General features: G+C 36.8%; 53 protein-coding genes and 1 tRNA gene (1 of these 54 cut by a window edge). 13 read left to right on the top strand and 41 right to left on the bottom strand.

The window, feature by feature from the left end; translation table 11 throughout:
* Window positions 1-269: 269 nt before the first annotated feature.
* The 5 genes from ACUN8G_RS12865 to ACUN8G_RS12845 all read right to left on the bottom strand — a co-directional run bounded on the left by ACUN8G_RS12865 (window position 270) and on the right by ACUN8G_RS12845 (window position 9,383).
* The gene (locus tag ACUN8G_RS12865) at window positions 270-1,277 is read right to left on the bottom strand and encodes an integron integrase (RefSeq protein ID WP_437345180.1); all 1,008 of its coding nucleotides are present in this window, start codon (window positions 1,275-1,277) and stop codon (window positions 270-272) included.
* Between the two features lie 778 nt (window positions 1,278-2,055).
* On the bottom strand, window positions 2,056-2,475 hold the full coding sequence (locus ACUN8G_RS12860; RefSeq protein ID WP_437345181.1) for a hypothetical protein: 420 nt from the start codon (window positions 2,473-2,475) through the stop codon (window positions 2,056-2,058).
* A gap of 571 nt (window positions 2,476-3,046) precedes the next feature.
* Window positions 3,047-5,917: a type III restriction-modification system endonuclease gene (locus ACUN8G_RS12855; RefSeq protein ID WP_437345182.1), complete on the bottom strand. Its 2,871-nt coding sequence runs from the start codon at window positions 5,915-5,917 to the stop codon at window positions 3,047-3,049.
* Window positions 5,914-7,299: a Fic family protein gene (locus ACUN8G_RS12850; protein ID WP_437345183.1), complete on the bottom strand. Its 1,386-nt coding sequence runs from the start codon at window positions 7,297-7,299 to the stop codon at window positions 5,914-5,916. The genes ACUN8G_RS12855 and ACUN8G_RS12850 overlap by 4 nt, the downstream gene beginning before the upstream one ends.
* Window positions 7,300-7,301: 2 nt before the next feature.
* Entirely contained in the window at window positions 7,302-9,383 is a 2,082-nt protein-coding gene (locus tag ACUN8G_RS12845) for a site-specific DNA-methyltransferase (RefSeq protein WP_437345184.1), read from the bottom strand.
* Between the two features lie 1,031 nt (window positions 9,384-10,414).
* On the opposite strand from ACUN8G_RS12845, the gene ACUN8G_RS12840 reads away from it, so the two are divergent.
* Window positions 10,415-10,489, top strand: a tRNA-Arg gene (locus tag ACUN8G_RS12840).
* A gap of 21 nt (window positions 10,490-10,510) precedes the next feature.
* Complete coding sequence (locus ACUN8G_RS12835) at window positions 10,511-10,801, top strand: hypothetical protein (protein WP_437345185.1); 291 nt, start codon at window positions 10,511-10,513, stop codon at window positions 10,799-10,801.
* On the opposite strand, the gene mgtE is transcribed toward ACUN8G_RS12835, so the two are convergent.
* From mgtE to ACUN8G_RS12790, 9 genes are all read right to left on the bottom strand, one after another.
* The gene (gene mgtE, locus ACUN8G_RS12830) at window positions 10,798-12,180 is read right to left on the bottom strand and encodes a magnesium transporter (protein WP_437345186.1); all 1,383 of its coding nucleotides are present in this window, start codon (window positions 12,178-12,180) and stop codon (window positions 10,798-10,800) included. The two genes, ACUN8G_RS12835 and mgtE, sit on opposite strands and share 4 nt — an antisense overlap.
* A gap of 89 nt (window positions 12,181-12,269) precedes the next feature.
* Window positions 12,270-13,844, bottom strand: a complete 1,575-nt coding sequence (locus ACUN8G_RS12825) for an aldehyde dehydrogenase family protein (RefSeq protein ID WP_437345187.1) — start codon at window positions 13,842-13,844, stop codon at window positions 12,270-12,272.
* A 55-nt stretch (window positions 13,845-13,899) separates the two neighbouring features.
* Window positions 13,900-14,652 carry a LytR/AlgR family response regulator transcription factor gene (locus tag ACUN8G_RS12820; RefSeq protein WP_437345188.1) on the bottom strand — a complete coding sequence of 251 codons (753 nt, stop codon included), beginning with the start codon at window positions 14,650-14,652 and terminating at the stop codon, window positions 13,900-13,902.
* Complete coding sequence (locus ACUN8G_RS12815) at window positions 14,649-15,698, bottom strand: sensor histidine kinase (RefSeq protein WP_437345189.1); 1,050 nt, start codon at window positions 15,696-15,698, stop codon at window positions 14,649-14,651. Before ACUN8G_RS12815 ends, ACUN8G_RS12820 begins: the two co-directional genes overlap by 4 nt.
* Window positions 15,699-15,709: 11 nt before the next feature.
* A complete protein-coding gene (locus ACUN8G_RS12810) occupies window positions 15,710-16,453 on the bottom strand; it encodes a LiaF transmembrane domain-containing protein (RefSeq protein ID WP_437345190.1) in 744 nt (247 codons plus the stop codon).
* Between the two features lie 9 nt (window positions 16,454-16,462).
* Window positions 16,463-17,158, bottom strand: a complete 696-nt coding sequence (locus ACUN8G_RS12805) for a LiaF transmembrane domain-containing protein (RefSeq protein ID WP_437345191.1) — start codon at window positions 17,156-17,158, stop codon at window positions 16,463-16,465.
* 125 nt (window positions 17,159-17,283) lie between these two features.
* On the bottom strand, window positions 17,284-17,751 hold the full coding sequence (locus ACUN8G_RS12800) for a nucleoside-triphosphatase (protein WP_437345192.1): 468 nt from the start codon (window positions 17,749-17,751) through the stop codon (window positions 17,284-17,286).
* Window positions 17,717-18,820, bottom strand: coding sequence for a hypothetical protein (locus tag ACUN8G_RS12795; RefSeq protein WP_437345193.1), 1,104 nt, complete (start codon window positions 18,818-18,820; stop codon window positions 17,717-17,719). The genes ACUN8G_RS12800 and ACUN8G_RS12795 overlap by 35 nt, the downstream gene beginning before the upstream one ends.
* Entirely contained in the window at window positions 18,821-19,147 is a 327-nt protein-coding gene (locus ACUN8G_RS12790; protein ID WP_437345194.1) for a carboxymuconolactone decarboxylase family protein, read from the bottom strand.
* A gap of 124 nt (window positions 19,148-19,271) precedes the next feature.
* Between ACUN8G_RS12790 and galE the strand changes: the two genes are divergently transcribed.
* From galE to ACUN8G_RS12775, 3 genes are read left to right on the top strand one after another with little or no spacing between them, the layout of a single operon-like run.
* A complete protein-coding gene (galE, locus tag ACUN8G_RS12785; protein WP_437345195.1) occupies window positions 19,272-20,249 on the top strand; it encodes a UDP-glucose 4-epimerase GalE in 978 nt (325 codons plus the stop codon).
* Between the two features lie 2 nt (window positions 20,250-20,251).
* Complete coding sequence (rfbC, locus tag ACUN8G_RS12780) at window positions 20,252-20,815, top strand: dTDP-4-dehydrorhamnose 3,5-epimerase (RefSeq protein ID WP_437345196.1); 564 nt, start codon at window positions 20,252-20,254, stop codon at window positions 20,813-20,815.
* On the top strand, window positions 20,815-22,143 hold the full coding sequence (locus ACUN8G_RS12775) for a UDP-glucose dehydrogenase family protein (protein ID WP_437345197.1): 1,329 nt from the start codon (window positions 20,815-20,817) through the stop codon (window positions 22,141-22,143). Before rfbC ends, ACUN8G_RS12775 begins: the two co-directional genes overlap by 1 nt.
* 680 nt (window positions 22,144-22,823) lie before the next feature.
* Here the strand turns inward: ACUN8G_RS12775 and ACUN8G_RS12770 are convergent.
* Window positions 22,824-24,524, bottom strand: coding sequence for a Rossmann-fold NAD(P)-binding domain-containing protein (locus tag ACUN8G_RS12770; RefSeq protein WP_437345198.1), 1,701 nt, complete (start codon window positions 24,522-24,524; stop codon window positions 22,824-22,826).
* Between the two features lie 143 nt (window positions 24,525-24,667).
* Here ACUN8G_RS12770 and ACUN8G_RS12765 point away from each other — a divergent pair, with 143 nt between their 5' ends.
* The 4 genes from ACUN8G_RS12765 to rlmB are packed head-to-tail and all read left to right on the top strand — an operon-like array spanning window position 24,668 to window position 27,693.
* A complete protein-coding gene (locus ACUN8G_RS12765) occupies window positions 24,668-25,141 on the top strand; it encodes a PTS sugar transporter subunit IIA (protein WP_437345199.1) in 474 nt (157 codons plus the stop codon).
* Window positions 25,142-25,158: 17 nt separating this feature from the next.
* The gene (hisS, locus tag ACUN8G_RS12760) at window positions 25,159-26,421 is read left to right on the top strand and encodes a histidine--tRNA ligase (RefSeq protein WP_437345200.1); all 1,263 of its coding nucleotides are present in this window, start codon (window positions 25,159-25,161) and stop codon (window positions 26,419-26,421) included.
* 1 nt (window position 26,422) lies between these two features.
* The gene (locus ACUN8G_RS12755) at window positions 26,423-26,935 is read left to right on the top strand and encodes a hypothetical protein (RefSeq protein ID WP_437345201.1); all 513 of its coding nucleotides are present in this window, start codon (window positions 26,423-26,425) and stop codon (window positions 26,933-26,935) included.
* Between the two features lie 14 nt (window positions 26,936-26,949).
* Window positions 26,950-27,693 (top strand): 23S rRNA (guanosine(2251)-2'-O)-methyltransferase RlmB, encoded by a 744-nt coding sequence (rlmB, locus tag ACUN8G_RS12750; RefSeq protein WP_437345202.1) that lies wholly within the window; start codon window positions 26,950-26,952, stop codon window positions 27,691-27,693.
* On the opposite strand, the gene bshA is transcribed toward rlmB, so the two are convergent.
* Complete coding sequence (bshA, locus tag ACUN8G_RS12745; protein WP_437345203.1) at window positions 27,690-28,817, bottom strand: N-acetyl-alpha-D-glucosaminyl L-malate synthase BshA; 1,128 nt, start codon at window positions 28,815-28,817, stop codon at window positions 27,690-27,692. The two genes, rlmB and bshA, sit on opposite strands and share 4 nt — an antisense overlap.
* Before the next feature lie 85 nt (window positions 28,818-28,902).
* Between bshA and ACUN8G_RS12740 the strand changes: the two genes are divergently transcribed.
* Together ACUN8G_RS12740 and rfbD are read left to right on the top strand one after the other, a co-directional pair.
* Window positions 28,903-29,766, top strand: coding sequence for a carbohydrate kinase family protein (locus tag ACUN8G_RS12740; protein ID WP_437345204.1), 864 nt, complete (start codon window positions 28,903-28,905; stop codon window positions 29,764-29,766).
* A complete protein-coding gene (rfbD, locus tag ACUN8G_RS12735; RefSeq protein WP_437345205.1) occupies window positions 29,763-30,665 on the top strand; it encodes a dTDP-4-dehydrorhamnose reductase in 903 nt (300 codons plus the stop codon). Before ACUN8G_RS12740 ends, rfbD begins: the two co-directional genes overlap by 4 nt.
* 408 nt (window positions 30,666-31,073) lie before the next feature.
* Here rfbD and lptB read toward each other — a convergent pair whose 3' ends face one another.
* The 22 genes from lptB to ACUN8G_RS12625 form a co-directional block, all read right to left on the bottom strand.
* Window positions 31,074-31,805 carry an LPS export ABC transporter ATP-binding protein gene (lptB, locus tag ACUN8G_RS12730; protein WP_437345206.1) on the bottom strand — a complete coding sequence of 244 codons (732 nt, stop codon included), beginning with the start codon at window positions 31,803-31,805 and terminating at the stop codon, window positions 31,074-31,076.
* A 17-nt stretch (window positions 31,806-31,822) separates the two neighbouring features.
* Window positions 31,823-33,172 (bottom strand): OstA-like protein, encoded by a 1,350-nt coding sequence (locus tag ACUN8G_RS12725; RefSeq protein ID WP_437345207.1) that lies wholly within the window; start codon window positions 33,170-33,172, stop codon window positions 31,823-31,825.
* Complete coding sequence (gene lptC, locus ACUN8G_RS12720; protein ID WP_437345208.1) at window positions 33,169-33,708, bottom strand: LPS export ABC transporter periplasmic protein LptC; 540 nt, start codon at window positions 33,706-33,708, stop codon at window positions 33,169-33,171. The genes ACUN8G_RS12725 and lptC overlap by 4 nt, the downstream gene beginning before the upstream one ends.
* Window positions 33,705-34,682: a KpsF/GutQ family sugar-phosphate isomerase gene (locus ACUN8G_RS12715; RefSeq protein WP_437345209.1), complete on the bottom strand. Its 978-nt coding sequence runs from the start codon at window positions 34,680-34,682 to the stop codon at window positions 33,705-33,707. Before ACUN8G_RS12715 ends, lptC begins: the two co-directional genes overlap by 4 nt.
* Window positions 34,683-35,444 carry a hypothetical protein gene (locus ACUN8G_RS12710; protein WP_437345210.1) on the bottom strand — a complete coding sequence of 254 codons (762 nt, stop codon included), beginning with the start codon at window positions 35,442-35,444 and terminating at the stop codon, window positions 34,683-34,685. It abuts the gene before it with no gap.
* Window positions 35,434-35,910 (bottom strand): HAD hydrolase family protein, encoded by a 477-nt coding sequence (locus ACUN8G_RS12705; protein WP_437345211.1) that lies wholly within the window; start codon window positions 35,908-35,910, stop codon window positions 35,434-35,436. The genes ACUN8G_RS12710 and ACUN8G_RS12705 overlap by 11 nt, the downstream gene beginning before the upstream one ends.
* Window positions 35,900-36,724 carry a 3-deoxy-8-phosphooctulonate synthase gene (kdsA, locus tag ACUN8G_RS12700; protein ID WP_437345782.1) on the bottom strand — a complete coding sequence of 275 codons (825 nt, stop codon included), beginning with the start codon at window positions 36,722-36,724 and terminating at the stop codon, window positions 35,900-35,902. The genes ACUN8G_RS12705 and kdsA overlap by 11 nt, the downstream gene beginning before the upstream one ends.
* Complete coding sequence (gene ruvB / locus ACUN8G_RS12695; protein WP_437345212.1) at window positions 36,718-37,746, bottom strand: Holliday junction branch migration DNA helicase RuvB; 1,029 nt, start codon at window positions 37,744-37,746, stop codon at window positions 36,718-36,720. Before ruvB ends, kdsA begins: the two co-directional genes overlap by 7 nt.
* Window positions 37,743-38,825 carry a heparan-alpha-glucosaminide N-acetyltransferase domain-containing protein gene (locus ACUN8G_RS12690; protein WP_437345213.1) on the bottom strand — a complete coding sequence of 361 codons (1,083 nt, stop codon included), beginning with the start codon at window positions 38,823-38,825 and terminating at the stop codon, window positions 37,743-37,745. Before ACUN8G_RS12690 ends, ruvB begins: the two co-directional genes overlap by 4 nt.
* A complete protein-coding gene (locus tag ACUN8G_RS12685) occupies window positions 38,822-39,226 on the bottom strand; it encodes a cobalamin B12-binding domain-containing protein (RefSeq protein ID WP_437345214.1) in 405 nt (134 codons plus the stop codon). Before ACUN8G_RS12685 ends, ACUN8G_RS12690 begins: the two co-directional genes overlap by 4 nt.
* Window positions 39,227-39,285: 59 nt before the next feature.
* The gene (gene kdsB, locus ACUN8G_RS12680) at window positions 39,286-40,047 is read right to left on the bottom strand and encodes a 3-deoxy-manno-octulosonate cytidylyltransferase (protein WP_437345215.1); all 762 of its coding nucleotides are present in this window, start codon (window positions 40,045-40,047) and stop codon (window positions 39,286-39,288) included.
* 11 nt (window positions 40,048-40,058) lie between these two features.
* Window positions 40,059-40,349 carry an Asp-tRNA(Asn)/Glu-tRNA(Gln) amidotransferase subunit GatC gene (gene gatC, locus ACUN8G_RS12675; protein ID WP_437345216.1) on the bottom strand — a complete coding sequence of 97 codons (291 nt, stop codon included), beginning with the start codon at window positions 40,347-40,349 and terminating at the stop codon, window positions 40,059-40,061.
* An 18-nt stretch (window positions 40,350-40,367) separates the two neighbouring features.
* Window positions 40,368-41,630: a VWA domain-containing protein gene (locus tag ACUN8G_RS12670; RefSeq protein WP_437345217.1), complete on the bottom strand. Its 1,263-nt coding sequence runs from the start codon at window positions 41,628-41,630 to the stop codon at window positions 40,368-40,370.
* Window positions 41,631-41,775: 145 nt separating this feature from the next.
* A complete protein-coding gene (locus ACUN8G_RS12665) occupies window positions 41,776-42,882 on the bottom strand; it encodes a M48 family metallopeptidase (protein ID WP_437345218.1) in 1,107 nt (368 codons plus the stop codon).
* Window positions 42,863-43,618 (bottom strand): tetratricopeptide repeat protein, encoded by a 756-nt coding sequence (locus ACUN8G_RS12660; RefSeq protein WP_437345219.1) that lies wholly within the window; start codon window positions 43,616-43,618, stop codon window positions 42,863-42,865. The genes ACUN8G_RS12665 and ACUN8G_RS12660 overlap by 20 nt, the downstream gene beginning before the upstream one ends.
* Window positions 43,615-45,444: a BatD family protein gene (locus ACUN8G_RS12655; protein WP_437345220.1), complete on the bottom strand. Its 1,830-nt coding sequence runs from the start codon at window positions 45,442-45,444 to the stop codon at window positions 43,615-43,617. Before ACUN8G_RS12655 ends, ACUN8G_RS12660 begins: the two co-directional genes overlap by 4 nt.
* 18 nt (window positions 45,445-45,462) lie before the next feature.
* Window positions 45,463-46,185 carry a tetratricopeptide repeat protein gene (locus ACUN8G_RS12650; RefSeq protein ID WP_437345221.1) on the bottom strand — a complete coding sequence of 241 codons (723 nt, stop codon included), beginning with the start codon at window positions 46,183-46,185 and terminating at the stop codon, window positions 45,463-45,465.
* A complete protein-coding gene (locus ACUN8G_RS12645; RefSeq protein WP_437345222.1) occupies window positions 46,182-47,225 on the bottom strand; it encodes a VWA domain-containing protein in 1,044 nt (347 codons plus the stop codon). The genes ACUN8G_RS12650 and ACUN8G_RS12645 overlap by 4 nt, the downstream gene beginning before the upstream one ends.
* A gap of 2 nt (window positions 47,226-47,227) precedes the next feature.
* A complete protein-coding gene (locus ACUN8G_RS12640) occupies window positions 47,228-48,223 on the bottom strand; it encodes a vWA domain-containing protein (RefSeq protein WP_437345223.1) in 996 nt (331 codons plus the stop codon).
* Entirely contained in the window at window positions 48,216-49,157 is a 942-nt protein-coding gene (locus ACUN8G_RS12635; RefSeq protein ID WP_437345224.1) for a hypothetical protein, read from the bottom strand. Before ACUN8G_RS12635 ends, ACUN8G_RS12640 begins: the two co-directional genes overlap by 8 nt.
* Entirely contained in the window at window positions 49,151-50,026 is an 876-nt protein-coding gene (locus tag ACUN8G_RS12630) for a DUF58 domain-containing protein (RefSeq protein WP_437345225.1), read from the bottom strand. Before ACUN8G_RS12630 ends, ACUN8G_RS12635 begins: the two co-directional genes overlap by 7 nt.
* Before the next feature lie 14 nt (window positions 50,027-50,040).
* Complete coding sequence (locus tag ACUN8G_RS12625) at window positions 50,041-51,024, bottom strand: AAA family ATPase (protein WP_437345226.1); 984 nt, start codon at window positions 51,022-51,024, stop codon at window positions 50,041-50,043.
* 176 nt (window positions 51,025-51,200) lie between these two features.
* Here ACUN8G_RS12625 and ACUN8G_RS12620 point away from each other — a divergent pair, with 176 nt between their 5' ends.
* Complete coding sequence (locus ACUN8G_RS12620) at window positions 51,201-51,860, top strand: class II aldolase/adducin family protein (protein WP_437345227.1); 660 nt, start codon at window positions 51,201-51,203, stop codon at window positions 51,858-51,860.
* 170 nt (window positions 51,861-52,030) lie between these two features.
* Here the strand turns inward: ACUN8G_RS12620 and ACUN8G_RS12615 are convergent, their stop codons facing one another.
* Window positions 52,031-52,549 carry a lipocalin family protein gene (locus ACUN8G_RS12615; RefSeq protein ID WP_437345228.1) on the bottom strand — a complete coding sequence of 173 codons (519 nt, stop codon included), beginning with the start codon at window positions 52,547-52,549 and terminating at the stop codon, window positions 52,031-52,033.
* Window positions 52,550-52,564: 15 nt separating this feature from the next.
* Window positions 52,565-53,542 (bottom strand): DUF1028 domain-containing protein, encoded by a 978-nt coding sequence (locus tag ACUN8G_RS12610; RefSeq protein ID WP_437345229.1) that lies wholly within the window; start codon window positions 53,540-53,542, stop codon window positions 52,565-52,567.
* A 124-nt stretch (window positions 53,543-53,666) separates the two neighbouring features.
* Here ACUN8G_RS12610 and bamJ point away from each other — a divergent pair, with 124 nt between their 5' ends.
* The gene (gene bamJ, locus ACUN8G_RS12605; protein WP_437345230.1) at window positions 53,667-54,350 is read left to right on the top strand and encodes a BamJ family beta-barrel-assembly machinery protein; all 684 of its coding nucleotides are present in this window, start codon (window positions 53,667-53,669) and stop codon (window positions 54,348-54,350) included.
* 28 nt (window positions 54,351-54,378) lie between these two features.
* Here the strand turns inward: bamJ and trxB are convergent, their stop codons facing one another.
* On the bottom strand, window positions 54,379-55,304 hold the 3' portion of the coding sequence (gene trxB, locus ACUN8G_RS12600) for a thioredoxin-disulfide reductase (protein WP_437345231.1). Its footprint extends 25 nt past the window's final position; only the last 926 of its 951 coding nucleotides appear in the window; its start codon lies beyond the right edge, outside the window — the gene reads right to left on this strand; its stop codon occupies window positions 54,379-54,381.

The following is a 55,304-nucleotide window of genomic DNA, read 5'->3' as shown; positions in this document are numbered from 1 at the left end:
CAAAACTGTAGTAATAGAAGGTTAAATTATTTGTTTGCATTTGCCCCGGTGCCACCAGCGCCGGGGTTTTTAGAAAATTATTTTTTTTGCAGTACCTCCTTATTAATTTATGATTTTGCCATATAACTATTACTTATACTGCACAGATTTATTAGTTAAAGAAGGTAGATATGCGTGCAGATGCATATCTACTTTCCAATTGTTTTCAAATTTTCTTAAAATCTCAATATTTAAAAATAGCTCTTGCATATCTATCATCATGCCATATTTCAGTCTAACGGACTCTTAACCCCCAATCCTCTATTGAGAACATGGGTGTAAATCATAGTGGTTTTAATAGAATTGTGCCCAAGTAATTCTTGTATGGTTCGTATATCATATCCGTTTTCTAGTAAGTGAGTTGCGAATGAATGTCTGAATGTATGCGGGCTTGCAGGTTTTGTAATTCCTGCTTTCTTTACTGCTTCTTTCACAGCTCGTTGTACCGTACTCTGGTGAATATGCCACCTTAAAATTAATCCACTTTCCTTATCTTTAATAAACTTATCTGCAGGAAAAGCATACTGCCATCCAAACTCTTTTCCGGCATTTGGATATTTTTTCTTCAGTGCATAAGGTAAAATTGTTTCTCCCTTCCCCTTTTTCAAATCGTCTTTGTGCTGTAAGAAAACTATATTTAAATGTTTCTTTAATTCCGGAATTATTGAATCAGGAAGAATTGTGTGTCGATCCTTCTCGCCTTTACCATCCCTTACAAGAATCTGCTTATAATCAAAATCTATATCTTTAATTCTTAGCTTTAATGCTTCAGTTAATCTTAAACCACTGCCATAAAGTAATGAAACAATTAATTTATTCGTTCCTTGTATATTCTTAAATACATTAGCTACTTCTCTTTTAGATAATACAACCGGCAGATGTTTCACTCTCGTTGATCGCTTAATATTTTCAATCCACCCTACATCTTTATTCAAAATATTTTTGTAAAGATAAAGTATACCCTGTAAAGCCTGGTTTTGAGTAGCACTGGAAACATGATGATTAGTAGCAAGATTGTTTATGAATGCTTTTATTTCTTCAGCACCCATATCTTTTGGATGACGCTTATTATGGAAGTAAATAAACCGCTTAATCCAATTCGTATAAGCAGTCTCAGTTTTTCTACTGTAGTGAGCCGTACGCATAGCAATGCGTACCTGCCCGAGCAGTTTCGGTTTGTGTTTTTCAGTTTGAAATATCTTCGGGTCTGAAGAAATATTTTGCTTCCCACCTTGCAAAAAATATATCCCTTTCTTCTCTGATTAAAACTTATGAATTTACATAAGATTTGTCAAGATTTAGTTGATTTTTTTAATCCTCTACATTATGAAGCTATTTAAGTCATTAAATCATTAGCCACGAATTTCACTAATTATTCACGAATTTATGATTTATCCCAATAGTGGTTATGGCATCTATTGTTTATTGATTTGTTTTTAATCACCTACTAAAAAACTTTTCATAATCTTAGAGTTGATTATTTGTTTAATCCAAATTTTATCTGTGAAAAAACTGTGTTTTCTGTGGTTAAATTTTTCTTAACTTGAATGTAAAAGAAAAAAATAATATTACTTCAGCATTAACTATCTTCAAACCTTAAAAATCAGAACAAAGTTTATATTATTTTTGTAACTAAGTAATTGAAGGAGATTGAAATCGAAGGAATTATTTCAAGAGTTGAGAGCAAAGATTATTATGTATATGAGTTAAAATCTCATAATCAGATCCGTTGTGTTCTGAGGAGAACATTCGAAAAGGAATTTTTAAAGAGTTGTTACCAAACTCGCTTAATTCAATCAAGAATATTCATCGTTTGATCAACACTTTACGGTATTGTACATAAAATGCTGCCCAAAACTGCAATGTAAAATTGAAAAGCAATGCCAATAATTATTTATAAATTTGTTTTATTCACCATACTCAAAAAGTAATTATTTTTTCAACTCAACAATAACATTTTTAGAATGCCGCAATGTTTAAAGCAGTCGCTTTGATTTGAGGGTTATAACGTATTTTCTACAGACTAGCAATTCTATAAGTTGCAATTACCAAAAGATGACTTAGAATACCCACTGTAAAAAAATAACCAATTTGTTTAAAATCTATCATGAGTTTATAACTAGCTCTTATGACAATTAAAAGCAATATTAAAAGAACTATTATTCCTGCTGTATATGTACCGATTCCCATTATTATTGATATTCTTGTTTCATCTTGTTGACTAAATCCTCCAAAGACTAGTGAAAAAAAACGAAATACGAATTGAAAGAATAAAACTGGGTAAGCATATATCATTGAATATTTCTCTAAAATTAAAAGAGATATCACAGCCACCAGTATAGTAAACGCAGGTCCACCGATACTTACATATAAATTATGACTTTCATCTAAATAATGTCCACCTTCAGGCCAAACATAGTTTAGACTATATATCATTTTGTTCCCTAGATATTCTCCTACTAACCAATGCCCGAATTCGTGGAATAGATAAGAAAAATAAGATATAGGAATAAATAATAAATAAAGTCTAATTGATATTTTTTTATCAACGGTCACAAATTGATATTTTTTAATTTTACGTTATGAATATTACTCATACTATGTTTATTACTTAATTTACATGGATGTGCGTGCAGCTTCATATCTACGTACTAGCCACTTTTTACTAAGTATTTCTATCTGTATTCCATATGATATAATAAGCAGCTCCAAAGCAATGAGTATCTTATCAAGTAGTTCCGGATTTTCAGAATTATTAATTCAGCAGTTAAGAGAAGTATTTAGCTTTCCACTTTGCAAAAAATATTTCCGTTATTCTTGCTTGAAATTATGATTTTTGGATTGACTTGTCAAGTTAGAATCATTCTTTTTCTTCTTGTTTATATCAATTCAATATTTATGTAAATTTTTTTGGTCATTCCACCAAGTTTATTTTTATAAAAATTCCGATACAGAACTAAATACCTTTCATAATACTTTAGATTAATCATTTAATCCGTATTATTTGTTAGTTAAGGATTTCTTTAATTAAATCTAAAATTTTGTTGTTACTGAATTGAGTTTTAAACTCAATTTTTATTTTTCCATCAAAGAACTTTTCGGCATGTTTAATTTTCATTTTTTCTTCTTCACTCAATCCGCTTGCATCTGGATAATTTTTGCATTCCACCACAAAGTGCAGTTTCTGCTCTCCGGTACTATTTTTTACCACATAGGCAAAGTCAGGTGAATAGGTTTTGCCACCTGCCACAGGAATTTTAATGGAGTTCTTAGGAATTTTTGTAAAGACAATGACTTCCTCAATATCTGTTTGTATATTTGATTTTTCTAGGTCGGAGTCATAATATAATTCTTCGAAGAAATAAGAGTCTGCGACATTTTCATCAGAAAACAATACACCTACATCAGAAGCCGAAATTTCTTTCAGCACATTTCCTTTTTCGTCTGTTAGCTTGGTAGGATGAATGCTATTTTTAACCTTTTTGTATTCTATTGAGTATTTATCAAAGGCTTGTGTCATTAGGAAAAGGTCAAAATTCTGTTTTATAGTTCTCAGTGTCGATTGGTTAAGATAATTATTAATATCAGTTTTTGCTTTAATAATTGATTGATGCAATGTTACAATGTTAATGTTAAGCGATTTTGAGAGTTCTTTCAAAAAATCACTATATTTCATCGTAGCAATAGATTCAGTCTTTGGTTTGTAAACGGATATAGTCTCTTTCGCCACCGCTTTATTATCCCTGGTTTCAACCTTTGAAATTCTTTCAATAATTCCGTCTGAAATAAATTTATCTTTTTGTGTTTTCAAAAATTCCGTAAATAAAGCCTTGAAATTTGATTCGTTTTCAAACTTATATTCAAGAACAACTTTTTCATTAAGCTTTTCCCAGAGTTCTTTTAACTCATCATACTTCGATGTCCTTACCGTGACCTTTTTCTTTGGATCAGTGGCTTTACGAACTTTATTAGAGTTTACACCTTCGAAAATAAGCGGGAAATTTTCTTTGATAAAGTTAAAACCATTTTCTTTAAAATCATTGTTTCTTTTGATAACTCCTTTTTCATCAAGATATTCTAATAAATTTTCATCGTTTGTAAATTTATCGGAGTATTTTTGTAAAATAATTTTTATCAATGGATTAACACTTGTATAGGTTTGTTCAATAGAAACAGCTCCCGATTTTTCGTTAATTTCATTAACCAGCTTATCGACAAAATCGCTTTCGGTAAAATCTACAAAATAGTGTAGATAAAACTGTTCGTCTTTTACTCGATTACCATATTCGTTAACAGGCAAACGCAATCCTCGGCCAACTTCCTGCAATTTAGATATTTCGCTACCGCTGCTTCTCAGCTTACAAATCTGAAATACATTAGGATTATCCCATCCTTCGCGTAATGTCCATTTGGAAAAAATAAATCGTCTTGGATTTTCCAGATCAAGTATTGCTTGTTTATCATGAAGAATTTCATTGATTTCTGCTTCTATTTTTTCATCATTTTCGATATTATCTTTTGAAAAATATCCACCGTGCGTTGCAGAAATGTCAATTAACGTTTTTTCAAGATATGATTTATATAAAGGATCCGTTTCGTTTTTTATTAATTTTTCTATTTCTGCCTTTACATAAGTTTCAACTGTTCTGCGGATATAACCATCCTTATTTCTGTATTCATCAATATTATCAATAAAGAAAAGCGTTAAAGGTTTGATTTTTACTTCTCTTGTTAAAAGTTGTTTTTCTATTTCAAAATGGTGCTTTATTGCCTGTTTTATCATTGTCTCCTGTAATTTTTCAGCATACGAGTAAGGGTTTATTTTATCGCCCTTCTTCATTTCTAAGCCGTTTGACAAAATAACAGTGCTTTTGTTAAGTTTCTCTATGAACAATTCCTTCATTTCCGGATGAACTTTAGCAAGACTTTCTTTTTTTGCAACTTTTACTGTGTTTCGTTCGGCATTTTGAATTAATTCAAAGCTGGCTTCTTTTCCATCAGAATCGATGAACCTTACAATTGCATTTTTACCGCTTTCAAATTCAGTAATGTGCCCAATTACGCCTTTAACTAAATTTCTGTTAAATGCATCTACGGCTGTTAATTTATATACCAGATTTTCATATTCTGTAAATGTTGCCCCATATCGCAAAATAAATTGGGGTTTCATTTTCTGAATGTTTTCCCAGGTCTTATTTTCTTGTGCAAACTTATGAGGCTCGTCAATAATCATAAAAGGATTTACCGCTGCAATAGCATCAAAAGGAATAGTGTATTTATCAAACAAACCTTTATCAAAGCTCTTTTGCATTGTTTCGGAATTAATCATACCTGCATTAATGATCATAACCTGAATGCTGTTTTTTTCAAAATTTCCGGCATTTACAAAGCTACTTACTGCCGCTGGTATGGATGACTTTTTGTTTTTATTACTTTTCTGACTTTCTACAATATGTAAATTCAATATTTTGCCGTATTGCTCTTTGAAATGTTCACGGCAACTTTCAGACTTTAAAAAATCTACTGTTCCAGCTTTGATAGATAAAGTGGGCACAACGATGATAAATTTAAAGACACCGTAAAGTCTATTGAGTTCGAAAATAGTTTTGGTATAGGTATAGGTTTTCCCTGTCCCTGTTTCCATCATGATATCAATGATGTTGCTTTTCTTAAACCCTTCGGTAATTGTGTTGTTACGTTGAATGTTTTCAATATTTCTTTTGTACTGTAAACCAGACTCCCAAATTAACGAAGGATTAACATAATTTTTGTTTACATCAGTGGGGAAGGTAATTTGTAAGTTTTCAAAAACCGCAACGGTATTATCTACTGCTTGTTTCTGATGGGCTAAATCTTTTTCAAAATTAAAGCCTTTCATTTTCCGCCCTCAGTTTTTAGTTGTTTTTGCAACTCTTTTCCTTTTTCTGTAAGGCGATATTTTTGTTTACTACTGGTAGGTTTATCAGGAATAGTAGGTTCAACCAATCCCAGTTGAATAGATTTTTCAAGATACTCTTTTCTGAAATGCTCTCTATCCGATAAATTAAGTTTTTTTTGAAGCTCACTTCTTGAGAATTCACCATCCAGTATTTTTATAATCTCAAGAACTTGCTGGGTGACTTGCTGGGTGACTTGCTGGGTGACCTGCCCGGCTTTTTCTTCTTTTTTAAGATATTCAACTACTTCTTCGTCGGAATAAAAGATGGTTTTAGTAAAATTCTCTGTAAACTTAAAAGAATCTCTGCTATAAAACTGTAGTATTCTTGGCAAACCTGACCCTAATTGCTCCACCAATTCAAGATCTTTAAAAATACGCATTAGTTCCTTGTTTCGTGGAACCGATACCCCATCAAAAAATTCCTCTATAGATAAAAACTCTGGTAGTGATCCGGCAGATATTATTTCTATTCTATCGTCAAAAATTTCAAATTTTGGTGGCACTTCTCTTGTGTAGTCATTATGTACAATGGCATTAATAATGGCTTCGCGCAATGCCACCGGTTGCCATAGCCGTTTTTCTATTCTTTCTTTGGGGGTAATGCGGGCATAAACTCTGTTTTCTATATCAATCTTATCCAGTACACTTTTGGTTGCTTTAATTAGTGAACAGTATCCAAGTTCGGTATTTTCAATCAAGTTAACTCTATCTTTTCCAGAATATTTTGCTACTTTAAATGATATACCATTTTCATCGGCAAGAAGATAAGCCACATAATTTAAGTGCCCATCATCGGTAAGTAGTTCAAGATTTTTTTTGAACTGTTTGTTAAGCGGCTTGCCCTTTTCTTCGTAGTAAATGCGCAATTGTTCAAAGGTTAAATCCTGTCGGGGTGACTTTATTTTACCGATGGAATTTCTTGCTCTTTTTGCAAAAAGTTCATCAATCATTTTTTGCGACATTGGTTGAGCGGCGGTACCTATACGAATAAAACATCCTTTTTCGGTCATCCCATATCTTTTCTTAAAGTACGGCTTTTCGCTTCCACTTGCTACGATAATCTTAATAACAGATTTACCTTCTTTTGTTTCCTCAACAACATCAAAAAGGCCCAGTGCAGAAGGTTGAATATTATTTTTTATACGGTCTATGATTTTTAGTATGGTTTTATCCAGATTGGAAACACCTACCACTTTACCCGAATTATCTATTCCAATATAAATAAATCCCCCTTCGCGATAATTTAAAAAAGCAATAACTTCTTTTTCTAGATCAAGATCATCCGTATATTGGCTTTTAAATTCTATACGGGTTGTTTCCATTGTTAATACCTTACAACAAAATCTATGTCTATCTGCTTTTTGTTAGCATAGTTTTTTACATTTTCGGATAGTTCGCGTAAGCGGGCACTTTCAAAGTGATAGCCAAAGGCAATGATGGTTTTGGGTTCAAAGTGTTTGTCTGTATCTATTTTTTCCAGCAATGCTTTTAAATGATCGGCAGTAAAACCCTTGTGCATTAAATAGAGCTTTCCGTTACCATAAAACGATGTATAGCCTCCTAAATCAATGGTTTCTAACTCTTCTGTTAACGGAATACCATCGTAGGTTTTCCAGGTGGTAAGTAGTGCTTGTATATCTTCGTCGTTAAGTTTTCCGGCATCAAAAAGGGTTTGCGAGCTGTCAAACGCTTCGGCTTCAAAATTATAATCTTCCCAGATGGGGATGGTTTCAAATATTTTAAAGCCCAAATCCTGCCTTTTAAGGGCTTCAATTTCGTTCTGTAGTTTTTTGATTTTTTCTTCTTTGTCTTCTAAATCCAATTGATTATGTAATTCCTGAAGCTCATTTTCTTTTTCTTTGATTTTAGTATCAATGGTTTCGGTTTTAATTTTTTCTGCTGCTCTTATAAGTCTTTCTTTAGTAATTTCAAATATCGTAGGTTCGGCTTTGAGTTCGTTTTTGACAAAATCATAGGCAGTTTGGTTTTTCTTTGGGTCGATTGGTTCTGGTAATTGTACTAAAATAAACTTTCGATTACCCCCATCTTCGGCATTAAGCTGCATCACCGCATCGCCTGTGGTGCCACTGCCAGCGAAAAAATCAAGGATGAGGTCTCCGCAAGATGTCGAAATTTGAGCTATTTTGTAAATAAGTGAAATTGGTTTTGAATACTCAAAAACTTTTTCATCAAAATACTTTGAAATATCTTTTTTAGCATTATCATTTGAATATTTATTATCAATGAACTCAAGTGAAGATGTGGATTTTTTTCTTTCTTGTATTTCAATAAAATAGCCGTTTTTCTTATCTTTTTTGATTACAGCATTTTTATAAGTTTTTGTATAAATTCTATCATTTTTAACAACAATGAAACCATTTTTTAAGCCAAATTCAAATAAGTCTTTTGACCATCTCCAACAAAAGTCGCTTTTAGGATTTGCCTTTTGACGAGCTTCCATTTGTTCTTTTGAAACATTACCTGGTCGGTAAATTTTTCCGTCAAACTCAATCTCATAATCAAGTGATTTAGAATACTGGATTGAACTATAGTCAAGAGTTTGACTTAATTTAAAACTCCCCCTTTCTTCAAAGTATTCATCTATTCCATTATACTTTAAATCTTCAAATGAGCTTTTGCCTATAATCAATTTATCGGTTTTACTATAAGTGATTAAGTAATCAGTGTTTTTTGCTATTAAGTCCGTTGTTTTTCCTGCCTTTTTTGTAATTCTTGGAAACTCCGCCACAAAATTTTCTTCCCCAAAAATCTCATCCATCAAAAGTCGCAGTTGTGCCACTTCGTTATCATCAATAGAAACAAATATTACGCCGTCGTCTCTAAGTAATTGTTTAGCAATGTAAAGTCGCGGGTACATAAAAGTAAGCCAGGCGCTGTGGCTGTTGCTTTTGCTTTGTGTAAAATCTAAAATCCGTTTGGCTTTTTCTTCGTCAATGCCAATAAGGTTTTGCAGGTCTTTTACGGTATATTTTCTATCATCATTATACACAAAGCCATCATTACCGGTATTGTAGGGCGGGTCTATGTATATCATTTTTATTTTTTCGTAATAGGCATTGGCAAGGTGCTTGAGTACTTCCAAATTGTCGCCTTTTATGAGCAGGTTTTCAGAGTTAGTATTTTCAGGTTTTGCGTTGTGGGTTTCGTCTGCTTTTAATAGTGTTGTAGCGGGGTCGCTTGCCAGGAGCCGTGCATAGCTTTTGCCAAGCCATTCCAGCCCATAGCTTTCTGTGGAAAAAGAAATTTCTTTTTCGGTAAGATAGTTTTTAAACTTTTCAAAATCAAAATTGCCGTTTTTATCAAAGTAATGCGGAAAATGAGTTTTCAATATTTCTAGATCCTTGTTCTCCACTTTTATATCACCTGTAACTTTCTCTTTACGCATAGTTAATCCTCTTTTTTATTACGAAATATGACAGCGAGTGTTTAAGACAAGCAAATTTGTCCTTTGAAAATATATCTTAATAAAAATAAAAGTATCAATATAAATTTAGAACCATGCATTTTACACAATGAATTACTGGCAACCTTACTGTTTTCAGATGAACTACTGTTCAGGGGTTGTTTGACATAAGGCATCCACAACAAATGGCAAAGAATACATACGGTAGCCGCAATGTGACAATTCCAATGTCCTGGAGTTGTGTTTTGAATAGTACATCTAAACGCTGCTTTCACATGCTCCTCGTTCTGGAGGTAGATAACTAACAACTGCAGTACGTGAATATCCACGCTCATGAATTTGCTTGATTTACAGATCGGGTCAAGGAAGATCGCCTTTTGATTGCTCCAAAGATGCAAAGACATCAGGTTTAGCATCTTGTTTTTCTGCTCTTTCAGGGTGAGCACCTCGCCAAATTGAGCAACTCTAAGTTTTGATTTTACATGGCTCTGACTGGAACTCATACCACTATATTACCCTCCTCGAACGGACGACTTGCTTTTATTTTTTACGCAATCAAACTTTCACTCAATCGACCAATTTCTACTACAACAATTCTTTTTAATCGACGAAATATTATTTTTTGATCAAATATAACCAACTACTCTAAAATACTCCAAAAATTTATTTGTTCTTTTCGAAATATTTAAATGTCTACATACATTAAAGATAGATTTCAAACAAAATTTTTTCATTTGATCTGGTTAACAAAAAAAGCAGGAAATTTTAGAGTTGATAAATTGGGACTGGCAGATAGATAAATCAATTTATTATCAAATTCAGTCATAATTTCAAAAGTTTTTTATATCCAGGAAACTTGAAATTATCAATAAATGAACGAGGAAAGATGTGTGTGACTTCAGACTTTATGAAATATAGATTTAACAAAATAAAATATTTACGAGTACAATTCTTCTTCATTAAAATTTGTCATTTTTTTATTAAGGCAATATATTTCGGCATAAAATTTTAATGCCCCCGTAGCTCAGCGTGGATAGAGCAGCGGTTTCCTAAACCGCGTGTCGGAGGTTCGAGTCCTCTCGGGGGTACAAAACTTAATCGAGGGATGTGTGAAAAAGTTATTAACTACGCTAATTTTCGCCCTTGTAGATATCGTCTGTTTCCTGCAGGGCTCAGTTATCCTTGTATATTCACTCCTTCATGTAAAATACAAAGTCGAAATTGCACGCGCCGAAGGTTTTACTTCTGTTGAACTAAGTAATTTGCCCGTCGCAATTGGAGGTTACTACTACTATCCCGAGTCGTATATAAAAATTGCAATGATTGGTATTGGATTAATTGTAATGGGTATACTAATGCGCAGCTGGCGCAAACATTATATTGAAAGCGCCGAAATCTAAGGCAAAAGCGTTCCACTTAGCATCATGTGAGCCACGGTAAAATAAATTATAATACCCGTTACATCGACCAGAGTCGCAATAAAAGGCGCCGATGAGGTTGCAGGATCGAATCCCAATTTCTTCATAATAAAGGGCAACATCGAACCCATCAAACTTCCCCAGGCAACAACTCCAATTATTGAACATGCTACAGTAGTAGCTAGCAAAAGCCAGTGGTCGCCATAACTATTTCCTGCATATTGCCAGATTGTAATTCGTATAAATCCAATAATTGCCAGGATTACACCAAGCAGTAATCCCGTAATAATTTCCCGCCTGAAAACGTAGATCCAGTCCTTCAATGTAATTTCATTTAGAGCCAGAGCGCGAATGATAAGTGTGGAGGCCTGAGAACCTGAATTACCACCACTCGAAATAATTAAAGGAAGAAAAAGAGCAAGGACTACCGCCTGACTAATTTCATGTTCGAAAAATCCCATCACAGTAGCTGTAAACATTTCACCAATGAACAAGATGCTAAGCCATACAGCTCTTTTTTTAATCATTTCAAGTACGGGTGTATCTGGATAAGGTTCTTCGAGAGCTTCAACTGCTGCACTTTTATGGATATCTTCTGTGGTTTCTTCTTCGGCTACGTCCAGGACATCATCAACAGTTACAATTCCGACCAGTACTCCTGATGAATCTGTAACAGGCAAAGCAATTCGATCGTACTTCTTAAAAACCTCGATTGCAGTTTCCTGGTCGTCATTTACTTTCAACGATACAAAATTTCCGTCCATCAATTCCGATACTTTTGTGTCAAGTGGTGCCAGCAAAAAATCCCGAATTTTTATATCGTCAATTAATTTCCCTTTGTCGTCCACTACATACAAAATGTTCAAAGTTTCTTTATCGTGCCCGTATTTTCTGATATAATCGAGAGTATCCTGAACTGTCCAGTTTTCCCTGATTGCAATATAGTCGGGTGTCATTAAACGACCGACGCTATCTTCGGGATAGCCGAGAAGTTGTTGAGCAATTTTGCGTTCTTCTGGAGTAAGGTAGTTTATCATCTGTTTAACTACATTCGGCGGCATTTCTTCGAAGAGAGCTGTACGGTCGTCGGGCGACATTTCATTGAGAAGTTCAGCAATCTTCTCCTGACTCATCGACCTGATAAGATCAATCTGTGTATCGTAATCGAGGTATTCAAATACATCTGCAGCAAGTTCTTTGGGCAGCAGTCTGAACAAGAGAGCGCGTTCCTCTTCGTCAAGATTTAAAATAAGATCCGCAATATCGGTGGGATCCCAATCGATAAGAATTTCTTTGAGTTCAGAGAATTTTCTGGTTTTAATTAATTCTTTGATTTCGGGGTTGACAAGCATAGTCAGCATAAATTACCTCCGTTGAGTGGTGAGGTACGGAATTGATTAAAATCGGCAGGTCAAGATAATACTTTAATGTTAAAAATCACATTCTAAATTCAAAATTTCTTAAATTCTGCAATAATTTTATTGATCTCTTCCTCGCTTATGCCGCTGCCGAATTGTTTGTTAGTTTCCTTTTTAGAAGTATTGAAAGAACCGACAGGTGGATTGCCTGCACGTGCTCTTAATCTTTCTTCTATAATATTTGTAAAGCTGGATGAGACGGTTTCAGTTTTTGTGAAACTGTTTCCGTCCAGCGAATTAATAACATTGCCTTTATTAATTGGATTGGTCTCAAAAGCCAGAGTTTTAATATTCATCAGATGAGAAGCCGTAACGTTTTCCGATATAATTGAACCTCCCCAGGTTCCGGGGCCTAAAGTCATTGATGGAATTAATCCCGTTGTATAGCCCACAGCGCCAACAGAAGATGGTGTGTTAACAACAATACGAAATGCCGGTTTTTCCAGCGCAAATTTTAAAATTATATCTCTATCGTTTGAATGGATAGCCATCGTATGGCCAAGTCCTCCAAACTGGAGCAGTTCAATTGAACGGTGGCAACCTTCGAGCCAGCCGTCAACTGTGTAGAAAGCCAGGATGGGCGATAGTTTTTCGATCGAAAGGGGTTCTTCTTTTCCAACTTTGTTACATTCAGCTATCAGTACCGTAGTGCTGGAAGGCACCTCAAATCCTGCATAGGAAGCAATCCAGGTAGCTGACTTACCGACAATATCGGAATTGAGTTTGGCACCTTTGGCAACTTTTTCTTCGAGAAGTTTTTTTTCTTCGGCATTGAGGAAATAGCAACCGAGCTTTCTGGCTTCTTCAATTACTTTTTCTTTTATCGGACGATCTACAATCATTGCCTGTTCGGAAGAACACAAGACTCCATTGTCGAATGTGGTGCCATAGACGATATCTGCCACTGCTTTTTTAATGTCTGCAGTTCTTTCAATAAAAGCAGGCACGTTACCTGGTCCAACTCCGTATGCAGGTTTGCCGGCGCTGTATGCGGCGCGTACCATTGGAGTGCTACCCGTAGCCAGTATGACCGCAATGTTTGGATCGTGCATCAATGCTTTTGTGCCTTCGAGAGTAGGAATTGTTAAAGTCTGGATTAAGCCAGCTGGAGCGCCCGCCTTTTCGGCTGCTTCAGAAAGTATATTCAAAGCTTCTGCTGTCGACTTAACTGCTTTGGGATGCGGACTGGCAACAATTCCATTCCTGCATTTTAAAGAAATTATTGCTTTGAACAATGCTGTCGATGTTGGATTTGTGGATGGAATAAGAGCAGCAACTACTCCCATCGGCTCGGCAATTTTTACTACTTTGCCGTTATTCCTGACTTCGATTATGCCAACAGTCTTGAGATCTTTAATCGAATTATAGACATCCCGCGTGGCAAATTGATTTTTAATAATCTTATCTGAAACTTTACCAAACCCGGTCTCCTCGTGAGCAAGTCGAGCCAGTCTTTCAGCTTCTCTGAACCCTGCCTCGCACATAGCTTCAACAATTTTATCGACTTGCTTTTGAGTAAAATGTTTGAATTCAAGCTGAGCCTCTTTTGCCTTTGCGGCTAAATTGCGAGCCATTTGAATCGACTGAAGGTCCTTATCGAAATCCATTTGCGTCCCTAATTTTTCTTCAAATATAACGACTCCCTTTTCAAAGGTCAATTTTTTATCTGTTCATCAACTTCTTCAGTCGCTGGTATCCAGATTTGCTTACAGAGATTTTATCCCCATTTTTCAAAATCGCTTTGTAGGATTCTTTTTCGTAAGGTTCCAGCTGCACAATTGCATCGAGGCGAGCAATAAAAGAGCGGTGCAAGCGCAAAAAGTTATCGGAATTTAAATTCTTTTCGAACCATCTCATTGTCTTTTGTTTCAGGAATTTTCCCCTTTCAGTGTGCAACATTACGTAATCGTCCTGCGCTTCAATATAAATTATTTCATTGGCAGGAATGATTAAAATCTTGCTGTTGTGCTTTAAAACCACACGTTCGAGCCATTCGCCTTTTTCTTTATCTGCTTCTTTCAATTTGTTTAGTTTATTCAGTAGTTCCGACTTATTCCCGATGTACATTTTTGCTTTTTCGAGAGCTGCTTTGAATCGCTCTTTTGAAAATGGTTTCAACAAATAATCGACTGCATTAACTTCAAATGCTTTGATGGCATATTGATCGAATGCAGTAGTAAAAATTATTGCGGGTGGCTCGTCGATCAATTCGAGCATTTCGAAACCTGTTATCTTTGGCATCTGTATATCGATAAAAATTAAATCGGGCTTTACTTCATTTAACATCTTTATTGCTTCAAAACCATTTGAGCATTCACCTACAATTTCAAATTCTTCGTAATCGGACAAATACTCAGCCACAATATCGCGTGCTAATTTTTCGTCGTCGACTATCAACGCTTTTATCTTTTTCATAAATACTCCGGTATGTAAATATCAACCCTGAATAGTCCTTTGTCTTTATCGATAGTGATAAGATTTTCGTTGTTGTAAAATAATTTGAGCCTGTTTTTAATATTCTTCAAGCCGATGCCTTCGCCTTTTCGGGGCACGGCTTCAGGGTCGTAATTATTTTCCATAGTTATTTGAATGAATCCATTGCCTTTTTTGCATTTTAATTTAATCGTTACTTTTTCGACGCTTTCGTAAACGCCGTGCTTAATTGCATTCTCAAAGAGAGGCTGTAGCAGCATGGCGGGCACTTCCACCTTGCCACATTCGTCGTCGCATTCTTCGACGTAGTCGAATTTGTCTCCGAACCTGACTTTTTCGATGTCGAGATAGAGTCGCGAATTTTCGAGCTCTTCTTTCAAAGGATTGGTTTGATTTTCGTTGCGGGATAAAGTACTTCTTAAAAAAGTCGAAAGTTTAATCGTCATCTCTCTGGCTTTTGCTGGATTGCTCAGTGTCAAAGAGCTGATGGAATTGAGACTGTTAAAAATAAAGTGTGGATTAATTTGATATTTCAACGACCTCAATTCCGTCTCTTTGAGTAAAGTTTTCAGCTCGGCTTCCTTCAATAATTTATCGTGAAAGTTATTGTAATAAATAAGAACGTAATCAATAGCGATAATAATAATGTAAAACATAATTCCCGCAATTGAACGCCATACAAGGCTACTGTTGAGTATCGACAAATATTTTTTATCTTCAATAATATTCGATAGAATAAAATAAGAAATACCAAGCCAGAAAGTTGTAATGATAAATGCAGATGCAATATGATTTAGAATAATCTTAAACGCAGAATAATTATCGAGTGAATTGAAATTTACCATATACCAGAAGCTAAGTCCCAGAAAACAATAAAGCCCATTAAAAATGATACTGTCGATAATCGAGTAACCGAAAGAGACGTCCACAATAAAAGTAAGAATTAACGAATGTGCCACAGCAATAAACACCCACAACAGAAAATAGATTAAGAGAAGTTTTCTATTTTTGATAAAAGGATTAATCATATTATTTTTCGTCAGGAATAATAAACTTCGCAGCCACCGAAAACAACCGAGCCTTTCAGAATTAATAATCCTTCCTGCATTTCTTCTGAATCAGGAATAAAGTAACGTTTATCGTCAAATCCACCGAAGATTGAGGTTAGATTTGAGATCACCTTCCAGTTTTTTGGTACAAAGAGTGTACATCCTCCCATAACACAACTGATATTGAGTACAATCTCTCCCTCTGCGAGTCTGGAATTGTCGAAGTTAAGTTGAGCGCTTCCAAGTATGACATTAATTTTTCCACCGCTGAAATTATTCGATTGTATTAATTTAGTGGAGCTTGTCAGAACGCATTCTTCGTTTATATAATCCGCATTCTCAGTATAATCAAAACCTTTAGAACTCTCTTCCGTATGTGCTGCTTCGAAATGATGATGTTTATTAGAATGCCCATTTCTTTTGAGAATAATAAGAAGTCCAATAATAATTATTATAATCGGCCAGAAATCACGAAACCTGAGAACAAAGAAAGGATGCAGGATTTTGCTTGCAATTCCAAAAATACCAATAACAAGAAAGACTATGCCTGCTACGCTGTTTTTTGATTTCGAATGGATGACAATGCCGATAATTAATGAAACTGTATGCCATGAAAAAATAATGTGTCGGAAAGAAAAGTCGAGCATAAAGATGTTATCAACTAAAAGCAAAGCTCCTGCGATAATTAGAATAATACCGAGCCAGTTTGTTTTTGATATTTTTGAATTGTCCATTTCGACTCCTTAGTTTTTAATTTCGCCGCCGCCGAAAATTATAATTCCTTTGATATAAAGAATTTTGTCCTCGTCAATATTTGAATCTGATACATTCCTTCTTGAATCAGAAAAGCCGCCAAAAATCGGTAGTACGTCGATCACAATCTTCCAGTCTGATGGTACAATCAACGTTGTACCTCCGAAGATGATTGTAATTTCGAGAGTGCTATCGCCTTCGGCAAGATTGCAATTGGAGAGATTAATTTCCGAGCCTCCAAAAATTGATACGATATTTCCGCCTTTGAAATTATTTATATAATAATTCTTGTTGCTACCGCCGAAGACTGAGACTTCTTCGATCATTCCATCTTCCGTCGATGCTTTCCTTTCGCCGATTTTAGTTTTATGATGGAAATATCTCCCGCCGAAACGATGGATTGAATTCCCCCTTTGACGAAAAAGTAGATAGACACCGAGAAGGATAAGTAAGATTGGCCAGAGTTCTGGTGCTATTTTGAACAATCCGATGGCTATAAAAATAAGTCCTGCTGTTTTATTGTGCGTCAACAAAAAAAGAAGGAGTCCGAACAGGATAAACAAATATTCCCACGAATAAATGAACTCGGGAAGAATCAGGACTCCGTAATTGTCGAGCAATAACAATGTTCCCAGCACTATTAGGATAAGTCCCATTAGAATTCTTGTAGTCATATGACTTTGCATTAATTACTCCATTTATAAATTCCATTCGCAAGTTAATAAATCGAAATTGTTCTGAAACTATAATTCGGCAAAATGCAGATTTTTATCGGTAAAGTCGGACTATGCAATTTCAATTGTCGAATAGATTAAATGTTTTCGTAAAACTCTCTGATGATCAATGGATTTTCAATATTGAATTTATCGATTACAGCGTCGAGTAAATTTTCTCGAACGGCAAGAATCAATTGATACGAAGCAGAACTATTGAGCGCAAACTTCAAAGCGGAAGCGAGTCCTGAGTCTTGAAGTTCGAGTCTACCGATCTCGTCGAATACGATGGCTTCGAAATTTTGTTTAACTGCTTCGATCAGTCGCTCGTTAGCCCAGTTGAAAGCTTTCAGACTGAAACGATATTTTCCGACGTTTACGGCATCTTCGCTTTCAGTAGTTTCTAATGAGAACAACGTTTTGCTTTTAATGTGAAAAAGGAAACGCTTACCATCAATAACCGGCTGGAGAATGCCATCGATATTGGATTGCGTGGTTGTCCATTTAAAAAGAGCCGTAGTTTTGCCTGAGTTAATAGGGCCTGAAATAATTTTTATACTGTACATTTTCTTCATTCATCGTAAGAAGCAAGAAAAAAGAGAGGGAAAAGAAAAATATGAGCCGTTGTATTCCGAGGTATCTTCTGGAGACCGACCAGCTGTTATTGATAATGGCGCGGAAACTCGGAAAGAGATCGGTTATTTCGTTTATTTCGGAGGCATGTTCAAATTTTTCCTTTTCGATAAATCTTTTGAATTTTCCGATTACAATTGGAGAGATTATGCTGAACCAGATAAACGAAATTGTAAAGGAGCGGAGCAACATAAACACAACACCCCAGAAACGATTATAATTATTCAGATAATACGAGAATACCAGCAGAAACAAACAAAATATGATAAATAAAATTCCCGACGGGCGCTGCCACCATCTTTTAATCTTTTTACCTTTTTTTTCTTTATTAATAAAATAGTCCGAGGTAATCAGATGAAAAACATAATAAGATTTATAATAATCGTAGGCACTCCTTACCCACCTGGGTATATTAGAAGCCTTTAATCCTACTATTATTCCAGCAAACAAATGCACTCCAACATAGAACGTAATAATCATCATACTGAAGCTGAAGCCAGAACTTGTATCGAACTTATAGAACTGTAGAACGATATAATCTGCAAATTCGTTGAGCGATTCCCATAATGTAAAACCGAACAATAGAGTTAGAACAAAAACCTTCTGAAATGCCGAATAGAACAAAGATAGTACACCCAATAAAAAAGTTGCTAATTTGTGCGATTTGATATAAGAATATAGATAAAATCCAAGGAAAGCCTGAACTGTTATTGCAAAGTAAGAATTCAAGGGGCTGTAAGGACTGACAACAGCTTTAACTAAAGCAGCTAAGAGTGCTGATTTCAAAATGATTTTTTTGTCTTCGGAATAATAAGCCAGAAGTGAAATATATATGACAGTGGCGACGCTAAGGAAAAGGCCGGTGAAAGGAATTTTAAGGATGTGTAGAATACCACCAAACGCAGCCTCGCTGAAAGCCCAGAGAGCAGTTATTCTTTTTAAATCAATTTTGACTTCGTCTGGCTTGACTGAATCAAATAATTCTTCGGTGATAAATCTCAATTATTTCTTTCCTTTCTTTTTGTCGAGAATATCGTCGATCCAGCTCATTACTGCCATCGAAGCCGGGAAACCGATGGTTGGGATTGCCAGAAGCGCCACATGTCTGATTTCCTCATTTTTAATCTTTGCTTTGACTGCTTTTCTGACCTGAGCATGGACTGCGCCTTCCATCATCGCACCTGCCGAAAGAGCCAGCTTAATTAGTATTCTCGTCTTTTCATCGAGCGGACCAGCCTCGTGGACAGCACCTCCCAGCTTTTCGTAAGCCACTGCTACTTGGGGATATTCTTTTAAAAAACGCTCAAATCTCTTGGGTAGTTTTGCCATTTTTTGCCCTGATTGATTCTTCAATTAATTAGTTCAGAGAACTAATCATAATTATTATAGAGTTGAAAATATAATTTTGTATTTTTACAAACAACAAAAAAAATTTTTTCAGGGTACATCAAAAGTGAAAATATTAGTTACAGGCGGAGCCGGATATATCGGTTCTCATTTCGTAAAATACCTCGTAAACAACAATTATTCACCTGTGGTGCTCGACAGTCTCGTAAGAGGTCACCGTGAAGCTGTCGATAAATCAATTCCTTTTGAAAATGTCGACCTGCTCGATTACGTTGAGTTAGAAAAAGTAATTAACAAATATAAACCCGAAGCGATCGTTCACTTTGCTGCTTTTGCATACGTGGGTGAATCGGTAGAAAATCCGGAACTTTACTATACAAATAACGTTGTTGGAAGTTTTAATTTGATTAAAGCAGCTGTTAAACACAATCTGAAAAAGTTTGTCTTTTCTTCCACGTGTTCGATCTACGGCAATCCAAATAAAGTTCCAATTTCGGAGTCTGAACCGGCAAAACCGATTAATCCTTACGCAAACACCAAACTTGTAATTGAGATGATGCTGAAGGACTTTGAATTAAGATACGGTTTGAAGCACGTTTGTTTAAGATATTTCAATGCTGCAGGCGCCGACCCCGAAGGAGAGATAGGCGAGAGCCATTCGCCTGAGACTCATTTAATTCCAATAGTTCTCGAAGCCGCTCTGGGCAAACGCGATAAAGTTTTTGTTTTCGGAAACGACTACGATACACACGACGGCACATGCATCAGGGATTATATTCATGTGATGGATCTGGCAGATGCTCATTTAAAAGCGCTTCTTTATCTGGAAAAAGAAAACACTTCGTCGGAAATTATTAATCTTGGTACAGGCGTTGGAAATTCTGTTCTTGAAATAATTAATAAAGCCGAAGAAGTTACAGGCAAAAAAATAAATTACGAAATTACAGGACGACGTCCGGGCGATCCTGCAGTTCTCGTTGCCGACAATAAAAAGGCACGACAACTTCTGAACTGGAAACCAGAAACAAATATTGATGAAATCCTTTCGACAGCATGGAAATGGCATTCTAATCCAAAATACTGATTATGATTTTCGAAAAAGTACATATCGATGGACTACTGATCATCAAACCAGATATTTATGAAGACGAGCGCGGTTTCTTTTTTGAATTGTTCAACAAATTCAAATACGAAGACGGCGGAATTAAATTTGAATTCGTTCAAGATAACGTTTCAAAATCTGTAAAGAATACAATTCGTGGACTTCATTATCAAGTCGGCAAATTTGCTCAGGGGAAACTCTGCACGGTCTTAAAAGGCAAAGTTCTCGACGTGGCAGTCGACATTCGATATGGTTCGCCAACTTACGGCAAATGTTTTTCTTACGTGCTTGACGACATTAAAAAAGAGCAACTCTGGATTCCGCCAGGATTTGCACATGGTTTTTCAGTCCTATCGGACGAAGCATTTTTCATGTACAAATGCACGGCGCGATACAGCAAAGAACACGAACGAGCTATTTTGTATAACGATCCGCATTTAAATATCGACTGGCACATTGAAAATCCAATTGTTTCGGAGAAAGATTTGAAAGCAAAAAAATTTAACGAAATAGAACACGATTTCTTATTTAAGCAGGAGGACATTTAATGAAATTAGCTGTTATTGGAACCGGTTATGTGGGACTGGTCAGTGGAACTTGTTTTGCCGAAATGGGCAATACGGTTATCTGCGTGGACAACGACCAGAAAAAACTGGAGAAATTAAACCGTCGGATTGTACCGATATATGAACCCGGCCTCGAAATTTTATTCCAGAGAAATATTGACAAAAATAGACTTACTTTTACATCCGACCTGCGTCGCGCGGTTGAAGAGTCTGAAATAATTTTTTTATGCCTGCCAACTCCACAAGGTGAAGATGGATCGGCAGATTTGAAATATGTGTTTGGAGTTGCTGAAGAAATTGGCAAAATATTACAGAATTCTCAAAAGAATGATTTTAAGATTATAGTCAATAAGAGCACTGTTCCTGTTGGCACTTCAGCAGCTGTCAAAAAGATACTTGAAAAGTACAACATTGAAAATTTTGAAGTGGTTTCGAATCCTGAATTTTTGAGGGAAGGATTTGCAGTGGATGATTTTATGAAGCCCGACCGGATAGTAATAGGTGCAAGGAATCCGAAAGCTTTTGAAAAAATGAGAGCTTTATACGAGCCCTTTGTGCGACAGGGTAACCCGATTTTTGAAATGGATCCAGAAAGTGCAGAGGTAACTAAATACGCTTCGAATTCTTATCTGGCAATGAGAATTACATTTATGAACGAACTGGCAAATTTCTGCGAAAAAGCCGGTGCTAATGTGGAAATGGTTCGCAAAGCAATGGGATCCGATACACGTATTGGCAAACGCTTTCTTTTTCCTGGAATTGGTTACGGCGGATCCTGCTTTCCAAAAGATGTAAATGCATTAATTAAAACTTCCGAAGAATTTGGCTCGCCGATGAAAATTCTGAAAGTTGTCGACGAAGTAAATAAAAACCAGAAAGAAATTCTCGTAAAAAAAGTTAAAGAGCATTTCAACGGTATCTTAGATGGCAAAACTTTTGCCGTCTGGGGTCTCTCCTTCAAACCCAATACCGACGATATGCGGGAAGCACCCTCAATTGTAATTATCAATCAATTACTCGCTGCAAATGCAAAAGTGGTTGCATACGACCCGGCGGCAATGGAAAACGCGCGTTTCTATCTGGGCGATAAACCTCAATATGCTCAAGACCAATATTCGGCTCTCAAAGACGCCGATGCACTGCTGATCCTTACAGAATGGAATGAATTCAGAAATCCAGATTTCGAGCAAATGAAAAAGCTGCTGAAAAACAGATTGATTTTCGACGGCAGAAACATTTTCGACCCAGCAAAAATGAAAGAACTTGGTTTTGTATACTACAGCATCGGACGCAAACCCGTAATCAATTAAATTTCTCTTTCCCTCAATGCCTGCCTCGTTTATGGCAGGCATTTCATTTTATGTACCATATTGATAAAACACCACTAAATGGGACACCGCATCTTTAAATTACTTCATTTTTTTGATGAATAACCCTAAAATTAAGGCACTATTTATGCGATAATAAAGGAAAGAAATTTTAAAATTTTATGGAACTAGACGAAATCATTTTTCATATTCTCACAATCTCATTCGCAACTGCAATAATTATAATTCTTTTTTCTTATTTAATTACAAAAATAAGAAAGAAAAATCAGCCGCCTGTTATAAGAACCAGTCAGGTTCCCCCGGTTATCAATCCCTGAACACATATAATTTTGCCGCGTAATATAAAAGTAGTTAAGCAATACGACTTTAAGAAAGAGATGGAAAAGAGGCACGTCAAAGCGCACCGATATAAAATTATTAACGAGGAAATTCATAAAAGATAATAGTGAACTGAATTCTTGAAAGTATAGCGGATAAGAATATATAGTCTATTACGAGTGTAATAAAAATTGTGACCTGTAATAGACACGTTACGTTAGCAATTAAATTTATTCGAAGAAAAAAGAAATCCTTTCATCAGATAAGAGTCGGGACTATCTTAATGCGTGCTTTAAGCGATCGGCACAAATTTCATTATACTTTTGATAGCCCCGACTGTCAAATTAAGCTTTCATCCGTTCGCCTTTTTCTTCTTTACTGAAGATCCATCCGACCACTTTACCGATATCGATTTTACCGAAGTCGTTCCAGTATTTCCTGGTACGAACGTGCATTGAACTGGTATCTTCTTCTGGAATTGAACTGGCTTCTGCAATGATTGCATTAATCCTCTCGATCCAGGTTTCCATGTTTTTCTCTCTCAAATCGACCCAGCCGTCGTGTGCCCACAAATCGATACTTTCTGCGGTAATATTCAATTCATTTTCGCCTCTGAACGGAGGAATCTTCATCGTATTACCTCGTAGCAGGGATTTGCCATCGGGCAGAAGAATTGGAATACCAATCGAAATTATTTCATTTCTCAACCTGTCGTTTTCTTTGATGTACTCGAAAACTTTGTTCGATAGTTCAGCTGGAGAAAATTCTGGTATTCTTTTCATTTCGCCGGCGACGTGTCTCAGTAAATTTATTTCATGCAATAATTTTGAAAGGCGCGGTGGACCTAACAATTCGAATGCAACACTTTCTTTGCCGTACAAATTTTCGAGTTCTTCGAGTTTCTCGACGGCTGAATGCTGCAAGAATCCGGCTCTGTATGTTGGTTCGAGCGTTGCATTGTCGAGAGCATTGATTATGTCGTGACCAGTATTACCGCCTTTAATTTCGTATATCAGGTCGTCGGCAATTTCTTCTGGAGTTACATATTCCATCTGTCCTTGAGTTGTAATTGCCTCGAACTCTCCTCTGGAAAAAGTGCCATTCTCTCCGGTATCTATGTAAACCGATTTTAATGATTCACCGGTTGACTTGAATTTAATATCGGGTTTTAATTGCAACTTTCCTTCTAACCTAACAGCATCATTCAAGTCGACATTCTGAATTTCGATTGGTTTTCCTCCTTTTCTAATTTCACCGAACTCAATTTTTTTCCAGGCGATGGCGGCAGTCGGTTTAATTTCTTTTGTAATTGGTCCTTGTGGAGTTCTGCCCATTAAAAATAGCAATAGAGTATGAGCTCCGGCTACGGCAGATTTACTCAGCAGAACGCGTGACGGTTTCTCTTCGCTGTGTGTGTAAGGGATATTCAATCCCATTCCCCCTGTGCCGCTCGTTCCAATCTTAAAATAAATTTTTGTGCCTGCCCTGCTCATTGCATTATAAAGTATTTGTACGTGTCGGATAATTTGAGGAACATATTCGCTGCAGAAGAGTTTTTCCATTTCATTTCGCATTACTTCGGCATCCGAGCCTTCGTTCATTAATCTTTTAATCCGGTAATAAGTCGAATAGATATCCTGGTATGCGATTGCCGTTGCTGAATTTACACAATCGATAACAATTTCTGGTTTGAATTCCATAATTAATTTATAAGCCGCCGAAGCCTCAAGTATCTCGTCGTTCAATTCCTCCATTATATCGTACATAAGAATTCGGCGTGATTCGGGATCTTCGAGCAGTTCCAGACGATTTTTATCCTTAAATTCATACCGTACAAAAATATTTCCCCACCACGGAACAAAATAGTCTTCCGGCAATCCGGTGAATTCTTTCTTTAGCTTTTCAACCTGTGCAAGCGCTTCTTCTTTTTTGAGTGAAGTTACAATAATTCTTTTTGGCTTTTCGCTCACCAGTTTGCGCGTAACGGCGTTACCTACCAGTCCCCATGCCCCCAGAACTAATACTGTTTTGTTTTGAATATCCATTATAACTCCAATTTTATTTTTAATGATAAATTAAGGTTACTTTTATCCGATTTCAAGAAAATTGGTAGTAAAAAAATCTGGTCGATTGATAAAGGGATAATGGTTTCTTAAATTTGTAGCAGTAAAAACTAAGTGGGTATTAGATGAAAATTTCGGATATTTTACAACCCGACAAAATTATACCTTCGTTGAAGGGGAAAACCAAAGCCGAAGTTATTAATGAATTGGTAGATTTATTTCGAGATGACGAACGGGTTAAAGACCTTGAAGGGGTTCGTGAAGCCGTACATGAACGTGAAAAAATAATGTCGACAGGTGTTGGTAAAGGTTTTGCCATACCGCACGCTAAATCAAACGGCGTCAATGATATCATTGCTGCATTTGGTAAACTCGACGAGCCAATCGATTTTCAGGCTCTCGACGGTCAACCGGTAAACCTTGTCTTTTTACTCGTCGGCAAAGAAAACCTTGTCGGGCCGCACATCAAACTCCTCAGCAGGATATCGAGAATGATGAATAACGAGGAATTCAGAGAAAATCTTTCCAAGGCTAAAACTGCCGACGAAATTTATAATCTCTTTCTGGAAGAAGAAAAACAATATTTCGAAATTAACTAATACCAGGTTTCTCCTTAATGATTAAAGCCGTTACAGGTACAAAAGATATCCTTCCAGGTGATATACCCAAATGGAGGTATATTGAAAATCTCGTCCGCACAACTTTTGAAAAATTTAATTATAGTGAAATTCGGACACCGATTTTTGAAGAAACGCGACTTTTTGCTCGTGGCATTGGAGAAGAGACCGACATAGTTAGCAAAGAAATGTATACATTCGAAGACAGAGGCGGACTCAGTATTACTCTTAAACCTGAAATGACAGCCGCTGTAGTGAGAGCATTGATTGAGCATTCACTCCATAAAAAATCACAGTTAAACAAGCTCTTTTATATCTCTCCTATGTTCCGGCAGGAAAGACCTCAAGCAGGCAGGCTGCGTCAATTTCATCAATTTGGGGCCGAAGCAATCGGCAGCAACGACCCTTTTTTAGACGCTGAAATGATTGTGATTGCCTATTCCATATTAAATCAAATTGGACTGAAAAATTTAACCGTAATCATCAATACTCTCGGTATTCCTTCAGAAAGAGAATCCTACAAAAATGAATTAAAGGGTTATCTAAAAAATCACTACAGTCGTCTTTCAAACGAAAGCAAGAGAAGATATGAGACCAATATCCTGCGAATCTTCGACAGCAAAGAGGAACAGGATATCGAGATAATGAAAGATGCACCCCTTCTTATCGATTTTCTCGGAGCTCAAAGCCTCGAACACTTTGATAAAGTAAAGAATGCTCTTGTTAAACTTGGAATAAAATATGAAATAGAACCCAGATTGGTAAGGGGGCTGGATTATTACACACACACCACATTCGAAATAGCAAGTGGCAGCGTCGGCTCGCAAAGTGCACTGTGCGGAGGAGGTCGTTATAACGGTCTGGTTGCCCAACTCGGAGGCGACGATTTGCCAGGCGTTGGATTCGCTGCTGGAATTGAACGAATTTTACTGGCTTGCGAAAATGAAAATATCCTTAATATCCCTCAAGATAAAATTGACGTATATGTAGCATTGCTCGATAAAAATCTCAACGACGATTCTTTTATTCTTACTAATCGATTGAGACAGAAAGGATTAAAAGCCGAGTGCGATTATCTGTCGAGAAGCCTGAAAGCACAAATGCGAGAAGCAAACAAATTGAATGCTTCATACGTACTCTTTTTTGGTGGCGAGGAATATAATGATAAAAAGGCTCTATTAAAAAATATGACGACCGGCGAACAAACTGCCATTTCGTTTGAAGATATTGACTTGGTCGTCGATAAAATAAAGAGAGGTTGATATGCCTCTGCGTAAAGTAAACGATCCGCCAAAGATTCCCAAAACGCGGAAGAAAAAACCCGAATCGGTACTGAAAGCTATACCAGCACCCAAGCCCGACAAGCTCGAGTATTTATGCAAACTCTTTTTCAGATACGATAAAACTGTAAAGAAACAATATCTCGTTATACGTATCGAAACTATCGCATATTTTACAAACTTTACGTACGAAATCACTTATGACTTGATAGAAAAAGAGAACAACATTTATATAATAATTACAGGACTGAAAGCTAGAATGGACCTCGTGCCTGAAGTAGGTCCTGCATCATGCGAATTATTGAGAGAGTTTCTGGAAGGTAATATCAATATAAATCTAACAAAGCAAGACGGGGCTATCAACAGCGCTGAATACCAGGTCGATTTCAACAACAGGGCAATTAATTTGATAAAAGAATTTATGCCTCCCAAAAAAAACAACCGCATCTTCTGTAAATTCGAAGTGGATAATAATAATTTTAGTTTTGCTGACTAAGCGGGGACTTTAAATTGGAAATTATTTACGGCAGGAAGCCCGTACTCGAAGCAATTAATGCAAAGGAAGACATCGAGGTAATTTACGTTGCTTATGGTCAGCATGGCGAAGCAATAAATCGAATATTTACAGCAGCCAAGAAAAACAATTTTAAAATCACACAACTCTCTTCGAAAAAATTCAAGCAGCTGGCTGGCAATCTAAATACTCAAGGTGTAATTGCAATTAAAAGCATCTATAAATTTCTGGATTATCGCGAACTGATCGATCATTCTTTAAAAAGTAAAGAGCCTTTAATTTTAATACTCGATACATTGCAGGATACTCACAATCTTGGAGCAGTTTTGAGAACAGCCGAATGTGCAGGGGTTGATGGAGTAATAATTACGTCAATCAACAGTGCACCTGTAAACGAGACAGTAGCAAAAATTTCAGCTGGTGCATTATCACATTTGAAAATTTCCAGAGTCGGAAATCTTATGCAGCCAATAAAATATCTCAAGGAGAAAGGATTCTGGATTGTTGGAGCTGACGTTTCTGAAAAATCGGTAAATTACGACACTGTCGACTATTCTTCTCCAATTGCCCTTATAATAGGTAACGAAGAAAGAGGAATAAGAAGGCTCGTTTCAGAAGAATGCGATTTCCTGGTTAAAATTCCGATGAAGGGAAAAATTGACTCATTAAATGTATCTGTTGCAACAGGAGTAATTCTTTTCGAAATTAACCGCCAGCGTTCAGTCAAACGAAAGGATTAAGAATTCATAACTTTTTCGTAATAGTCTATGTACTTCGGCACAATCAAATCTTTGTCAAAATTTTTCACTGCTCTGTTTCTTGAATTCAATGAAAAAGTTTTATACTTCTTTTCGTTAGTAAGCAAATCGAGAACATATTTTGCCATTCGTTCCACGTCCCCAATTTCTGCAATATATCCGGTTTCGTTGTGAATAATTAATTCGGGTAATCCACCTACTGAGGAACTGACAACAGGCAAACCACAAGCCATTGCCTCAAGAGCAGAAAGACCAAAACTTTCGGACTGAGAAGGCATTAAAAAAATGTCAGCTGCATTTAAAATTTCTGGAAGTGCATCTTGCTTGCCCAAAAAAATTACTTCTTTATGGAGATTTAATTCCCTCGTTAATCGTTCGCATTCCGAACGTTCCGGTCCATCGCCTACAAGTAAAAGGCGTGTTGGAATTTGCTTATTAACAATATAGAGTATTTTGATTGTATCGGTTACTCTTTTAACGGCTCGGAAATTAGAAGTGTGAACCAGCACTTTTTCTCCATTCGGCGCAATATGATTCCTGAAGTCTTCGTTCTCCTTAGGTCTGTATTTATTAATATCTATAAAATTATAGATAACCTCTATCTCTTTCTGGATATTGAAATTCGTCAAAGTTTTTTCTTTCAGGAAGCGGGAAACTGCCGTTACGCCGTCGCTTTCTTCAATACTGAATTTAACGAGCGGCATAAAAGATGGTTCCAATCCCATCAAAGTTATGTCGGTACCATGTAATGTCGTTATAAATTTAATATCGCTGTTTAATTTTTTTCTAATTTGCTTTGCCAGATATGCACTTATCGCATGAGGAATTGCATAATGTACATGCATTAAATCCAGGTTTTCATATTCAATAACTTCAAGCATTTTACTCGTAAGCGATATATCGTAAAGCGAGTGCTCGAAAAGCGGATAACTTGCCATTTCTACTTCGTGGAAAAAAATATTTTCGACAAAACGATCCAGACGATGAGGAATTGCATAACTAATAAAATGAACCTGATGACCTCTGGCAGCAAGTTCAAGTCCTAATTCGGTTGCAACAACTCCGCTACCGCCATAAGTTGGATAGCATGTTATTCCGATTTTCATAACTTTTCTTATAATTTTTTGTAACTTTTGACCATACAACAAATTCATGATTTAAACTGTTCACAATATATTAATTTTTCAAGATATGAATATTGCACTGGTAGGACATTCGATTATCGACTATATCTCCCATTACGGGAAAGAATATATAAGGCCAGGTGGAATTTATTATTCTGCGCTCGGCATGCTTTCGCAGATTAACGAAACGGATAACGTTTTTTTAATTACGGGTGTAGATAAAAATAAGTTCCACCTCTTTAATTCTCTCTACAGTAAATTGCGCACCGATTTTATTTTCAATTTAGCTGATATGCCTTCAGTCCTTTTAATTACCGAACAAGAAGGAGAGCGGGAAGAAATCTATAAAAATTTATCCGACAGATTAATTCTACCCGATATCGACTGGAACCGTTTCGACGGCATTCTAATTAATATGATAACTGGTTTCGATATCGATCACCAACAACTTGAAAAAATTAGAAAGAATTACAAAGGACTAATTTATTTCGACGTCCATACATTGGCACGCGGAGTTGATACAAACAACAAGCGCTTCTTTAGAACAATACCTGAAATAGAAAAATGGCTATCATGCATCGATATCCTGCAGTGCAACCAGAACGAGTTAAAAACTATTTATGACTACAGTGACAGGAAAGAAGCAGCGGCAGAAATTATAAATCACGGAGTTAAGATTGTTCTGATTACAAAAGGAAATTCAGGAGCAGAACTTTATTATATTTCGGGCGAGCAATTAGAAACGGTCGAAGTCAAAGCTGAAGATGTGGATGAGATTAATAAAATTGGTTGCGGCGATATCTTTGGGTCGGTCTTTTTTTATTCATATCTTTCGACGCAGGATTTGAATTACTCTCTAAAGAAAGCCAATTATTTTGCCGCTCTATCTGTATCTGGTAAAATTGACAACATTATAAAAGCAAAATTATGATTAAGACGAGAATCTTGATTGTTGGATCGAATGGAATGTTAGGTCAACGTCTCACACGTTTCTTTTCATCGCGTTTGGATAAATTTGAACTTTTGTGTACCTCGATTGAAAAGAATTCATATATAAAATCAGTTCAGTATAAAACCCTCGACATAACAGACAAAAACAGTGTAAAGAAAATAATACTCGATTTTTTTCCCGATTTTGTAATAAACGCCGCCGCTTATACAAATGTTGACAAAGCTGAAACAGAACGCGAACAGGCGTGGAAAATAAACGTAACGGGTGTAGAAAATCTGGCATTCTATTCATGGACAATCGATGCCCATCTTATCCACATTTCTACCGATTATATTTTTGACGGGAAAAAGGGACCTTATACCGAGACCGACCGTCCCTGTCCAATTAGTTATTACGGCAGGACAAAACTTGCCGCGGAGAATTCGATAAGAGCAAACGGAGTTAGATATACAATATTGAGGACAAACGTTCTCTACGGTCCAGTTCAAGAAGGTAAGCCGGATTTCGTTAAATGGGTAATTAACTCTCTGAAAGAAAACAAGGTTATCAGCATTGTAACCGACCAATACAACAATCCAACTTTTACGGACGACCTGGTAGATTCCATAGCCAGAATAATTGAATTCAAGAAAGAAGGAATTTACAATATAGGCGGGAAAGAAATACTATCCCGCTACGAATTCACACAGAAAATTGCGGACTATTTTCAACTCGACAAAAAATTGATTCGACCTATATTAACAAAAGATTTGAATCAACCGGCACCGCGCCCACTGAAATCGGGATTAATTATTCTCAAGGCCATAACCGAACTGGGTTATCAGCCTCATTCAATTGAAGATACTTTTTCTGTAATAAAATCGGAATTGAATTTATAGTGTTTCATATTTCTCTTTTAAAATTAAATGCACTAATCGTATCGGAAAAATTATATCCAGTGAATATTTTTGAACTCAACGTAGATAACTTAAGTAAATCAAAAAAAAATGTATTTTTTAATATATAATTCAGCATTTCAATACCCATTCAAAATTTGTATATTTTGTTATGATTTATATCATACAATGGTAAAACACAATTTCTTAATATTCAGGCAAGAAATTTAACTTTCGTGAAATATGGAATTCCAAAACTGGTCTATCGACAAAGGGGATTATAAAAGAGATAAAACAGCCACGTGGACTTATCAAAAGAAGCTAATTAAGAAACGGCGACTAAAAAAAATATTGCTATTAATTCTTTATATAACAGTCCTCACATTTGCATCATACATAATTATAGAAGGATTATGAGTAGCGATCGAGTCTGAATTTTTCACCAAGATAAAGTTTACGAACTTCCTCGTCTTCAGCTAATTCGTGGGCAGTTCCTTCCTTAAATATTTTTCCGTTAATCAATATGTAAGCCCGATCTACAATGCTCAACGTTTCGTGTACGTTGTGGTCTGTAATTAAAATGCCGATGCCTTTATGTTTCAAGTTGGCGACAATATTCATAATATCTTCCACGGCAATCGGGTCGACGCCTGCAAAAGGCTCGTCGAGCAGGATAAATTTTGGATTTGTAGCCAGTGCTCTTGCAATTTCTGTCCTTCTTCTTTCGCCTCCACTGAGTTGAAATCCCATACTTTTTCGAACGTGTTTTATACCGAGTTCGTCGAGAAGGGATTCGAGCCTTTCTTCCCTTTCTGACTTAGAAATGTCTATCATTTGAAGAATTGCCATAATATTGTCTTCGACACTCAATCTACTGAAAACGGAGGCTTCCTGTGGTAAATAACCGATGCCCATTTTAGCTCTTTTGTACATCGGTTCTTCCGTAATCTCGTTACCATCCATGAACACTCTTCCGCCATTGGGTTTAATCATTCCAACAATCATATAAAAAGTAGTGGTTTTACCTGCGCCGTTCGGCCCTAAAAGCCCTACCACTTCTCCCTGTTCAACCGATATAGAAACTTCGTTTACGACAGTTCGTTTCTTATAAATTTTCTTAAGACCTTCACCACTTAATTTCATATTACCAACCGTAGTTTTCAATTTTTAATGAATTCGTCTTTTACTGGTTTATCTTTTATTAGTATAAAATCGGGCAAAGTAAAGTCAATTTCTTTTTCGGTCACAAGATTTTCGGGGTAATATTCACTTGCCGGTTTTCCGAATAATTTTACTTTGTCCACCTTATTATCAATGAAATAAATCACTGCACTTTGTGAACTCGATTTTATCAAACCGTTAGGTTTATTTTCTTCATAAAGGTAATAAATACTCAGCATATTTCCACTTACAACCGTTTTATTCAATTTGCCACTTTCAAAAAACATTTCGAATTGTGCACCAGAAATCTGGTCGTATCTTTTTGGATAGTCAATATTCTGCGTGACAAGAAGTGCATTTAACGTTGTTTCGGAATCCGATTTAATTATCATTCTTTCCAGTTTATTATTATCGGTTATAATATCGATTGTGTCCCCAAGAATCTGCGTATTTTCATTCCATATTACAGGCGCCATTTGATCGTTCGGTAATTTGTATGTAAAAATTCTATCTTTATCTCTATAATAAATGGTAAAGTTATTTACCGAAGCAAATTTTCCTTTAAGTATCCTAACAGAATCGGTGCAAATCAGTCGATTTGTAGAATCCGAATACGATTCCATAATTTTAGCTTTTACAAACAATGTATCCTTTTCACCAGATTCGAGTGTGTCAATCTTCATCAGGAAGGCATTGCCGGTTACTTTCGAGTAATCGTTTTTACTTTCCAGATAATTACCTTTAATCAACATACTGTTATTCAAATCTTTCAAGATGACGTTATTAAAAGCAAACGTAGTATTCTCGTTTCTGTAATTTATCAAACTGTCTGTTTGGAGAATTAAAGATGTGTCAATCACTGTTACGTTGCCCGCAGCGACTGCTTTATCGGCGTCATCGTAATAATAGAAACGGTCGGCATTTAATTTTGTCACCAAATCGTGTATAACGACATTGCCATAGAAGAATGCTCTTTTTTCGTCGTAATAATAATAACCGTTATCTGCAGTCAACGTTATATGACCATCTGTGTAAAATACTCCGTTATTTGAAAAACTAATTTTTGAGTCGTCATAATAAAATCCACGGGTTGTTTTTATTACAATGCTATCCTGTAGAATTATAACATTTCCGATCAATTCAGCTCTTTCTTTTGTAATGTATTGAATGGCAGTATCACACTTTATAATAACATTGTCCTGATACATAACCACGTTGCCGTGTACTTCGCGTATTGTTTCACCGTTAATTCTTTTGCCAATTAGGCTGTCGCCTTCTACACGTAATATATTACCCTGTCCGTATATTATAGAAAAAGAGAGCAGCATTATAAAAATTGTTTTCTTCAACGTTCATTTCCGTTTTTAATGATTGCAGAATAAGTAATTCTGAAAATTGTGTAGTTACTCATTTGCTGGTCCGATAGGAAACCGTAACCCTCAATAATCTCATCCTTCGATCTAATCGATACAAATTTGTCAGTTAGAATTTTTTTATCGGAATTTCTCCACATCAGTTCGCTCGTAGTTAATACAGTACCGCTATCGTTAACAGCCATCACACTGTCGTAAGCAAACATATCCATCGTTCTGTCGTCCACTTTACCTCGAAGAGAAGTGAGGGTGGTAGTTTTTTTATTTTTGTCATAAAAATCGATTTTCACTCCTTCGAGTAAAGTTATTTTTTTTTCGTCGTATTTTCGGAGATGGTCGGCATATAAAATTGCTTTCAGTATCCCGTCGTTACTGAATACAATTCTGGAATTCCAGCTTTCGTGAGCGGGTATTTCACTTTCAGCAGGAGTATCCGAAATCACGGGTTTCAGATTTTCATCTGAGCATGTTGTAATTATCAGTACTGACAGTATCAGAAAAAATTTTTTCATCTTCTTTGCAAGCCGAGTTTAACAAGGTCGTGCAGATGTACTATTCCCACAGGAATTCTGGAATCGTTAATTACAATTAGAGAAGTAATATTGTATTTTTCCATTTCTTGCAGAGCAAACGATGCCAGGAGGTCGGGCTTTATAGTTTTAGGATTTTTGGTCATGACGTCGGCGGCTTTCAGGTCTTTCAAGTCGAGTGTTTTTTCGAGAAGTCGTCTTAAGTCGCCGTCGGTTATTATGCCAGTTAATGTACCATTTTCGTTCACCACGCACGTAGTCCCGAGTCGTTTCGAAGTGATTTCGTAAATAGTGTCCTTCAATGAAGTCTTTTCATTTACAATTGGAATGTCTTTTCCTTTAATCATTATTTCTTCGATACGCAGCGAAAGTCTTTTGCCCAGGCTGCCTGCAGGGTGAAGCAAAGCAAAATCCTCCGGTGTAAAACCTCTCATCTCCAGAAGAGCAATGGCGAGTGCATCTCCCATTGCCAGTGCAGCGGTGGTCGAAGCCGTTGGAACCAGATCGTGCGGACAGGCTTCCTGCTCGACAGATACATTCAAACAGACGTCGCATTCTCTGCCAAGTTTTGATTCGCGGGCTCCAATCATTCCGATTATCTTTACATCAATTCTTTTGAACATTGGGATAAGATTCAATAATTCATCGGTATTACCACTTTTGGAAATCATAATAACCACATCGTCTTTTCTTACCATGCCGAGGTCGCCATGAAGTGCGTCGGTCGGATGCATAAAGATAGCAGCTGTACCCGTAGAATTCATGGTGGCTACTATTTTCCGGGCAATCAATCCCGACTTTCCCATGCCTGTAAAGACAACTCTTCCCTTCGATGAAAGAATAATCTTTACGGCTTTTACAAATGAATCATCGATACTTTTTTCCAATCCGAGTACGGCTTCCCCCTCGATCTTTATCACTTCCTTTCCTTTTGATATAATTTGTTCTTCCGACACTTATTGCCTCTTTTTTGTTTTAAATAAAGAAAATAAATCGAATATACTTTTACTTTTTGGTATTTCATTTAACTCAAGTTTAATATCAAGCCTTCTAATATATTTGTTGTAGAAATACAATCCTCTTATAAAATCTTCATCTTCGAACTCATCAATATTTTCAAACAAATAATCTGGATTACCGACAATTTTTGGCGATTGGATTTTTTTAGCCCGCATTATTTCATTGAATAAATTTGATAGAGGAATCAAGTAATTTAAGCCCGTCTCAAATTCATAAAGCCATATTCTTTTGAGTTGAGGCGCTATTGCGAGCAGATATTTATTTTTTACAATTTCAATTTCTCTAACTCTGGAATTGTCGAAAGGAGCTTTCACACCGGGTACCCAGTTTGCGAATGTTTCGATGTTCAAGAGCCTGCCGTATTGACTAAGCTTTTCGTCCTTAGAAATTTCGATTTCGAAAACATCATCTTCAAGAGAAGAAATTGTAATATACACTTCTGCATTTTCATATTTAATTCTTCCCACCGAAATTGGAGTTGTTGCATAAATATCCAGATTATTTTTACCGCTATTATTTTTGGGTACAAGAATTAATTTGTAAGAATCTTGAATCTGTTCGTTTGATAAATCAATTCTTTTTAAAACAAAAGAATTTTCGATTTTATTTCGGATTGATCTATAACCAGGTTTGTTTTCGGGAAGAATGGCAAAAAGCCATTTTTTTTCGAGAGTATTGATTTTTGTATCAAAGTTCATCTTTAACGTCAAGATAGTCTAAAATTTCCTTAAAAATTTCTTTTGTGTTAGTACCATTAAGAATAAAATCGACCACTCTTCTTACTTCCCGGCGTGCGGTGCGAGGCGCCGCCGAAAGTCCACACAAATTCAGTAACGGTATGTCGAGTATGTCGTCCCCCACATAAAAAGTATTTTCACAATCGATATTCATTTTTTTCAAAAGAAGTCTGGCAGAGGATACTTTATCGATACTTCCGTATACAACATAACAATTTTCTATATCCTTCAGTTTTTCAACTAATTCATCTTTCTGTCTGGCAGTGATGATGGCAATTGCGAGATTACGATTTTTAAATTCTTTGGAGTACTCAGCAACGGATTCAATCAAAAGTTCTGCATCGTTTTCATTCTGAATAAGCACGCCGTCGAGGTCAAAAACAAATAATTTAATATTGTTCAGTTTCTCTTTTATATTAATATTCACTTTTCACTATCTCGTCGAATTTCTTAATCAAAATCAGCAAATCCTCGAGTTGATTCAATGGGAGCTGACTTCCCGAGTCGCTCAAAGCTTTTGGAGGATCTGGATGAACTTCGAGAAAGAGTCCATCGATACCCACAGCGGCAGCAGCTTTTGCGAGCGTTTTTATAAATCTCGGCTGGCCTCCGCTTATTCCTCCTTTACTCGGAATTTGAACCGAGTGCGTTGCATCCATAATTACCGGATATCCGGTCTCTTTCATTATTTCCAGACTCCTCATATCGACAATTAAATTATGGTAGCCAAATGTGGTGCCTCTCTCTGTCAATAAAATTTTTTTATTGCCAGTCGATTCAATTTTTTCCACAACGAATTTCATATCTTCTGGTGCAAGGAATTGCCCTTTTTTAACATTGACGGCTTTACTTGTTTTACCAGCGGCTATTAATAATTCCGTCTGCCTGCAAAGGAAAGCTGGAATCTGGAGTATATCTACAACCTCAGCTGCAGTTTTAACTTCCGGTTCTGTATGAACATCGGTTAAAACTGGAAGACCTAAAGAATCCTTTACTTCTTTCAGTATTGCAAACGCTTCATCTTCTGGTAATCCTGTAAAAGAATTGAGACTTGTGCGATTTGCTTTTTTGTAACTCGATTTGAAAATGTATGGAATTCCTAATTTCGAAGTAATTTTCTTAATTTCCTCTGCGGTGCGCAGTGTAATTTCTCTGTTCTCGATCACGCATGGACCGGCAATAAGAACGAAACGATTTCCCCCGCCGATTTCTATATTATTAATCTTCAGCATCATTAAAATAGAGATTGTTGATTGTTATGGATTCCGCGTTTACGATTAAAGCGAGCGTATGCCAGTTCGGTGGCTTCTCTGCCGCGTGGAGTCCTTTGAATAAAACCTTGTTGAATTAAAAACGGTTCATAGACTTCTTCAATTGTACCTGCATCTTCGTTGACTGCCACGGATATTGTATTTAACCCGACTGGGCCACCGTTGAATTTTTCAATTATTGTAAGGATAATTTCTTTGTCCATTTCGTCGAGACCATCTTCATCAACTTCGAGTGCAGAGAGTGCTTTGCGCGCAATTTCGACGTCGATATATTTTTTATTTTCATAATCGGCAAAGTCCCTTGTTCTGCGAAGCAATCGGTTAGCTATTCTTGGAGTTCCTCTTGAACGTTTTGAAATCTCCTCGGCTGCAAGGTCATCAATCTCGATGTTTAAGAGGCGCGCCGAGCGATTAATTATTTTTTTAATGAGAGAACTGTCGTAATAGTCGAGCCGTGCTTTAATACCGAAACGGTCTCGCAGAGGAGCCGTCAAAAGACCAGCACGCGTTGTTGCTCCAATTAGAGTATACTTTGGCAACTTAATCTGGACAGTTCTGGCATTTGGTCCACTGTCGATCATAATATCGAGTTTAAAGTCTTCCATTGCAGAATAGAGGTATTCTTCGACAACTGGACTCAAACGATGTATTTCGTCGATAAAAAGGACAGAATGTTCTTCGAGATTTGTCAATAAACCTGCGAGGTCCCCTGGTTTTTCAAGAACGGGACCTGAAGTTACTTTAATCTTAACCCCCATTTCATTTGCAATTATATGAGCAAGGGTTGTTTTGCCTAATCCTGGTGGACCTGTAAGCAATACATGATCCAGACTATCACCTCTTTTAAGAGCAGCGCCGATAAATACTTTCAGATTGTCTGTAATTTTACTCTGACCCGTAAACTCGTTAAAAGTTCTGGGGCGCAGAGTTTGTTCAACTCTAATATCCTCGTTATTTGCAGCGGGATTTAGATTCTCGGTTCTTTTCTTCAACTTCGGGCTACCTCTTTTTTGAATGTCAATTTATACTTTTCTATACCCCATACCATAATAATCATCGCAGCAATCATAACAATTGCACAGCAAACAGACAAATATAGATTCATACTCTTTGCAAAAATGGTATTAAGTCCCGGTACCCATGCACTGCCGTAAAGGATTATTACATGCACCGCATAAACAACGAGTGTATGCCTTCCAATCCATTTGACAATATCAGGAATGCTATCAAGTTTAACTGCAATATACGACATAATGCTATTCAGTACTATTACAGCCCCCAATCTCAACAAAATAAAATAATAAGCATCTTTTTGGAGTTCGTTCAGATAGTTAATGAAAAGAAAGAGGTGTGCAGCAATTATAAGAACAATACCGATTATTAATAAATTTTTGCTGAAGCGGCGTGAGGTAAAGACATCAGGATTTTTTGCCAGATAACTGCCAAGCAGAGCACCGCTTATGACATAACCTGTCCACGGGAAAAGAGGAAACAGAGAGCCCGTTTTATGATAAAAATATGCTGCCAGTGGAACGGGCATATACGCTGTCCACTGAATATTTTCAGTAAAAGGATGGATGATAAAAAAGAAAAGTGCTCCTAGTAAAAAAACAATATAGCTGTTGATTTTAAAAGTTTCGCTGATATATTCAAAGATCAGAATAAATAACAAGCCGAAACCAATCAAGTGGAGCGCATCTACAGTAAAGAAAATATACCACTGTTCTAAAGAAACACTCTGATAATCGATCAAAGTTGCTGTGGGGAATCGAAGTAGATAGCCGATTAAGAGCAGAGTGATAACACGTTTAAATCCTTTGTATACTCTCAGATTTTCCCAGAAAGGGTGATTTTGAAGTTTGAGGAGATAAGTAAATACAACACCTGAAGTAAACATAAAAATTGGTGCTGTAAAACCACGCTTTATTAACCAGAGTTGGTATAACCATGAATCTGGATTGCGGAACTGGTCTGCGAGGAAAGTATCGGTTGTGTGGCCTTCGACCATCATCAAAACAGCAAGGGCACGCATTAAGTCGAGGTATATTATTCTTCGAGGGGAGATATTCATCTTCTGTTCTGTTCAACCCATTTTTTCAAAAAGTCGATAATTTCTTTAGTTGGAGTACCTGGTGTAAAAAGTTCACCTACACCCATTTCCTTGAGTTTTTTTAGGTCCTCATCAGGAATGATACCGCCGCCGAATAGTAAGACATCATTGAGATTTTTTTCTTTCATCAATTCGAGAATTCGTGGAAAGATAGTCATGTGAGCGCCCGAAAGAATACTGATACCAATAGCATCCACGTCCTCCTGCAATGCCGCTTCAACAATCATTTCGGGAGTTTGTCTTAGCCCCGTGTAGATTACTTCCATTCCAGCGTCCCTCAAAGCCGCCGCAACAACTTTTGCACCCCTATCGTGTCCGTCGAGCCCTGCTTTGGCTACCAATACTCTAATTCTGCGATCCATAATAACCTCATTATTTTTATATCACTAAAATAAAATGGTTTAAAGGAAAAGACAATTTGTCATCTGTGGGACTTGATGTACCTTTCGTAAAATCGGCGTGCGATTTCGAGGTCCTTAGGTGTATCAACAGAAAGGCTGTCGTATTGGGTCAAAACCACTTTAATTTTAACTCCGTGTTCCAGCATTCTAAGTTGTTCAAGCTTTTCAATCCTTTCAAGATCAGTTTGCTTCCATGAAGTAAATTTAAGCAGAGTTTCTCTCCTGTAGACGTAGAGTCCTATGTGTTTATACATTTCTCCAGTTTCTACACGTTCGAGATTTGTTTTCGCATCCCTTACGTATGGAATTGGCGAGCGCGAAAAATAGAGAGCAAAGTTATTATAATCGAAGACTACTTTTACAACAGAGGGGGATTTCATTTCTTCGACCGTTGAAATTCTTCTAATCAGTGTGGAGACTTCCACGTCTTTATCGAAAAGCAAAGGTTCAATGGCTTCGTCAATCATTTTGCCCTGGATAAAAGGCTCGTCGCCCTGAATGTTTACGAAAATTGATGCTTCTGGCAAATGTTCTGCTACGATTGCAATCCTGTCGGTGCCGGAATTAACTTCTTTCGGAGTCATATATACTTCGGCTCCGAAATCTTTGACCACTCGATAAACTTTGTCGTCGTCAACAGCAATTACTATTTTATCGACCAGTTTCGACCTCTTTGCATTCATCCACGTATGCTGAATCATCGGCATACCTCCAATGTCTGCAAGAGGTTTACCCATAAGCCTGGTTGAAGCGAAACGAGCGGGAATTACACCGACAATCATATTAGAACAATTTATTTATTGATGACTTTGGGAACTTTAAAGAACTCTTCGTCTCTGGAAGGGGCGTTTTTTAGAGCATCGGCACGGTCTATCGACGCAACCAGCTTATCCTCCCTGAACACATTGACATTTTCAATCGGATGAGACAGCGGTTCAACTGTTTCTGTGTTTAACTCGTTCAGTTTTTCCATGTAATTAAGTATCTCATTCAGTTCTGCAGTATAACTTTCGAGCTCTTCGTCATTAAATCTCAATCGGGCAAGTCGAGCAATATATTCGACTTCCCTTTTCGTAACAGACATAAAATCTTTCTCCTTTAATTAGTTGGAATAGAATCCTTTACTATTGAATGTTCCCACCACAAAAGAACCTTCGCCATTAAACGGGTTGTTTTTTATTCTCACCATCAATGTATGATTCCTGTCCCCTCTTTTGGGACTTTTATACGAAATCAAATAAAAGCTGTTTGCAAATTTATCTACTTCCAATTTTATTTGCTCGAATCTGGAATTCAATTCTGATATATGGGATATCGGATAATAACCTGCAGTTCCAATTGAATTTAAAACAGCTGGTTGAATTTCTGGTCCAAGTCCAACTGCAAATACAATTTTGTTATAGACAGAATTGACTGCTTCAGTTAAAGTGTGCGAACCCTGGGTATCTCTACCATCGGTAAAAAGAATCATAAAGCTTTGAATAACGCTATCGGCAGTAAAAACATCTTTGAGTAAAGACGCGCCTTTAATCACTGCGCCATATAAATCAGTCGACGAATAACCAGGCTGATATCGCTGAATGCTTCGCATTAGGGAATCGGTGTCGCTTGTAAAATTAGCAAGTATTTCTGTCTGTTCAGAAAATTGCATAATAGAAAATTCCTGCTCATTGTATTTATTAGAAATAAATTCCACAGCGGCGTTTCTAACTTCGTCAATGTCGTTGTTCAGACTTGTACTGTTATCCAGTAACAAAAGTGTTCGTAATTTATAATTGATCCCTTCTCTTTTATTTATTGACAATTTAGACTCGGAAGGTGAAAGTGGTTCGCCGTCCTCAAATACTTCGAAGTCGGAAGATTGAAGATTCGTTACACCCTTCCCCGTAAGGTCGAAAACCTGCAGCAATACATAAACGTTGCTGGGTTCAGACGTTTCAACTTTATAGAGCTTTATCACATAGCCAGAAGTAGCAGCTTGACCGGATTCTATAGTAGTAAAACTCCAGATCGGTCCGGCTATTTTAGAACCATCACTGAAATAAGCCGTTACTTGCCAGTAATATGTAGTTGATGCTTTAAGATTCGTTAAAAGATACGAAGGCTCACTCAGACTGTCTGCATAAATAATACTCGGCGGATAAGTTTCTCCAAAATATAAATCGTATCTAATAGCATTGTCTGCCTGCCATTTCAACGTAACAACGGTCGAAACTCCAGTTTTGTTGTTTTCTGGAGAGGGAGAATGAGGAACATTTGTATCGTTAATAAAAGGTTCGGTTCCAGCCTCTTTCTCAAACTGGCAGCCCGACAATACAAATGCTAAAATTATAGAGTATTTTGCTATCTGTTTTATCAAATCCATAAATTCATTTTATGCAATTCAAATATAATCAGATTGGTAAAAAGAATTGGCTTTTTATTTATTATACTCATATTTCTATTGCTTTTGTAGACAGCCAAAAGCTATTTACACATTTGTTGATTCATAAAATTCAACTACAAAGTTGCTATAATTTTTCTATATAGCCAATTCTTTTTTTCAACGAAGGATGGCTGTAGAAGAACCACTCGATCAACGGGTGTGGTTCTTTATCGACGAGATTTTGTTCAGACAGAGAAATGAGCGTACTTATAAATTCCTCTTTTCCACCCGTTATTTTGACTGCAAATTCGTCCGCTTCATGTTCATATTTTCGCGATATAAAGTTCATAGCTGGAGTGAATACTATCAAGATCAATCCCATACATATCAATAACAAGGGAAGTGCGGCAAGCCGGTAAATATTGTCAAAACCGAACCACTCTACAGCTTTCGCATAAAATCCCGCAGTTAAATAAAAGCTCGTAAAACTGAATACAGCTCCGATAAAAATATTTTTTATTAAATGTTTTTTCTTATAATGACCGAGTTCGTGGGCAATTATAGTTATTATCTGCTGAGGAGAATAATTCTCGAGTAGTGTATCTGCCAATAAAATTCTTTTGGCTTTACCCAGTCCGGTAAATGCGGCATTCGCTTTTCTGGTATTCTTGCTCATATTGAATTTCATAACAGATTCAACTTGAAGCCCCGCATTCTTAATCAGCTCTTTGATTCTATCTTTTATTAAATCATTTTCGATTGGTGTAATTTGATAAAAAAGCGGTATCAATACGAAAGGTGCTATTCTGGCAAGCAACACCGAAAACAAAAAAGTTACAACGCCGAATGGCAACCACCATAAATCTCCAAACTTTTGGAGTATCCAGTAAAAAATCAAAACAAGCGGCAACCCGATAACGCCGCTTACCAGAGCACCTTTGAGTTTATCTATAATCCATCCAAAAATATTTTGATTCGATAAATTGTATTTATGCTCAAGTAAATATTCCTCATAAAAATCGATGGGTAAAAGAATCACGGATAAAATTATCAGGGCAATGGATACAAATAAAATCAAAGCTATGTATGCATTGCTACTCAAAGAAATAACAAATTGTTCAAGGCGAGTGCTCCACCCTGTGGCTATAAATACAATGAGTATGATGAATGACAGAGCAGTTTTAGAAATAGAGAGAAGAATTTTAATCCGGCTATATTCTTTAGACCTGTCTTCATATTTGTCTGACAACATTCCTTTCAACCCATCCTACTTTTCCGTCTGGTAGTTTAATTTTCACCCATTCACCTACTTTATCGATAAGTTCCATTTTTAATCCTTCGTGCACTACAAATGCATCGTTACTATTATCGTCGGGAGCAACTTTAACGCTGTAAACATTTTCGACTAAAATTCCGTAATGCATCGATACTTCCCTGTTGTACCTTGTATAAAGAATTAACGACAAAACTATCAGAATCGGGAGGGCAAATGAAGCCGAAAAGAAAGAGATTTTCTGGATCTTAATTTTTTTCGATAGGAAGTATCCACCTAAACTTGCAATAAAAATAAGATAAACTACAATTACAACGGCTGCCCATCCATCGAGCGAAAGTGAAGTGACAATTGCATCCCACCATTCAACCAGGAAAATGCGCGGTACTTCTTCCACCTTATCGACCGTTCTTGCTCTGGCTATGCGAAGATTATATTCGAGATCCTCGTCGCCCGGTTTAAGTTTAAGTCCCTTTTCATAATAAAGTATAGCGTAACCAATTTTACCTGACTTGAAATATGCATTGCCAAGGTTGTAATAAAGCTCGGGGCTTTCATAACCAGCGTTTAATATTTCATTATAAATCTCGATTGACCTGTCGTAATTCTGCTGTCGATAATATTCATTGGCTTGTTTAAATAACTCTTCTGCAGACTGAGCATTCAAATTCAAACTCAGAACCAGCATTAAAAAGACTGTTAATCGCAGTATCATTTTTTCTTCTCCAGATATGAATCGATTTCTACTATTGTTTTAACTGCGTTATCATAAAATTCATTGGCAGAAATTACAGTTTCAGATTTTGGAGCAAATCTAACATATTCACATTTTTCAGCAATGTCTTTGATTTTGTCCAATAAATCTGCGGGCACATTATATACCGCTAATTTATTCAGAGCCAGTTCAATTGTAAATTCGGATTTATCGATGCCCAATTTATCCTCGAGATATCCGAAAAGGGCTGAGGACAATTCAGAATAGAATTTCTCGATGTCGTTTCCATCGAGAGCTTTTCTTGCCAATTTCAATCTTTTCTTAGCGGCTTGTTCAGCTTTTCTGTACTTGAGCAAACGAACATCACTTTGAATCCTATTCTTCCTCCTGTTGACAAAAATCAATATTGTTAGAATCAGAGGTGAAAAAATGAGAGTAATCCAGAACCATGGTTTTATTAATCTTTCATTTTCTTTTTTCATTAAACTCAAATCTGAAGTTTTGATATATCTTATATCTTCGCTCAGTAGTTTAATATCTTCTTTAGAAAATCCCGCAGTTTCAGATTCGTATTCGCCCATACCCTTTAATATGGTAATTTCGTATTCGGTTGATTTTATTGTCACATATTTTTGCGTTGAAGGATTGAAATAAGAAAATTCAATTGAAGGGATAACTTTTTTACCAGCAGTTCTTGGAACAATTAGATATTCGGCAATCTTCTGGCCTGATATAACGGAACTGCGATTGATGTTTTCATAGACTTTCGGATCATATTTTTCGACCCCTGCCGGCAAAGGAGGCTCAGGTACAGTCAATAGTTTTATATTGCCTGTTCCGGAAATCGTATATCTCAACGTAATGCTTTCATTTGTGTAAGCTTCCTTTTTGTCGATTTCTGTTTTAAAAGTAAAATTACCGACCGCACCGTCAAACGACGGCGGAACGTTTTCCGATGGCAATGGCATTACATTTATTTTCAATGTATTCGAACGAGCTGTGTATTCTATTGTTTCAGTTCTACCAAAGAAGGAATCGTTAAAAAACTCGTCAAAGATATCGTTACCTGTTCGTTTGCGTCTGATAATAATTGGGACATTCAATTCAAAAGGCGTAACACTTAGAGTTCCCGCTCTTGTTGGGAACAATGCAACTTTTTTAATTTCAGCTACGCGGTATCTTTCACCTTTGTAAGTTCCTATCGTAAAATTGATGGTCTGTCTCGGTTCAATTTCTTCAGCCCAGAATCCCTGATACTGAGGTAATTTGGTTATTTGAGGCGAGGCTATATTTACTTTTGTATAAAGCTTATAGGTTACAGTTACTTGCTCTCCTACGTATGCACGGGTTTTACTTGGTATGGCTAATATAAAAACACTTTTGGCTAACTCTTCTTCCGAAATTCCTCCTGTTGATGTTTTATTATTCTGTGGAGAACCTTTAACTACATTTATAGTTATCGGTTCCGTTTTGTAAGTCTTCCCTTCGAAATTGATTTGTGCAATACCGATAGTAAACTTTCCAATATTGGAAGGCTGGAGTATGTAAGAATAAGTCAGAGATGCAGAGACCTTGCCGTTTATGATTTGCATGCTTGTAGATTGGTTTGGACCGCTGAGAACTCTAAAACCCTCAAAAGATGGCGGTCTGAAATTAGTCAAATTATGGATCGATTCGCCTTCGAATATAAAATAGACCTGAAATTGCTCGTATTGCGATACGGTTGTTCTGTCAACACTTGCACTGAAACTTTGCGCCGCAATATTAATCAGTGCACCGATCCAGATTAAAATTAAGACTACAAACTTTATTCTTCCTTTTTCCATATACCACCTGGTATTGAATTACCAATCCTTTTCTGTCTTTACAGGTTTACCTTCCATTTTACGTAATTTTTTCTGCAATTCTTTTTCATTGTCTTTCATGGCTTCAAGAATCCTCTGGGCCTCTTCTTTTGAAATCTGATTTCTCTGTTGCTGCTGTTGTTGTTTCTGATTCTGTTGATCTTTTTTATCCTTCTGATTGTCCTGATTGTTTTTATTGTTCTGATTTTTATCCTGGTTTTTATTCTGGTCTTGATTTTGATCTTTGTTCTGATCCTTATTCTGATTCTTATTTTGATTCTGGTTCTGATTTTGTTGCTGTTTTAATTTATTTAAAGCGTAAGAAAGATTATACTTTGTTTCAAGGTCGTCAGGATTAAGTTTAAGAGCATTCTTATAAGCTTCGATGCTTTCATTATATTTTTCGGATTTCAATAACGAGTTGCCAATATTGTGAAATATCTTTGCCTTCATCAACTTATCGTCCGTAAACGAGAGGGCATTTTTGAATGATTGAATCGCTTCGCTGTATCTGCCCTGTTTATAGTATGCATCACCCAGATTGAAATGACCTTCGAACAAATCATTCTTTTTTTCGAGACTTTTCTTAAAATTCACTTCGGCTTCGGTATATTTCTGTTCTTTATAAAGTTCGGCGCCTTCGTTAATTAAATCTCTTATGCTTTGACCGGCTACAATTCCGTTAAGTAAAATAATAATCAGCCATGAGATAATTTTCTTCATTCCGATGCCTCTCTCAAATTTACAATTTTTGTAACAAGAGAACTCTTATTGTAAGAAACAAAGAAATCGATCAGCAATAAAATAATGGCGGGCACAAGAAAATAATAAAATCGATCTTCATAATCAGTAATTCTTTTGGCACCGTATTCCGTCTCTTCAATTTTTGCGAGATCATTGAAAATTGCTTCCAGTTCATCTTCTGTATTGGTACCGTGATAGTACTTTCCCCCTGTTTCACTGGCAATTTTTTTTAGAATTTCTTCATTGAGTCGTGTTAATACAATTTCGCCGTTAGGATCTTTTTTATAACCAACCTGAATTCCGTCTTGATTATAAACCGGGATCGGCACTCCCGATACAGAACCGAGTCCTATGGAATATATTACCACGTTTTTGTCATTAGCTTTTTCGATCGAAGCGTCGATATCACCTTCGTGGTCTTCGCCGTCGGTTATTAAAATTATTGCTTTCTGAGTTGGGTCGTCGTATTTAAATGAATTTAATGCCAGATCGATAGCAGCAGCAATTGCTGTTCCCTGCTGTGGAACCGAGTTGATATCGACAGCATTCAAAAACAAATTTGCAGCATTGTAATCCGTCGTAAGTGGGAATTGAATGTAAGCCCTGCCGGCAAAAACAATCAAGCCCAACCGATCGCCCTGAAGTCTTCTAATTAATTTCGATATTTCGTATTTGGCTTTTTCAAGACGATTCGGTTTTATATCTTCCGCCTGCATACTTTTCGATACGTCGAGCAATATATAAACATCAAAACCGACCTGTTTGACTTCTTCGACCTTTGTACCCACTTGCGGATTAGCCAGTGCAATCATAAGGGAAAAAAGAGCCACAAGGAAGAGAACAAACTTAAGATGTTTTTTAGCGCTGCTTGATGCTGGCATTAAGATTGGGTACAAAGGTGAGTTGGCAAATTGCTTGATAAGATGAATCTGTTTTTTATGGAAATAAAAATATAAAAATGCCAGTAGCGGTATCAAGAACAATCCGTATAAAAATTCAATATGTTCAAAGCGTATCATACTCAAGGCAGTTTTCTTAAATAAAATTTTGCTATTGAAAATTCAAGCAACAGAAATAACAATCCGCCGAATGCCCATGGAAAATACAATTCTTTAGCATGGCGATAAGAAGTAACTTCTACTTTAGTTTTTTCGAGTTTATCGATCTCGTCATAAATTTCGGCAAGTTTACGGTTGTTTGTTGCACGGAAATATTTACCGCCCGTAATTTCTGAAATCTGTTTTAGCAAATTTTCGTCGATTTCCACCGGCACCATCTGACGTCGGATGCCGAAGGGCGTTTGAAAAGGATAAGGAGCTTCGCCAAGCGATCCAACTCCAACAGTATAGATCCTGATGCCGAATTTCTGGGCAATTTGCGCAGCTGTAATCGGGTCAATTTCTCCAGCATTATTAACCCCGTCGGTCAATAATATCATCACTTTACTTTTTGCATTGCTGTCTTTGAGCCTGTTAACCCCGTTAGCAATTGCGTTACCGATCGCTGTGCCATCCAGTATCATACCGCTTTTAATTTCAGATAGTAGATTCCGTAACACATTATAATCGATTGTTAGCGGACATTGAGTAAAACTTTCTCCTGCGAATATAACGAGTCCGATTCTGTCGTTTGTCCTTCCTGCAATAAAATCACCGATAACATCTTTTGCAGCTTCGAGACGATTTGGTTTGAAATCTTCTGCCAGCATACTACCCGAGACGTCAAGCACTATTGCGATATCGATCCCTTCTGTATAAATATTTTCTCCACTCGAGAAGGTTTGAGGCCGCGCCAATGCAACTATGAGAAATGCAATCCCGACGAGTCTCAATGCTTGAGGCAAATGGACTAATTTTTCCCTGAGACTCTTTGGTACATCGTCCAAAAGTTTCAATGACGAAAAGAGAAGCGAAGGAGAATATTTATTGCGTTTTTTCCAGTAGAAATAAAAAAGCAAAGGCAGCAATAGCAGTAAATATAAGACCCATTGATTTGCGAATTCGATATCCTTAAACATTTGCCGCAGCCTCTACTTCGTTTTTAGGTATGAATACAGTTTCTTCGACAATCTCGTAGGCTTGTCTCATCATTTCTTCATTCACTTCTGGGAGTGGTTCGAATTTAGCAAACTTAACCATATCAGCATTACTAAAGAATTTTTCTGCCGTATCGATTATGTTTCTTCCGTCTTTGCTCTTTTTTAGTTCGTCAATAATTTCGGCAGATGTTTGCTCCAGTGCATTGAATCCAAATCTCTCCTCGAAATATCTCCTGATAATTTCAGTTATTTCGCTGTGATACTCTTTTATAAATCCTTGTTGCCACAACTTCTTTCCTTCAAGCTCTTTAAGCGAAGCCAGCGCTTTCTCATGCGGTGGTATCTTGATAACCGCTTCTTCCTCAGTCATACTCTTCTTCTTTTTCCAGTAACGATAGCCAACATAAATGAGCATAAGTAAAATTAAGATGCCAATGATTATCAATAAAATTGCTATCCAGTTGAGTGGTATCGTAACAGGAGCTTTTACATCCTGGATATCTTTTTCAGGGTCGGTTTTTAATGTATGTACATTAATCGTCAAACCCTCGACTGCGGCAAAACCGGTGTCGTTACCAGCAACATATTTAATGTAGAACGATGGAATGGTTACCCGGGCTGAATCGTAGTAAGAAAAAAGATAGCTGTGCTTTTCGATTATTCTATTGTCAACTCGTTTAATCTCCGTACTGAGCGTATCAATAAATTCAAGATTCTTCAAAGAATCTTTTATTGAAGGCAGTAAAATTTTTATATCTGGCGAGTGAACAATTTCGAGTTGATATTTTATATAGTCGCCAATTTTATAATCGGATGTATCAGTTGTTGCTCTAAGCAAAACCTGTTGCGCATTAATTAACTGTGAAATTAAGAACAAAAAAAGAAAAATATTTGAATAACCGTATTTTACCATCTTCTTTCTCGCATCTTAAAAAATTCTACCAGCGGCTTAACATAGGCCTGGCTTGTATCTATTTCTATGGAATCGATCCTTCCGGAAACAAAAATCGATTTCCTGTATTCTTTCAATCTTCTGATTGTTTCTGAATAATTTACTTCGAAGTTCCTGCTGTTAGTATCAACATATCTTATTTCACCAGTTTCGGGGTCGTGAAACTTAATAAGTCCGAATCCATAAAGTTCTTTTTCTCTTCTGTCGTTAAGAACAATTCCTACAAGGTCATGCTTTTTTCCAACTATTCGGAGAACCTTATCATAGCCCTCATCCAGAAAGTCTGATATCAAAAAAACAATTGCTCTTTTTTTAATTGCATGATTGAGGTATTCGAGAGCCTGTTTGATATTGGTTTCATTTCCGCGAGGTTCGAAGGAAAGCACTTCCCTGATTAATCGAAACGAATGAGTCTTCCCTTTCTTAGGAGGAATGAATTTTTCAATTCGATCTGTAAATAAAATCAATCCAACTTTGTCGTTGTTTTTCAGGGCTGAGAATGCAAGTATGGCACTCAATTCGGCAGCTAATCTTTGTTTGTTTTTTTCATTACTTCCGAAAAGTAACGAGCCACTCATATCTACCATTAGAATAACAGTCAGTTCGCGTTCTTCTTCAAAGACTTTTATGTAGGGATGTCCAAAACGTGCCGTCACGTTCCAATCGATATTCCTGATATCGTCGCCCACTTGATATTCACGCACTTCGGCAAATTCCATTCCACGCCCTTTAAATACCGAATGGTACTCGCCTGAGAACAATTCATTGACAAGTCCTCTTGTACGTATTTCGATATGTCTTACTTGTTTGAGTATATCTTTGGTAGTCATCTTCAATCTGAATATTAAGGCACTTCCACTCTATTAAGTATTGTCTGAATAATTTTTTCGGAAGTAATTTCTTCGGCTTCAGCTTCGTAAGTTACTGCAATTCTGTGCCTCAGAACGTCGTAGCAAATAGAACGGACGTCTTCGGGAATTACATATCCTCTTCTTCTAATAAAGGCCATGGCTCTTGCGCCCAGCGCGAGATTAATAGAAGCTCTTGGAGAAGCGCCGTAACTAATAAGGTCGGTGAGTTCGTCCAGACCGTAATCTTTTGGATTTCTTGTAGCAAACACAATATCGAGTATATATTTTTCAACTTTCTCATCCATATAAACTTCGTGTACAAGATTTCTCGCACGCAGAATGTCGTCAGGATTTATGACCTGTTTAACTTCGGGTAAATTATTAGACGAATTTAGTTTCATTATCTTTAGTTCTTCCTCTCTGGAAGGATATGTAATTTTAACTTTCAGCATGAAACGGTCGACCTGTGCTTCGGGCAAAGGATATGTTCCTTCCTGTTCAATCGGGTTCTGAGTGGCCAGAACGAGAAATGGCTCGTCAAGTTTGAACGTCGTATCACCGATTGTCACCTGTCGTTCCTGCATGGCTTCAAGCAATGCACTTTGAACTTTAGCAGGCGCTCTATTAATTTCGTCTGCAAGTATAAAATTCGCAAATACAGGTCCTTTTTTAATTGCAAAGTTGCCATCCTTTTGATTATAAATTAACGTACCGACTAAATCTGCAGGTAATAAATCCGGTGTGAACTGAATTCTTTGAAACTTTGCTTTCATTGACGATGCAAGAGTTTTTATGGCAAGAGTTTTTGCCAGGCCTGGAACTCCTTCTAAGAGCACATGCCCGTTGCTCAATAATCCAATAACCAGCCGTTCGAGCATATATTTTTGACCGACAATAACTTTGCCGATCTCATTAAACAGAATGTCAATGAACTCGCTTTCACGTCTGATTTTTTCGTTTAATGCCGAAATGTCCAATTTGCCACCTCAATATTTTTTAAAATCGTACGGTTTAACAAAACTTGTATGTAAAAGTTTCTATAAATTTTACGAGGTGTAAATATAAAAATATTCGAACAGAGTAGTGCAATTCAATTCAGGTAAGAGAATTTTATAAATTTATTAAATTTAGTGTCAATAAAAAGAGGTTTCTGATGAAAAAAATAGTTACCCTTTTTCTAATATTAATTTTCGGATGTGCTACACAACCGAACATTGAATACAAGGAATATAAGGATAAACTGATTGAAACTGCCAGAAGATGTTACGACCGTCAGCTTTTCTGGGGCTCTGGAGGGGATATCAGTGTAAAGATTCCCGGCACAAATAAGTTTATTGTTAAATCAACTGGATATTCGCTCGGGTACCTCGACTACGACAAAATTACGACTATGACATTTGACAATGATGTGATTGAAGGAAGGACTCCTTCGCACGAAGCTCCTATTCACGGTAACATCTACAAAATTAGAAAAGATGTGGGTGCAATTCTTCATATGCACGCTCCTTATTCAACTGCATGGGCAACCGCTGGTATGAAAGTGCCTCCAGTAACTCAGCAATCCGTTAAGCTACTCGCAAAGAGCGGTATCGTTAAATACTATCCAGTAGGATCAAACGAGCTTATCGATGAAATTACCAATTTATATAAAGACGAAGTTATAAAAGTAGTATTCATGGAAAATCACGGTGTATTCGTCGTTGGCAAAGATCTCGACGAACTGCTAAACAATGCAGAACTTGTCGAGAACACTGCTCGTATAGCTTATTTGTTAAAATCAATTGGTACACCAAAGGAGTTCAAGTTCGAGTAGCAAATCGATTTGAATAACTATCAGAAACACCAACTCGAATAAAATGACGAGCTTATATTTTATTAGTCAAAGAAAATGGATGATTAACAAACAACTCTAAGCTAAAAGGCGGTTGATATATTCATAATTTTATTCCTTTAATTCTGACAACCAGCCAATTTTTTTGTTATCTATTTATTGCTGAATATGAAGTCATTGGGATTGTAACCGTTTTGTTTCAAAATTGAAAAAATTTGTTCCATGACTTTATTTTCTAATTCAGGGGTACGACTTAAAATCCATCCATATTTTCGAGAAGGTGTTCCCACTATTGCCCATTTGTAATCCTTATCCAGTCCGATAATCCAATAATCGCCCCACACAGGTCGCCAACCCAAAATGCTGAAAAAACTTACTTCAAGTTTAGAATTCGTTTTTTTATCGACAATTCTTGCCACACCTTCAACTTTATCTAATTCACCCTCTTTATCGATACAGGAGTTTACCACTTTTATTTTGCCATCTTCAGTTATTGTGTAAAGTGCAGTTGTTCCTTTAATACAATCATCCTGAAATTTATTTTGTATTTTTGCAATTTCGTACCAGAGACCAGCATACTTATTAATATCGACGTGGTCAACTGTTTTAAGTTGCTTGTTCTGTGCAAATAATAAACCAGCTAAAAGAAACATAAGAGAAAGATTTTTCACACTCCTCCGTTAATTTTATAAATCCAAAATTAATTTCAGATTTTCTTCTGTAACTTTCAATAATCCATTGGGAATAAGTCTCGGCGTAAGATCTTTCCAATTTTTATCTTTGTCAAAGACTTCTTTGAAAAGCTTGAGAGCGTCTTCCACTTTTCCGTTATTGGCCAGAGTAACAGCCGTCCAGTATTTCATTTCAAGGTTTTCGGGAAACATTTTCATAGCAGCTGAATATTCTTTCATAGCAGTTTCCATGTCATTTTTTTCAACAGCCAGATCGCCGTTATTCATATGCTCGTATGCGCGGTGTACTTTAAGTAACCTTTTAATTTCTTTTATCGGTTCGGGGTGGTCGTCTACTCTTAAGTCGATCAATTTATCGATCCATATTTTACCCGTTGGTTTACCAGAAAAGACCAATAAAGCGGCAGATTGTTTGCCTCTGATATCGCCGCCAGCATTTTCTGCTGCTTCTAATGCAGCCACCATTCTCTCGGCAAGTGGACCTTTTGAATTTTCAAATGCATTTGACATTGCACTCCAAATTTTGTCGTTCGACATTAAATTGGCTTGAACTGAGTAATTTTTCCCTTCGATGTGTCCGGCAGGCTGAATGCAATTCTTGCCCGTAAAAGCTGCCACATTTCCTCTGGCATCGAGGATGGCTAACTGTCTGTATTCCCTTCCTTCATCTTCTTTGAGAAGTTGATCTACAGCTTCTTTCGGACTATATCCTTTTTTCAGAAGTTCCAATCCTTTCGGTCCGAAAGATACATTGACAAACGATTGAGTAGCCACAACTCCAACTCCTGCTTCTCCCCAGCAAACTACAGTGCCAACAGAAAACCAATGCGATTGAACGGCAACGCCAATTTCGCCCGTAGTTGAATCGTAAGCAACAATGGAATAAGTGTGGGCTAAAGGAATATCGCCGTAAAATGTTTGTGCCGTCATAACGACGAATGGAATTAATAACAAGTATATTATCTTCTTCATAACTTAATCTCCCGATTGATGTAATAAAAATAATGCATGGAATAAGATTAGTCAATTTATTTGCTATTCACAGAGACAGGATATATTTTCAACAATCACAATTTATTAATTTACGGGAGTACAAATGAAATTAAGCAAAATATTCGTATTACTTCTCATTTCTGCAACAGTAAGTTTAGCTCAGCAGGAATCCATTCTGAAGACAGCGGAAGATTCGATCAGTTATAGCGTAGGACAAAGTATCGGGAAGAATATCAGTGACCCTCAATTAAATATTAATTATGAAGTTTTGTATCACGGCTTGAAAGATCAATCGGAAGGAAAGTCACTTTTGACCGAAAGTCAGATTCAGACAATGATGATCAGACTAAATCAAAAACTGATTGCAATGCGCAATGCCAGGATCGACGAACAAAAAGTAAAGAACAAAAAGGCAGCTGATGAATTTCTAACTGAGAATAAAAACAAAGAAGGCGTAGTTACTCTTCCAAGCGGATTACAATACAAAGTACTAGTAAAGGGCGATGGTCCTTCGCCAAAAGAAAATAGTATAGTAAAAGTGCATTACAAGGGGACAACAATCGATGGTAAAGTTTTCGACAGTTCTTACGACAGAGGCGAACCCGCTGAATTCGAACTCAATAGAGTTATAAAAGGCTGGACGGAAGCATTACAATTGATGCACGTCGGCGATAAGTGGGTGCTTTACATTCCACCGGAATTGGGTTATGGAGAAACTGGAGCCGGCGAGGTTATCGAACCGAATTCACTCTTGATTTTTGAAGTTGAACTGCTGGAAGTAAAATAAAAGAGGGAGGCAATGCCTCCCTTCCTTTTTAAGCTAAATTTTTTTCTTCCAGCCAATGTTGTGCATCTAAAGCCGCCATACATCCTGTACCTGCTGCTGTAATAGCCTGTCTGTATTTTTTATCTGCAACATCACCTGCAGCGAACACACCTTCTACGCTAGTATGAGTGCTACCAGGTTTAGTAATTATATATCCCGTTTCATCCATTTCGAGCTGGCCTTTGAAAAGCGATGTATTGGGTTGATGTCCGATTGCTATAAAAATTCCATCGGCTTGAATTTCTGTTGTCGAACCGTCTTTAGTATTTTGGAGAATTGCACCGGTAACAGATTTTCTTCCGTTTTCTTCTTTACCCAGTATTTCTTTGATAACGGAATTTGTTATGAATTTTATTTTTGGATTTTTTTGTGCGCGTTCGAGCATAATTTTAGAAGCTCTGAATTCATCTCTTCGGTGTATAATTGTAACTTCAGAAGCAAATTTTGTTAAATAAGTAGCTTCTTCCATTGCAGTATCGCCACCACCAACTACGAGCACTTTCAAATCTTTAAAGAAAAATCCATCGCACGTTGCACATGCCGACACTCCGTATCCCATATATTTCTTTTCGCTCTCGAGTCCAAGTAATTTTGCTGATGCTCCTGTGGCAATAATTACAGAATCTGCTGTGTGAATTTCGTTCTCAGCTTTAATTACAAAGGGACGTTTTGAAAAGTCGACTTCTGTTACATTTTTGAATATACATTTGGCACCAAATTTACAAGCCTGTTTTCTCATTATGTCCATTAATTCAGGTCCTTGAATCCCGTTTTCGAATCCAGGATAATTTTCTACTTCGGTCGTTATTGTCAACTGTCCACCGGGTTGCATCCCTTCAAAAACATAAGGATTCAAATTTGCTCTTCCAGTATATAATGCAGCTGTTAAACCCGCCGGTCCCGATCCAATGATAA

The sequence above is a fragment of the Melioribacter sulfuriphilus genome (assembly GCF_052656625.1).
The sequence above is the reverse complement of the archived record's forward strand: the minus strand, read 5'-3'. Positions and strand labels throughout refer to the sequence as shown.

Coding starts and splice junctions, on each gene's coding strand:
- ACUN8G_RS12650 (WP_437345221.1), bottom strand. CDS start 46,185: ATGAAGAAAATTATCTCATGGCTGATTATTATTTTACTTAACGGAATT.
- ACUN8G_RS12775 (WP_437345197.1), top strand. CDS start 20,815: ATGAAATTAGCTGTTATTGGAACCGGTTATGTGGGACTGGTCAGTGGA.
- ACUN8G_RS12770 (WP_437345198.1), bottom strand. CDS start 24,524: ATGGATATTCAAAACAAAACAGTATTAGTTCTGGGGGCATGGGGACTG.
- ACUN8G_RS12825 (WP_437345187.1), bottom strand. CDS start 13,844: ATGGATTTCGATAAGGACCTTCAGTCGATTCAAATGGCTCGCAATTTA.
- ACUN8G_RS12815 (WP_437345189.1), bottom strand. CDS start 15,698: ATGATTAATCCTTTTATCAAAAATAGAAAACTTCTCTTAATCTATTTT.
- ACUN8G_RS12790 (WP_437345194.1), bottom strand. CDS start 19,147: ATGGCAAAACTACCCAAGAGATTTGAGCGTTTTTTAAAAGAATATCCC.
- rfbD (WP_437345205.1), top strand. CDS start 29,763: ATGATTAAGACGAGAATCTTGATTGTTGGATCGAATGGAATGTTAGGT.
- ACUN8G_RS12800 (WP_437345192.1), bottom strand. CDS start 17,751: ATGTACAGTATAAAAATTATTTCAGGCCCTATTAACTCAGGCAAAACT.
- ACUN8G_RS12740 (WP_437345204.1), top strand. CDS start 28,903: ATGAATATTGCACTGGTAGGACATTCGATTATCGACTATATCTCCCAT.
- lptC (WP_437345208.1), bottom strand. CDS start 33,708: ATGAAAAAATTTTTTCTGATACTGTCAGTACTGATAATTACAACATGC.
- rfbC (WP_437345196.1), top strand. CDS start 20,252: ATGATTTTCGAAAAAGTACATATCGATGGACTACTGATCATCAAACCA.
- ACUN8G_RS12660 (WP_437345219.1), bottom strand. CDS start 43,618: ATGATACTGCGATTAACAGTCTTTTTAATGCTGGTTCTGAGTTTGAAT.
- ACUN8G_RS12850 (WP_437345183.1), bottom strand. CDS start 7,299: ATGGAAACAACCCGTATAGAATTTAAAAGCCAATATACGGATGATCTT.
- gatC (WP_437345216.1), bottom strand. CDS start 40,349: ATGTCTGTTACGAAAAGGGAAGTCGAATATATTGCTCGACTTGCCCGA.
- ACUN8G_RS12685 (WP_437345214.1), bottom strand. CDS start 39,226: ATGGATCGCAGAATTAGAGTATTGGTAGCCAAAGCAGGGCTCGACGGA.
- ACUN8G_RS12630 (WP_437345225.1), bottom strand. CDS start 50,026: ATGACTACCAAAGATATACTCAAACAAGTAAGACATATCGAAATACGT.
- ACUN8G_RS12610 (WP_437345229.1), bottom strand. CDS start 53,542: ATGAAGAAGATAATATACTTGTTATTAATTCCATTCGTCGTTATGACG.
- ACUN8G_RS12855 (WP_437345182.1), bottom strand. CDS start 5,917: ATGAAAGGCTTTAATTTTGAAAAAGATTTAGCCCATCAGAAACAAGCA.
- bshA (WP_437345203.1), bottom strand. CDS start 28,817: ATGAAAATCGGAATAACATGCTATCCAACTTATGGCGGTAGCGGAGTT.
- hisS (WP_437345200.1), top strand. CDS start 25,159: ATGATTAAAGCCGTTACAGGTACAAAAGATATCCTTCCAGGTGATATA.
- kdsB (WP_437345215.1), bottom strand. CDS start 40,047: ATGATTGTCGGTGTAATTCCCGCTCGTTTCGCTTCAACCAGGCTTATG.
- mgtE (WP_437345186.1), bottom strand. CDS start 12,180: ATGCTGACTATGCTTGTCAACCCCGAAATCAAAGAATTAATTAAAACC.
- ACUN8G_RS12640 (WP_437345223.1), bottom strand. CDS start 48,223: ATGTTTAAGGATATCGAATTCGCAAATCAATGGGTCTTATATTTACTG.
- ACUN8G_RS12665 (WP_437345218.1), bottom strand. CDS start 42,882: ATGTTGTCAGACAAATATGAAGACAGGTCTAAAGAATATAGCCGGATT.
- ACUN8G_RS12670 (WP_437345217.1), bottom strand. CDS start 41,630: ATGGATTTGATAAAACAGATAGCAAAATACTCTATAATTTTAGCATTT.
- ACUN8G_RS12755 (WP_437345201.1), top strand. CDS start 26,423: ATGCCTCTGCGTAAAGTAAACGATCCGCCAAAGATTCCCAAAACGCGG.
- ACUN8G_RS12860 (WP_437345181.1), bottom strand. CDS start 2,475: ATGATATATAGTCTAAACTATGTTTGGCCTGAAGGTGGACATTATTTA.
- ACUN8G_RS12805 (WP_437345191.1), bottom strand. CDS start 17,158: ATGCAAAGTCATATGACTACAAGAATTCTAATGGGACTTATCCTAATA.
- ACUN8G_RS12635 (WP_437345224.1), bottom strand. CDS start 49,157: ATGGTAAAATACGGTTATTCAAATATTTTTCTTTTTTTGTTCTTAATT.
- bamJ (WP_437345230.1), top strand. CDS start 53,667: ATGAAATTAAGCAAAATATTCGTATTACTTCTCATTTCTGCAACAGTA.
- ACUN8G_RS12765 (WP_437345199.1), top strand. CDS start 24,668: ATGAAAATTTCGGATATTTTACAACCCGACAAAATTATACCTTCGTTG.
- lptB (WP_437345206.1), bottom strand. CDS start 31,805: ATGAAATTAAGTGGTGAAGGTCTTAAGAAAATTTATAAGAAACGAACT.
- ACUN8G_RS12655 (WP_437345220.1), bottom strand. CDS start 45,444: ATGGAAAAAGGAAGAATAAAGTTTGTAGTCTTAATTTTAATCTGGATC.
- ACUN8G_RS12620 (WP_437345227.1), top strand. CDS start 51,201: ATGAAAAAAATAGTTACCCTTTTTCTAATATTAATTTTCGGATGTGCT.
- ACUN8G_RS12810 (WP_437345190.1), bottom strand. CDS start 16,453: ATGGACAATTCAAAAATATCAAAAACAAACTGGCTCGGTATTATTCTA.
- ACUN8G_RS12690 (WP_437345213.1), bottom strand. CDS start 38,825: ATGAATATCTCCCCTCGAAGAATAATATACCTCGACTTAATGCGTGCC.
- ACUN8G_RS12710 (WP_437345210.1), bottom strand. CDS start 35,444: ATGAACTTTGATACAAAAATCAATACTCTCGAAAAAAAATGGCTTTTT.
- ACUN8G_RS12845 (WP_437345184.1), bottom strand. CDS start 9,383: ATGCGTAAAGAGAAAGTTACAGGTGATATAAAAGTGGAGAACAAGGAT.
- ACUN8G_RS12645 (WP_437345222.1), bottom strand. CDS start 47,225: ATGATACGCTTTGAACATATTGAATTTTTATACGGATTGTTCTTGATA.
- ACUN8G_RS12820 (WP_437345188.1), bottom strand. CDS start 14,652: ATGAAAAAGATAAAAGCGTTGATAGTCGACGACGAAAAATTAGCACGC.